Raw genomic sequence first — 56,265 nt, forward strand, 5'->3', positions numbered from 1 at the left:
CGCCACGGCGAAGGTGCCGAAGTTCACGATCATCATCGGCGGCTCGTTCGGCGCGGGCAACTACGGCATGTGCGGCCGCGCGTATTCGCCGCGCTTCCTGTGGATGTGGCCGAACGCGCGCATCTCGGTGATGGGCGGCGAACAGGCGGCGTCGGTGCTCGCCACGGTGCGGCGCGACGGCATCGAGAAGAAGGGCGGCGCGTGGTCGAAGGAAGAGGAAGAGGCGTTCAAGGCGCCGATCCGCGATCAATACGAAGTGCAAGGCCATCCGTACTATGCGAGCGCGCGTCTGTGGGACGACGGCGTGATCGATCCCGCGCAGACGCGCGACGTGCTGGGCCTCGGGTTGGCCGCGACGCTGAACGCGCCCATCGAAGACACGCGCTTCGGCGTATTCCGGATGTGACGACAGGAGGTGGCGCTTGAGCGCCTTACTCCTGTCCTCTGCAGAGCAAAGACATGTTCAACAAAATACTGATTGCAAATCGTGGCGAGATCGCCTGCCGTGTCGCGGCTACAGCGAAGCGGATGAACATCGGCAGCGTCGCCGTGTATTCGGATGCGGACGCGAAGGCCAAGCATGTCGATGTCTGCGACGAAGCCGTGCATGTGGGCGGCGCGGCGGCATCGGAGAGTTATTTGCGCATCGAGCGCATCGTCGCGGCCGCACTGGCGACCGGCGCGCAGGCCATTCATCCGGGCTATGGCTTCCTCTCGGAAAACGAGGACTTCGCCAACGCGTGCGAGAAGGCCGGGCTGGTGTTCATCGGACCGCCCGTTGCGGCGATCCGCGCGATGGGTTCCAAGGCCGCGGCCAAGGCGCTGATGCAGTCCGCTGCGGTGCCGCTCGTGCCGGGCTATCACGGCGACGACCAGGACCCCGCGCTGTTGCAGCGCGAGGCGGACGGCATCGGCTATCCGGTGTTGCTGAAAGCGAGTGCGGGCGGCGGCGGCAAGGGCATGCGCGTGGTCGAGCGCAGCGAGGATTTCGCGGCGGCGCTGGCCTCGTGCAAGCGCGAGGCGGCGTCGAGCTTCGGCAATGACCGCGTGCTGATCGAGAAGTATCTGCAGCGTCCGCGGCACGTCGAAGTGCAGGTGTTCGCGGACCAGCATGGTCACGCGGTCTACCTGTTCGATCGCGACTGCTCCGTGCAGCGCCGCCACCAGAAAGTGCTGGAGGAAGCGCCGGCGCCCGGCCTCGCCGATGAAACCCGCCGCGCGATGGGCGAAGCCGCCGTTGCGGCGGCGCGCGCAGTGGATTACGTCGGCGCGGGCACGGTCGAGTTCATCATGACGCAGGACGGCCAGTTCTACTTCATGGAGATGAACACGCGCCTGCAAGTGGAACATCCGGTGACCGAGATGGTGACCGGGCTGGACCTCGTCGAATGGCAGTTGCGCGTGGCGGCGGGCGAGCCGCTGCCGCTCGCCCAGGATCAGCTGAAGGTGCACGGAAACGCCATCGAGGCGCGCATCTACGCGGAGAACCCGTCGCGCGGCTTCCTGCCGTCGACGGGCACGCTCAAGCATCTCAGCATGCCGCACGCGGTGGAATTTTCGATCGACGGCGACGTGCGCGTGGACAGCGGCGTGCGTCGCGGCGACGCGATCACGCCGTTCTACGACCCGATGATCGCGAAGCTCATCGTGCATGGCCGCGACCGCCGCGACGCGCTCGCCCGCATGGCGCGCGCGCTGGCGCAATGCGAGATCGTCGGGCTGTCGACCAATGTCGAATTCCTGCTGCGCATCGTGCAGAGCGAGCCGTTCAGCACCGGCGAGCTGGACACCGGCCTGATCGAGCGTCATCACGACGCGCTGTTCGCGCCGTCGAAGGTATCGCGCAAGCATGGTCTGGCGCTCGCCTGCGCCGCGCTGCTCACGCGCGAAGGCGGCGAGGCGCATGGCCATTCGCCGTGGGATGCGCTGTCGCACTGGCGCATGGCGGGCGGCTACAGCCAGGATCTGAACTGGCGCGCGGCGGACACCGACGAAACGCTGAAGGTGATCTTCACGAAAGCCGGCGACAAGCGCCTGCAACTCAACGGCGAGCAGGCGCGCTTCGACTGGTCGCACAGCGGCGAGACTTCGTTCGCGGTGCAACTGGATGATGCGCTCATCAAGGGCCACGTCTTCACCGACGGCGACCTGTTCCACGTCTTTCATGAAGGCGCGGCGCTGCAGTTCGAGTGGCAGAACCTGATGGCTCACGCAGGCGATGTCGAGCAGGAAGGCCGCCTCACCGCGCCGATGCCCGGCAAGGTGATCGCCGTGCTGGTGGAACCGGGCGCGCAGGTGCAGAAGGGCGCGCCGCTGATGGTCATGGAAGCGATGAAGATGGAGCACACCATCGTCGCGCCGGGGCCGGGCACGATCGGCGAGATTCTGTTCGCGGTGGGCGATCAGGTCGCCGACGGCTCGCAGCTGCTCGTGCTGGAAGCGGCGCAGGCCGCCTGAAAGCTAGCGCCGGCCCCTGGCAGGCGTGCCGAGCAGCGTGCTTTCGCTTTCGGTGCGCACCAGGATTTCCACGCGCCGGTTCAGCGCGCGGCCTTGCGCGGTGTCGTTGCTGGCGATCGGCCTCAGCCAGGCCGCACCCTTGGTCGTGATGCGCTGGGCCGGCACGCCGCGCTGGATCAGCGCCTGCGCCACGGCCTGCGCGCGCGCTTCGGACAGGTTGCGGTTGTAGCCGAGCGAGCCCTGGTTGTCGGTGTGTCCTTCGATCAGCACAGGCCGCATGCTGCGCTTCAGCACGACGGCGACCCGATCCAGCAACGGCGACTGTCCCGCGCGAATGTCGACTTCGTCGGTGTCGAACAGCGGCGCCTCGGGCAGCCGGATCTCGACGCCGCCCTTCACGGCAAGCGTCGTGATGCCGTAGCGCGCATTGACCTCGTCTTCCTTCGACCGGTTGAGCTTGGTCGAACAACCGGCCAGCAGCGCGAGCGCCACGCATGCCGAAGCCGTGGCCCACAGCGTCATTCCCTGTGCGGTCTTTCCCGTCATTGAACCTTCCCTGCATCGATCCGGAGCTTCGATTATAGGGAGAGCGGCGCGCCGTCCCGCAAAGGAGGCGTCGGCGCGCGCCCGGGCATGCGTGATTACAATGAACGGGGACGATTTTTGCTCCCGATTTTTGCTCGCTTATCCGCACCTTCAAGAGGCCCCCGTTTTCATGCCTATCCCGCCGCGCAACGACCCGACGCCCGATTCAGCCGGACGCACCTTCAAGATGCAGCGCACGGCCTCGGCGGTGCTGTACGCGGTGCTCGTGCTGGTGGCGCTGTACACCGCGCGCACCTTCATCCCGGCGGTCGTGTGGGCGGCCGTGATCGCCATCGCGCTCTGGCCGGCCTTCGGCTGGCTCGAACGCAAGCCGTTCTTCAAGAACCATCACATCGTGCTTGCAGTGTGCCTGACGGCGGCCATCGGCCTGTTGTTCGTAGTGCCGTTCTTCGTCGTCGCGGCGCAGACCATCAATGAGGCGCACGACATGCTGCACTGGTTCCACGATGTCCTGCGCACCGGCTTCCCGATGCCCGCCTTCGTCGATCACCTGCCGATGAGCGCGCAGATCTCGCGCTGGTGGCAGGCGAATCTCGCGACGCCGCTGGATGCCTCGCCCGCCGTCAAGAACCTGCACAGCGCCACCGTGGTCGCGATGACGCGTCACTTCGGCGGGCGCGTCGTGCATGGTTTCGTCATCTTCGGCTTCATGCTGATGACGCTGTTCTTCGTGTTCCAGGCCGGGTCGAAGCTCGGCCAGCAGCTGCTCGCGGGCTCGCGCCGCGCATTCGGCGCCGATGGCGCGGCAATCGTGCGGCGCATGGCCGAATCGGTGCGCAGCACGGTGGTGGGGCTGGTGGTCGTGGGGCTGGGCGAGGGCGCGCTGCTCGGCGTCGCGTACATCGTGACGGGCGTGCCGCACGCAAGCCTGCTCGGCATGCTCACGGCCGTCGCGGCGATGCTGCCGTTCTGCGCGCCGATCGTCTTTCTCGGCTCGGCGCTGTGGCTGCTCGCGCAGGGCTCGATGGTCGCGGCCGTGTGCGTCGCCGTGTTCGGGCTGATCGTCGTGTTCGTGGCGGAGCACTTCGTGCGGCCGGTGCTGATCGGCGGCTCGGCGCGGCTGCCGTTCCTGCTGGTGCTGTTCGGAATTCTCGGCGGCGCAGAGACGTTCGGGCTCATCGGCCTGTTCATCGGCCCGGCGCTGATGACGATCCTCGTCGTGCTGTGGACCGATTACGTCGTGGAGCGGCGCAGCGGTCCGCGCGTGTGACCGGGCCTCAGGCGCGTTCCTGCACGCACACCCACGGCGACGTCACCACCGCCCACAGTTCGGGGTCGCGCGCGGCGAGATCGGCGGCGGTTTCGGCCTGCATGCGCTCGACGAGCCCGGCCGATAGCCATTGCGTGACCTGACGGGTGTCGTCATTGGCAACGGCTTCCGCGACGCTCACCAGGTCGAGATCGCCCTTGACCCAGATGAGCTTGCCCTGCGCGAAGAAGCGTTCGAGTTCGGACCAGCCGATCTGGGCGGTTTCACCGAGGAGCCGGGCGTAGAGGGGACTGGGCGTGGAAGCGTCGGACATGATGTGAGGCGGGGAAAAAACGAAAGGCGTCCGACACTATAGCGCAGTGCCGGACGCCTTCTGTCCTGACTTCCGTCGCGCGACCTTACAGGTCGAAGAACACCGTCTCGTTCGGACCGCGCAGATGGATGTCGAAACGATAGATGCTGCCCGACGATCCCGGCTTGGCCGCCGGACCCGTCTCGCGCTTCGCGATCAGCGTATGCCGGCGCTCGGCCGGAACGCTTTGCAGCACGGCGTCCTTCGCGTTGGCTTCGGCTTCGTCCTCGAAATAGATGCGCGTATAGGTATGCAGCAGCATGCCGCGCATCAGCACGATCACGTCCAGATGCGGCGCGGAATCGTCGGCGGTCTTGCCGGGCTTCACCGTATCGACGATGAAGCGCAGCTTCGGATCCGTGCCCGTGCCCACGCGGGCAAAGCCGCGGAAGCCCGACTCGCGCGCTTCCTGGACGCTCTGCACGTAGCGGCCCGAGGCATCCGCCTGGGCGACTTCGATCAGCGCGTCGTTGACGGGCTTGCCTTCGGCGTCGAACACATTGCCGACCACGGCGATGTGCTCGCCCGGCACCTCACGGTCCGCCGCCGATGCGGTGAACAGGCTCTTCAGGTCGAAGTTGTACTGCTCGGGAACCAGGCCGTAGGCGAAGTACGGACCGACGGTCTGCGAAGGGGTTTGCTTGAGCGTGGTCATGGGGTTCACTCCGTCGGCGTCTGGTCGGGACCGCGCAGCACGATGTCGAATTCGTAGCCGAGCGCATAGCCTTCCTGCGTGGTGTCGATGGAAAAGCGCGACACGAGACGGTTGCGCGCCTGTTCGGGGATGCCCTGGAAGATCGGGTCGAGTTCCAGCAGTGGGTCGCCGGGGAAGTACATCTGCGTGACGAGACGCGAACCGAAATACTCGCCGAACAGCGAGAAGTGGATATGGTTCGGGCGCCATGCGTTCGTGTGATTGCCCCACGGATACGCGCCGGGCTTGATCGTCATGAAGCGGTAGCGGCCTTCGTCGTCAGTCAGGCAGCGGCCCGCGCCGAGAAAGTTCGGGTCGAGCGGCGCGTCGTGCTGGTCCGCCTTGTGCACGTAGCGGCCCGCGGCGTTCGCCTGCCACACCTCCACCAGCGTGTTGCGCACGGGGCGGCCGCCCTCGTCGAGCACGCGGCCCGTCACCACGATGCGCTCGCCCAGCGGCGCGCCGTTCTTGGCGGCGTTGCGGGTGAGGTCGGCGTCGAGCACGCCCAGGTCGTCGGCGCCGTAGACCGGCACGCGGCGATTGCGCAGGTTTTCCTTCAGCGGGATCAACGGCAGCCCGGGGCTGCGCAGCACCGACGACTTGTAGCCCGGCGACAGATACGGCGGATGGGATTCCCAGTCGCGCGGCGTGAGGATGGGGGAGGTCATTCGACTGTCTCCTGTGATTTTGTGAGGACTGAACCCGGTGTTTCTGACAAGTACTTTATAGAACGACGCAAGTTATGGAAAATGATGTTTCGTGCCATCTTGCATAACCAATCCTCATGGATACCGACTTCACCAACACCCGCGTCAAGTTCCGGCATCTGCAGTGTTTCCTGGCCGTCACGCAGCTCGGCAGCGTGCAGCGCGCGGCCGACAGTCTGTCGATCACCCAGCCGGCGGTGTCGAAGACCATCGGCGAACTGGAATCGATGCTGGGCGTGCGTCTGTTCGAGCGCGGCCGGCGCGGCGCGGTTCCGACCCGCGAAGGGCGCCTCTTCGCGCCGCATGCGAGCGCGTGCGTGGCGTCGCTGCGGGAGGGCGTCGACATGCTGCTGCGCGAGCGCGGCGACGTGCCCGGTTCCATCTCCATCGGCATCCTGCCGACGGTCGCGCCCGTGCTGCTGTCGCCGGCGCTGCTGTCGTTCCGGCAGCAGTGGCCGGCGGTGTCGCTGTCCGTGTGGACGGATTCGAATGCGCTGCTGCTGGAAAAGCTCAAGGCGGGCGAGGTGGATCTGGTGGTCGGCCGGCTGTCCGAGCCGGAGGCCATGCATGGGCTGTCGTTCGAGCAGATTTATCGGGAACCACTGGCGGTCGTCGTGCGGCGCGAACATCCGCTTACGCTGGAGACGCCGCTGACGCCCGCGTTGCTGGCGCGCTTTGCCATCGTCGTGCCGCCGTTCGGCACGCTGATCCGTCAGTCGGCTGAAAGCGTGCTGACCGCGTTCGGCGCGCATGCGCTGACGGCGCTCGTCGAGACGCTGTCGGTGTCGCTTGGACGTTCGCTCGCGCTGAACAACGAAGCCGTCTGGTTCGTACCGGCGGGCGCGGTGGAGCAGGACATCGCGCTCGGATTGCTGGCTGCCTTGCCGATGCCCTTCGCCGGCACCGACGAGCCGATCGGCCTGATCCGCCGCAACGACGCAGCGCGCACGCCGGTGGAGGAGACGCTGGTCGATGCACTGCGGGAAGCGGGCCGGGGACGCGCCGGGAGCAAATGACCGGCAGGCATGCGCGGCGCGCAAGTTGCTGAAGGAGCATTTACCGCGCAGAGTTCGCGCGAAAGAAATACTATGACGATACGGTAAAGGGCCGGCGCCACTGCAACGAATGCATGCCGCGACGGTCACAAGCACATTCCGCCCGCGTCATGGTTGCCACCGTTTGACCGCACCGTACCCAGAACATGTTCGCAAGATGAAGACTGTACTGCTCGTCGACGACGACCCCGCCACCATCGAAGCCTGGACTCTCTGCATGCAGGGCGAGGACTGCACCGTGTTATGCGCATTCGACGGCAATGGCGCCCTGGCGATACTCGGCGAGCAGCAAGTGGACATCGTCGTATCGGACTGGATGATGCCGGGGCTGGGCGGCGCGCTGCTCTGCCAGACGATGAAGAACGACACGGCGTTCTCGCATATCCCTTTCCTGATGATTTCGGGCCATCCGAATCCGCCCGCATTCGTCAGCTACGACGGCTACCTGCGCAAGCCCGTCGACATGGAAACGCTCATTTCCGCCGTCAACCGGCTGTGCGCCGCGAAGAAGCGGCCGCTTTACTGAAGGAAGGCTAGCGCAGGATCGCCAGCGCTTCGTCCATCTGCGTCTGCGCGAGCCGGTTCAGCTGCTGCGGGATCTCGCAGTCGAGCGGCAGACACGGCGTAACGATCACGCGGATATGTCCGCCCCGGTCCGGCCAGCCTTTCGCGGGCCAGACCTTGCCGGCATCGTGGACCACCGGCACCACGGGCACCCGGGCCGCGCAGGCGAGCCGCACGCCGCCCGAGGCCAGCTTGAGCGGCGCATCGTGCGCGACGCGCGTGCCTTCGGGGAAGATCACCACCGAGTCGCCCTTCTTCAGCCGCACGGCGGATTCGCGCGTCACCGCGCCGTGAGCCTGGCGGATCGAGCCGCGATCGAGGCTCACCATGTCGAGCCCGCGCAGCACCCAGCCGAAGAACGGGATGTTCATGAGTTCGTGCTTGAACACGAAGCTGATGCGGCGCGGGAACAGCGCCATGAAAGACAGCGTTTCCCAGGTCGATTCATGCCGCGACAGGATGATGCACGGTCCGGCCGGCAGATGCTCCAGACCCTCGATGGAACAGGTGACGCCGGTGATGACGCGCATCATCGTGACCATCGCGCGGCACCAGAGTCTGGCGAGCCGGTAGCGCCCGTTACGGCCCACGAAGGGAAACAGCGGCAGGATCAGGATCGACCAGACGATGCCGCTGCCGAGCAGATACGTGGCAAAGAGCCACTTGACGAGGGTGCGGCGCATCGGATTCACAAGATGACGGGAGAGTGACAGCGGGAGCAAGCCGCAAGCATAGCGTATCGGGGCGGGCCGGCGCGGCTGCGGCGGGCGACGCGTCCAGCGGCCTAGCGCGAGCGATGCAACAATGGACCCCCGGTCAAACCATCACGCAGGGAAGCGAGCTCATGGAAAATCAGGCGCCCCGAGATTTCGACGAAGGCATGCTCGAAGTGGGCGACGGCCATTCGATCTACTGGCGGGCACAAGGTCCGCGCGACGCGCCGGTGATGCTCGTCGTGCATGGCGGCCCCGGCGGCGCAATGAATCTCAAATGGGCGGACGTGCTGGAGCCGGACGCGTGGCGCGTCGTGTTCTTCGACCAGCGCGGCTGCGGCAAGTCGACGCCGTTTGGCAAGCTGGAGCACAACGGCATCGAGGCGCTGGTCGGCGACATGGAAAAACTGCGCGAGGCGTTGCAGATCGAGCGCTGGGCGCTGTTCGGCGGCTCGTGGGGCACGACGCTCGCGCTGGCCTACGGTGTCGCGCATCCCGAACGCTGTCTCGGCTTCCTGCTGCGCGGCATCTTTCTGGCGCGGCGCGAGGACATCGACTGGTTCCTGTGGGACGTGCGCCGCGTCTTCCCGGACGCGCATCGCGCCTTTCTCGACGCCATCGAGACGGCCAGCGGCAAGCGGCCCGCCAGCGCGCCGGAGATCCTCCAGCTGACCGAGGCGCCGCTCGCGCGTTTCGACGAAGCCGGCACGCAGCTCGCGCGCGCGTGGACCCGCTACGAAACCACGCTGTCGGTCGTGAACAAGCCGGAGAAAGAACCGTCGGACGAGGCGAAGCGGCCGAGTGCGGAAGCCAATGCCGCCGCAATATCGATGGCCCTGCTCGAACGTCACTACATGGCGCACGAACTGCCGCCGGCGCCGCTGCTGCCGCAGGTGGCGCGCGTCGCGCATCTGCCTTGCCGGATCGTGCACGGTCGCTTCGACATGGTGTGCCCGGCCGACCAGGCGAGCGCGCTCGCGGCTCACTGGCCCGGCGCGCACCTGGCGATCGTGGATGCGGCGGGGCACTGGACTTTCGAGGCGGGTAACGTGGCGGCGCTGCGCGCGGGTGCGGCGGCGCTTGCCGGCGCGGTCAAGCAGACCTGAGACAGGAAGACGGCGCTCAGAGAATCGCGGGCGCGCCTTCGATCAAACGCCGCCAGTCCAGATCCGCGCCGATCACGACGAGCTTCGACGCACGTTGCGTCGCGATCGTGAGCGTCACGCACAGCGAGGTGCCCGTCACGGAGAGATACGGCGCGCTCGTGATGACCTGTTGCGGGTTGGCGTGGGCATCGACGAAATACGGGCGGTTGTCCCAGCGGCCCGTCGCCGGGTCGGCGATCGGCGCGAAACGTTCGCTCGGCGTCTTCGCGGCGGAGCCGGCCAGCCCCGGCGTGAATTCGCGGCCCGCCTGATCCAGGAAGAAGCAACTGAGGGTGCAGGGCAGGGCGAGCAGCTCGGCGCAGGCGCTGTGCGTCGCGGCGCCGGCGGCGAAGCGCTCGGCCGCCTGCAACAGCCCCGCACGATACGGCAGCACCAGCAGATCGCCCGCCAGCCGCTCGGCGCGGCGCATGTGGGCGAGCTGGTCGAACACGTTCTCGAAAAGCGGCGTGGCCGCACCGCGTGTGGCGAGTTGCGCGGCGGGCAGCCCGAACAGATAGCCCTGCACGAAATCGACGTTCGAGCGCGCGGCGAGCATCAGGTCCTCGGCCGTCTCGATGCCCTCCGCCACCACGAACATGCCCGATTCATGCAGCAGATCGACGAGCTTCGGCATCAGCGCGTCGCGCATGTGGGCGCTCTTCGCGCGCACGAGGCTGCGGTCGAGCTTGACGATATCCGGTCTGAGCGTCAGCAGCCGGTCGATATTGGAATGGCCCGCGCCGAAGTCATCGACCGCGACGAGGAAGCCCTGCGCGCGAAACGCGTGCGTCGCGCGCGCGATTTCGGCGACATCGGTGCCGCCGGATTCGAGCACTTCGATCACGAGCCGCTCGGGCGCCAAACCCGCGCCGCGCGTGGCCGCGGCGAGCCGTGCGGCATAGCCGGGATCGGTGAAGGTCGCCGGATTGATATTGAGGAAGAGCCATTGCGCGGGCGGCAGCAGCGACGCGGCGTTGCGCAGATGCGTGACGTGGCTCATGCGGTCGAGCTCGGTCAGCGTGCCCGCGACGATCGCCCGCCCGAACAGATCGAACGGGCCGATCAGCGCGCCATCGCCCGCATCGCCCCGCAGCAGCGCCTCGTAGCCGACCTCGCGCTGATGCGGCAGGCTGTAGATCGGCTGCAGGTGCGTGCGCAGCGTGATGCCGTCGACGATTTCCGGCTGTGCGGTCGCCACGTTCAGACGGCGGAAGCCGGCGTCGCCGGCATGACGGCCGTAAAAGGCTCAAGGGACGCGCGCGCCGTCGGACGAACGCAGAGAATGGCAGACAGGTCGATGAACAACACGGCAGTCACGCGTTTTCGTGGGGATGTGGGCAATATCGGCTGATCGTGCTCAAACTTGAGCAGCGGTCGTCCAGACGTCCGCACCGCGCGCCCGGATTGCCGCCTCGGCCGCCGCGACCTATCTTTGTTGATGCAGCGGTATGATCCGGCTGCAACTTCTGCCGCGTGTCGCTCGTCGAACGCTGCAACGAACCCTAGAGAGAGACTGATGGCGCAACAAAAAACCAACCCGAAACTCGAACAGGCGCTGACCCGCGGCGATCTCGCGATCCGTCAGGCCAACTCGGGCCGCGCCACCGCGGTGCTCCGCGCACTCGGCAAGATGATCGTCGAGGCCTCGGCGACCATTGGCGTCGAGGCGCACGTCGTCATTCACGATGGCGACAAGATCTACGATCCCGCCGACGGCGTCTGGCCGCAGCAATTGCTGATTTCGCTCGATGGCCCGGTCGAGGAAAACGATCCGGATGAAATCCGCACCGTGACCTTGCTGGCGGATACCCCGGCGACGATTTTCCGCTGCGAATGGCAGCGCGCCGACGGCAATCTCGGCCGGCAGGAAGGCAAGCCGCTTGCGATGGTCGCGTTCATTACCGACGTGGATATTCCCTGGCTCGACGAAGACGACTGATTTTTTCTCAGACTATTTGGTGGTCATTCACACGGCCGACATGATTATGTCGTGCCAAAGGCGGACGTCTCTCATAGCAGAGCGTCCGCTTTTTGTTTGTTCATTCGATTACGGGTGAATCCGGATTTTCTCCATTTATGCCGTTTCGCAGGATCTGCGAAGCGACGCATACAGCAAACGTTACCGTGTCGCCTTTCTCCAGTGTTTTCCAGTATTTACGATGTCCTCCGAAAAGGTTTTTCGAACGCTATTCTTCATCAGGCTTCTTACGTCGTCAGCACAGCACGCCCTCGTTGCCATTTCACTCAATTTCCGGCTCGCATATATCAGTAACGCATATGCATATTTCGGCTTGCGGCGGCTGTCTGACGGTCGATTCGTCGATTAGAAGCTTTCCTCCAATGCTTTAGCCTGAAATTTGCTGGGAAACGGCGGCAAGCGCGCACCCCCGTATTTGACTTCGTGAGAGGCTCGTTGAGCCGTGTGTGAGGAACTCACCCAAAACCGTCCTTCACACACGGACCTTTCCTATCGCCAAGAAAAAATGGGGTATTACAAATGGAACGTCTTAACCTTGCCAATCACACCGCCGCTAACCTGACTGAAGCAGCGGGCCGCCCGACTCTCACCGTGGTACCCACGCTTCAGAAAACGGAGCGGATGCCGTTTACGATTCGTATCGTCCGTGACGATGCGGGGCTCCAAAAGGCCGTGAGCATCAGACGTTCGGCCTATGGGCGTCATCTGCCCGAATTCGCCGATACGATGACCATCGAATCCTCCGACCGCGATCGCGGCACGGTCGTGCTGCTGGCGGAATCGAAGCTCGATGGCGCGCCGCTCGGCACCATGCGCATTCAGACCAATGCGTATAGCCCGCTGGCGGTGGAGCAGTCGGTGCGTCTGCCCGACGAACTGGCCGGCAGCCGGCTCGCGGAAGCGACCCGGCTCGGCGTGGCGGGCGGAATGGTGGGACGGGTGGTGAAGGTGGCATTGTGCAAGGCGCTGTGGATGCTGTGCGAACTGCACGAGATCGACTACATGGTGATCACGGCGCGTACGCCGCTGGACCGCGAGTACGAAGCGATGCTCTTCAAGGACGTGTTCGGCGTCAACGAGTTTCTGCCAATGACGCATGTCGGCGGCCTGCCCCACCGGGTACTGGCCAAGGATGTCGCCGCCGCGCGCCAGCGTTGGGAGGAAGCGCGTCATCCGCTGTTCAACTACATGGTCAATACGCACCATCCGGACATCGATTTGCATTCTGTAGATTTATCTTTTGAGTGGGAAACGGTAGGATGTTCCAAGACCCCGTTGATGGCTTACGGACGGTAAAAATATCGGTTTCGTGCGGGTAAAAAAGTACGGTCGTATCTAGGACGGTAATAGCAAAAAAACCGGACACGGAGCGGTCCGGTTGGCCAGAAGCGGCGGCGCCCGGGGATTCACACGGCTCCGCCGCCGCTTTGCGTAGACGCATCGGGCGTCGGCGCACACGGGGGTTTTTCCAGGTATGGCGTCGGTTATTCCAGCTTCCCTTTCGCGTATCAGACGCAGCGGCTCGTGGATCGACGACGCGATTTATGTCGTCGCGGTTTATGCCGTGCCCGTCCTGATTCTGCTCGGCACGCTGGCCACGCTTTATTTTCTGCCGCGCCAATATGAAACCCGCGGCGCCATTCCGCTTTCTTTACAGGTTGTTGCCGATCGGAGCGATATCACCGACCCTGCCGACGCCCTCGAGGCATTGCACGGGACCGCGCCGGTCACGAATTACAGCACGCGTCTCTCCGAAAAACCCATCTGGTTCAGCTTCACCTTGCCCAGCATGAGCGCGGACGCGTCGACGGCCGCGGAACTGCCGTCGCGTCACGCGCAAACCCTCGTCTGCTGGAATGCGAGCACACTCGCGCCGCTGGGAACGGCGGATCGCGACAGCGTCAGCGGCTATATGCATCCGGTCAAGGCCGGTTATTACATTCAGGCCGGCCGCCTGCGCCAATCTGAAAACATTCTCTGTAAAGGCACATTTTCAGGTCCCGCGCAAATCAACGCTTTTGCCTGGGAATGGCAAGGCCTGCGTAGTTCGGCGCTCGATTTCCAGGAAAGCTCGGGGCTGATTGCCGGTGGCTTGCTGACGCTCGCCGTTTTCGTGTTTGTCACTGCGCTGATCAATCACGAATGGACCTACGTGATCTTCGCGGTATGGCTGGTCGGCAATCTGCGTTTGTGCGCGAATGCAATGGGCTGGGACATGCAATGGCTCGGCCGCATGCTGCCGTCCGATTACCTTCAGCCGTTGCGGCAAATTACCTTCGCCGCTTATTACCTGCTGACCGCCGCGCTATTCCAGCAGTTGTTCAGGCGTGAACTGCGGGTGGTCGGTTACCGGTGGCTGCTGCGGGTCATTCAATACGTCGGCATCGTATTGCTCGCCGCCGCGCTCGCGCTGCCGTACGCGTACTTCATTCCGGTGCTGTGGGTCATCGCCGGCTTCGGCATCTGCGTGCTGCTGTTCTTCCTCGTCCGGCTCGTGTGGATGGCGCGCTCACGCACCGTGCTCTGGTATGTGGCGTCCCTCGCCGTCGTGCTCTTCGCCACCTTTTCCGAAGTCCTCGGCGCGGCCTTCGGGCTGAAGTTCCTGGTGGGCGGCGTCAATACCGTGATGGCCGCGTTGTCGTCGAGCATGATGGCGGCGTTCGCCATCGCCGAGCAGATGCGCGCCGAGCGCGACTTCCGTCGTCAGGCGCAAATGGAACTGCGCAATACCTACGAAGTCACGCCTATCGGCCTCTTCACGCTCGACGCCGAAGGTCACTTCGTGCGCGCGAATCCGTCATTGCGCGCGATGCTCGACCTGCAGAAGTCCGACTACAAGATCCGTCACTGGAACGACTATTTCGAGGCAGGCGCGTGGGGCGCGCTCCAGGCGCTGGCGTCGAAGGGCAGCGACGGCGAACTCGAAATGAGCGGTTCGCCCGAACGCGGCACCGGGGAGCGCCGTTACCTGCTGAAGGCCATCCGCTCGAACGGCTGGATCGAAGGCTCGCTGCAGGACACGACGGAGCGTTCGAGGGCCGTCGAGCGCCTGCGGTTCCTCGCCGAACACGACCCGCTGACCGGCTCGCTGAACCGGCGCGGCATCGAGAAGGCGATCGCCGCGCAAAGCGATGAAACGTTGCCGTGGGCGCTGGCGTACGTCGATCTCGACCGCTTCAAGCTCGTCAACGACCTGTTCGGCCATCGCAGCGGCGACGAAGTGCTGCGCCAGGTCGCGGCGCGCACGCGGGCGCATTTTGCGCGCAGCTATCCGGTAGGGCGTATCGGCGGCGACGAGTTCGTCTGCGTGATGCACGACACGTCGATCGAAGAGGCCATCGCGCAATGCCGCGAGCTCATCTCCATTCTCTCCGACGCGCCGTATCAGGTCGGCAATCGCGCGTTCCAGGTGAAGGCGTCGATCGGTCTGGTCGAATGTTCGCAGGGCGTGCGGGTGCAGGAAGCGCTGTCGCACGCGGACCGCGCGTGCCGCGAGGCGAAGAAGGTCGCGCACACGCATCTGGTCACGTATCGCAAGGGCGCGGCCGCATTCGAGGAGCGCGCGGAAGAATTGAAGCTGGTCGAAACGCTCGGCCGCAATCGCCTGCCGCCGGGCCTGTTCCTCGTCATGCAGCCGATCATGTCGCTCGCGGCGCCCACCGAATCGCTCAACTTCGAAGTGCTGCTGCGCATGCGCGCGCCCGACGGCGCCACGCTGCCCGCCGGCAAGGTGATCGTTGCGGCGGAGGAATCGGGCAATATCGCGGCCATCGACCGCTGGGTCATCTCCACACTCCTCGAATGGATCGAGGCGCACCAGCATCTGCTGGCCAACACGCAGTTCATCTGCGTCAACCTGTCGGGCGGCTCGCTCAACGACGAGCAGTTCATGGAGGACATCTTCGCGCTGTTCGGGCGTTACCAGTCCATCGTGCATTACCTCTGCCTCGAAATCACCGAAAGCGTGGCGCTGCACGATCTCGAGAACACGCAGCGCTTCATCGCGCGCGTGCATGACATGGGCGGCAAGATCGCGCTCGACGACTTCGGCGCGGGCTACACGTCATTCAAGTATCTGAAGGCGCTGTCGGCGGATGCGCTGAAGATCGACGGTGAGTTCGTGCGCTCGATGTGCGCGCATCCGGCGGATATCGCGATCGTCGAGGCGATCGTCGCGCTGGCGCGCAATCTCGGCATGCGCAGCGTCGCGGAGTGGGTGGAGGACCTGGATACCTTGCGGGCGCTGCAGGAAATCGGCGTCGATTACGTGCAGGGCTACCTCGTTGCGCGGCCGCAGGAGAGCACCGCCATTCTCACGGCGGCGTCGGCGGCGAGCTTCCTCAAGGATCCGGATGTGGTGAGCTTCGTGGAAGGACTCTCGGAGCCCGTCCAGGCCACCGTCTTCAATTACGACTGGCAGGCGCGCGCGTCGGGCACGCACTGAAGCGCGCCGGTCCGTCGATCACGCGGTGTCCATCTCGTTGAGAATCTTGCTTGCCGCGATGGGAATGCGCGTGTCGTCCCATTGCGCGAGCCACTGGATTTCCTTGCGGGTGAAATAGCCCGGATGATTGCGCAGCGCGAACTGCAGCGAATCGACGATGTGATCGCGGATGATCTGGGGCGCGTTGTCGTCGTTGACGATGGCGTGCAGCGCTTCGAGTGTGCTCATGTTTCGGCGGGGTTTGATGTGATGAAGGATCCTGCCGCCGAACATAACCGACTCAAAAATCGCGTCAAAAATAATGGTTGAGGCTGGCCGACCGGCAAGCCGGGCGCTTGCCGGAATCGGAACCGGCCGCTTTAGCCGATAAAATCAGCAGAATGAGCCACACGGGGACCCGTTCATGAAAGTTGTCCGACGCGCGCGGCCGCGCCGCGAGGCCCGCGCCGATGCCTGATCCCAGGACCGAGCGGGCGCCTTCCGTCTCCACGCAATCCATCGGCTCGAATCAACTGGGCATGCGCCAGTTCAACGAGCGCATCGTCCTGCAGGCCATCCGCCTGCACGGCGCGTTGCCCAAGGCCGACATCGCTCGCCTCACGCGTCTCTCCATGCAGACGGTTTCGCTGATCGTCGATCATCTGATCGGCGACGGCCTGCTCGCCAAGGAACCGCGCACGCGCGTGCCGGGGCGCCTCGGCCAGCCGTCGGTGCCCATTTCGCTGCGCGCGGACGGCGCGTTTTCGATCGGCGTGAAGGTGGGACGGCGCAGTCTCGATGTGCTGTCGATGGACTTCGCCGGCAACGTGCGCGCGCGCGAAACCCTCGACTACGCCTATCCCGATCCGCGCACGCTGTTTCCGGCGCTCGAAAAGCGTCTCGTGCGCGTGACCACCGCGCTTGGCGAGCACGCCAGCAAGATCGCCGGGATCGGTGTGGCCGCGCCGCTGTGGCTCGGCGGCTGGCGCGATTTCTTCGACACGCCCCCCGACGCGCTCGCGGCGTGGAACGAGATCGACATCCGCGCGCGCATTAGCGCGATGACCGCGTTGCCGGTCGAGTTTGCGAAGGACACGACCGCCGCTTGCGCCGCCGAACTCGTGATGGGACAGGGGCGCGGGCTGCGCAATTTCCTCTACGTGTTCATCGGCACCTTCATTGGCGGCGGGCTCGTGATCGATGGCCGGCTGCACGCGGGCCCCGGCGGCAATGCGGGCGCGATCGGTTCCCTGCCGCTCACCCGCAGCGCCAGCGATGGACAGCCGGGGCAACTGCTCAATACGGCATCGGTGTATGTGCTGGAGAAGGCGTTGGCCGCCGCGGGCGCGCCCGCCGAGGCGGCCCACGACGCACGCGCGTGGTCCAGCGCCTGGCGGCCGCTCGCGCAAGCGTGGATGAGCGAGACGTGTCCGGCCATCGCGCACGGGATCGCATCGTCGGCGGCGTTGCTGGATCTGGAGGCGGTGGTGATCGACGGAGAAATCGATCGCACGCTGTTGCGCGAAGTGATCCGTGCCACCGATCAGGCCCTGTCCGGTTTCGACTGGCAAGGCATGACGCGGCCGCGTCTGGTGGAAGGGCAGATTGGCCCCGACGCCCGCGCGATGGGCGGCGCGATCCTGCCGCTCTATGCCCATTTCGCGCCGAAGCACGAACTCTTTCTGAAGCCGCTGGAAAGCTGACTTGTCCGCGAAAGGCCGCGCGCTTTAGTCCAGCGACAGCCGCACGGCGAAGGCGAGCAGCGCGGCGGAAAAGGTCCAGCGCTGCACGGTCTGCGCTCTCGGATGGCGCTTGAGCCAGCCGGAGAGATGCGTGGTGCCGGCGGCCAGCGCGAGATCGAACGCCATGCCGACAATCACCAGCACCACGCCCAGTTCAAGCACTTGCGACCACACCGGCCCGGCTTCCGGATGCACGAATTGTGGCAGCAATACGGAGCAGAAGAGCAGCGCCTTGGGATTGAGGATGCTGCTCAGGATGCCTCTCGCATAGGCGGCGCGCAGCGTCGGCGCGCCGGCGCCGGCGGGCGGGGTATCGAGTCCGAAGGCCGGCGAGCGGAAGATCTGGATCGCGACATAGGCGAGATACAGGCCGCCCGCGATGCGCACGCCGTCATAGAGCCAGGGCGCACTGCGCAGCAGCGCGGCGACGCCGAGCGCCGAGAGCGACACATGCGTGGCGCGGGCGGAGGCCAGTCCGCCGGCCACCGCGACGCCATGACGGATGCCCCGGGTCGCGCTCGTTTGCAGGACGAGCGCCATGTCGGGCCCCGGCAACGCGTAGACGATGGCGAGCGCGCCGATGAAAACCCAGAGCAGATGTGCCGAAACCATGATGTTGAAACTCCTTTTCGAGGGCTTCATCGTGCCATGACGCGCGGGGCGAATTCTGGCAATTTCAGATACAGACTCGTGTTGATAGGCTTCTTTCCGCTAAAATATTCGGCGATAAAAGGGGAAACCACCATGACCGATCTGGACCGAATCGATCGCGCGATGCTCGCCGCGCTTCAGCAGGACGGACGCATGCCGGTCGCGAAGCTCGCCGAGCGCGTCGGCCTGAGCGAAACACCTTGCGCTCGGCGGCTGAAGCGTCTGGAGAGCGAGGGATTCATCGACGGGTATCGCGCCGTACTGTCGCGCAAGGCGCTGCAACTCGGCGTCATCGCGTTCGCGCAGGTGCGTTTCAGCGTTCACGACCGCGCGCTTTCCGACCGTTTCGAGCGCGAGATTCGCGGCATTTCCCGCATCCTGTCGTGCCACAACATTTCGGGCACCGCGGATTACCTGCTGCAAGTAGTCGCGCGCGATCTGGACGAGTACGGCGAATTTTTGCGCGATGTATTGCGGACGCTGCCGGGCGTGACGGCGGTGGAATCGATGCTGTCCTTGCGCGAGATCAAGCGCGACAGCGGGCTGCCGATGGCATAGGTATTGTCTATACAAGAATGCCATCTTATAAAGCTCAGGCAATGCGAAAAGCCTCGGGTTCGCCCTAATACAACCTAAGTTGTATATACAAGAAGATGAGGTCGATCGACCTTTCAGGAGCTGCCCGTGACTTCATCTTCCCGTTTCCGCGACATCGAGATTCGCGCGCCGCGTGGCGTCCAGCTGAACGCCAAAAGCTGGCTGACCGAGGCGCCGCTGCGCATGCTGATGAACAACCTCGATCCCGAGGTCGCCGAAAATCCGCGGGAACTGGTGGTGTACGGCGGCATCGGCCGGGCGGCGCGGGACTGGGCGTGCTTCGACAAGATCGTCGAGACGCTGAAGCGGCTCGAAGCCGACGAGACGCTGCTGATCCAGTCGGGCAAACCGGTCGGGGTGTTCCGGACGCATGAGAACGCGCCGCGCGTGCTGATCGCCAATTCGAATCTCGTGCCGCACTGGGCTAGCTGGGAGCATTTCAACGAACTCGACGCCAAGGGTCTCGCCATGTACGGCCAGATGACCGCCGGCAGCTGGATCTACATCGGCAGTCAGGGCATCGTGCAGGGCACGTACGAGACCTTCGTCGAAGCGGGACGGCAGCATTACGCCGGCGACCTCAAAGGTCGCTGGGTCCTTACGGCAGGGCTGGGCGGCATGGGCGGCGCGCAGCCGCTCGCCGCGACGCTGGCGGGCGCGTGTTCGCTCAATATCGAATGCCAGCAGAGCCGTATCGATTTCCGCCTGAAGACGCGTTACGTCGATGAACAGGCCACCGATCTCGACGACGCCCTCGCACGCATGCAGCGCTACACCGGCGAGGGTCGGGCGGTTTCTGTGGCGCTGTGCGCCAACGCCGCCGACGTGCTGCCCGAACTGGTCCGGCGCGGCGTGCGTCCGGACATGGTCACCGACCAGACGAGCGCGCACGATCCGCTGAACGGCTATCTGCCGAAGGGCTGGACCTGGGCGCAGTACCGCGATCGCGCACAGAGCGATCCCGCGGGCACGGTGAAGGCCGCGAAGCAGTCGATGGCGGAGCACGTGCGCGCGATGCTCGCGTTCCGCGAACAGGGCGTGCCCACCTTCGACTACGGCAACAACATCCGCCAGATGGCCAAGGAAGAAGGCGTCGCGAACGCGTTCGACTTTCCGGGTTTCGTGCCGGCGTATATCCGGCCGCTGTTCTGCCGGGGCGTCGGGCCGTTTCGCTGGGCCGCGCTGTCCGGCGATCCGGAAGACATCTACCGCACCGATGCAAAAGTGAAGGAATTGATCGCCGACGACGCCCATCTGCATCGCTGGCTCGACATGGCGCGCGAACGCATCAGCTTCCAGGGCTTGCCTGCGCGCATCTGCTGGGTCGGGCTGGGCCAGCGCGCGAAGCTCGGCCTCGCGTTCAATGAAATGGTGCGCAACGGCGAGCTGTCCACGCCGGTCGTGATCGGCCGGGATCATCTCGATTCGGGTTCGGTCGCGAGCCCGAATCGCGAGACCGAAGCGATGCGCGACGGCTCCGACGCCGTCTCCGACTGGCCGCTCCTCAACGCGCTGCTCAACACCGCGAGCGGCGCGACATGGGTGTCGCTGCATCATGGCGGCGGCGTCGGCATGGGTTTCTCGCAACATGCGGGCGTCGTAATCGTGTGTGACGGCAGCCATGAAGCCGATGCCCGCATCGCTCGCGTGCTGCACAACGATCCGGCGAGCGGCGTCATGCGTCATGCGGATGCGGGCTACGACATCGCCGTTGAATGCGCGCGCGAGCAAGGCCTCGATCTGCCGATGATCACGCGATGAAGACACTCTGGCATCACTGCCACGCCGCGACGATGGCGCAGGGAGCGTATTCGATCATCGAAGACGCGGCGATTCTCACCGATGGCCCGCGCATCGAGTGGATTGGTCCGCGCGCGGCGGCGCCCGAGTTGAATGGATGCAAGCGCGTCGATCTGCAAGGCGCGTGGGTGACGCCCGGTCTGATCGACTGCCACACGCATCTCGTGTTCGGCGGCGATCGCAGCGGTGAGTTCGAAGAGCGCCTGCAAGGCGTGAGCTACGCCGACATCGCGGCGCGCGGCGGCGGCATCGCCGGAACGGTACGCGCGACCCGCGCAGCCAGCGAGGACGCCTTGTTCGACGACGCGCGCACGCGTGCGCTCGGCTTGCTGCGCGAAGGCGTGACGACGATCGAAGTGAAGTCCGGCTATGGTCTGGATCTCGCCAGCGAGCGCAAGATGCTGCGGGTCGCGCGCCGTCTCGCCGATGCCCTGCCGCTGACGGTGCGCGCCACCTGTCTCGCCGCGCACGCGTTGCCGCCCGAATACGCCGCGCGCGCGGATGATTACATCGGCCATATTTGCGATTTCATGCTGCCTGCGCTCGTGGCCGAAGGTCTCGTCGATGCCGTCGATGCCTTCTGCGAGCACATTGCCTTCTCGCCGCAGCAAGTGGAGCGCGTATTCCGGCGCGCGCAGGAACTCGGCGTGGCCGTCAAGCTGCACGCGGAACAGTTGTCGTCCCTGCATGGCGCGACGTTGGCGGCGCGCTATCGGGCGCTCTCTGCGGATCATCTCGAATACATGACCGAAGGCGATGCCGAAGCGATGGCGCAGTCCGGCACCGTCGCCGTGCTGCTGCCGGGCGCGTTCTATCTGTTGCGGGAGACGCAGTGTCCGCCGGTCGATGCGCTGCGCCGCCACCATGTACCCATCGCGCTCGCGAGCGACATGAATCCGGGCACGTCGCCCGCGCTGTCGTTGCGGCTGATGCTCAACATGGGCTGCACGCTGTTTCGCCTGACGCCGGAAGAAGCGCTCGCCGGCGTGACGCTTCATGCGGCGCGGGCGCTGGGTCTCGATGCCACGCATGGCTCGCTCGAAGCGGGCAAGACGGCGGATTTCGTTGCGTGGCGGATCGGCCGGCCTGCCGAACTAGCCTATTGGCTGGGTGGCGCACTGCCCGCGCGGGTCGTGCGCGGCGGCGAGGAACTGGACTTCGCGCGTCTGCCTGCATAGACGACGCGCATAAAAAACGCCTCGCCCGATACAGGGCGAGGCGTTGACGATTTCAATGCAGGCTCACGTGCTGCGCTTGCGGATCATCCCCCAGATGACCAGCAGCACGATCGCGCCGATCACGGAAGCAATCCAGCCGGCCGGCTGCCCCGGCTGATACCAGCCGAGCGCGCGGCCCACATAACCGGCGATCAGCGAGCCGGCGATGCCGAGCACGATGGTCATGATCCAGCCCATGCTGTCGTCGCCGGGCTTGACGGCGCGCGCGATCAGGCCGACGACGAGTCCCACGATCAAAGTACCGATGAATGCGAACATGCGCTTGCTCCTTAGCAGTAGTTGACGGCTTCTGACCTGAGCTGCCGGTTGTTTCCGGGAACAGCCGGTAGCTTCAAATTAGCACGGCGCACTGCGTTTGGGTATGACAGGGCCATGCCGAAGCACGCGAGGCCGGGATCGGCCATTCGGACGGTTGCATCAGCACGAACAATGCCGCGCGTCGTTCACACGGTAAAATCCGGCGCATTGCCTCACTGCATGCTTGCGCATCTACGCCATGACCGATTCCGAATTTCCCTCCGCCGACGAAGCCATCCACGAAGACCGCCTGTGGCGCGATGACGGCTGGACCGCGCGGGTCATCAAGAACGAAGACGACGACGGCTGGGCTGTCGCGATGATCCAGGCGGGCGAGGCCGAGCCCGCGCTCGTCGGCCCGTGGACCATGGGCCGCGACAAGAAGAACCCCAAGCCGCTCGACGGCGCGGCGTTCCGCACGCTGGTGAAGACCGCCTCGGAAGTGCTGCGCCGCCACGAACAGCAGCGGCATGCAATGCTGCACAAGAACGTGACGATCGAAGTGAACGGCGAGGAAATCACCGTGACGCTGGAGATCGTGCCCGATGAAGACGATCCCTACGCCAATCTGAAAGCGCTCGATGCCTTCGGCACGCAGCTCGCGCATGTGCGCGTCTCGCCGGCATTCAAGCTCTCGAAGGCAAGCGCCGAGCGCTGGGCGGAGAACGATTTCACCAAGCCGAACTGAGCCACGGCGGCGGCGCTTCAACGTCGAAACAGGGCAAGCAGACGCCGCGCGCGCATGCGCAGCCATGAGCACCACGTACGCCCCGTCTCGCTCCGGGTCATCGTCAGCGTGATGAACACGTGCGTGGCGGGTGGCTCGGGCGCACGCTTCGCTGCATCGAACCGGGAAGTCCACGGGCACGTCCGGCAGTCGTGCGTCAAACAGGTATTGCAGGGCGGTTGATTGCAGCTCATGACGGTCCTCGGCGGCTTCGCTTCATGATGTGCGAAGCCGTTTCGCAAAGGGATAGGACAGGTCCGATTGCCACTTGAACCGCGACGCAAACCGTCGCGTTGAAATTGCGCCAGAATCAGCTAAATCGGCGGTCCGCCGATTCACTCCGGGAGAAGGCGATGCATCACCTGTTGATCTACGAACTGTGTGCGGACTATCTGGAGCGTCGCGGCGAGTTTCGCGATGCGCATCTCGCGCTGGCGTGGGCCGCCGTCGAGCGCGGCGAGATCGTGCTGGCAGGCGCGCTCGACGACCCCGCCGACCGCGCCATGCTGCTGTTTCACAGCGATTCGCCTGCGGTGGCGGAGGCGTTCGCGAGGAACGACCCGTATGTGACCAACGGCCTGGTCACGCGCTGGGAAGTGCGCAAGTGGAATACGGTCGTCGGCGCGAACGCAGCGACGCCGGTGCGCTGACCTCTACGCCTGATAAAACGTCATCAAGCGTCCGCCGTCTCCTCTTCAGGACGATCGCGCCGCGGACCGCTACGCCGCTGCGCCGAGCGATACAGGTTCGTCAGCGTGTCGTCGATCAGCTGCGAGCGCTCGAACAGCGTCGCCAGCCAGTCGACGAACACCGACACGCGCGGCGTCGCCTGACGGCTCTTCAGGAACGCCACCGACACCTTGAGCGGCGGCGCCTTCAGATCCGGCAGCACTTCGCGCAACTGGCCGGAACGCAGATACGGCTGCGCCGCGATGCGCAGCGGCTGGATCAGCCCGAGCCCTTCGATGCCGCAAGCGAGATAGGCATGCTCGTCGGCCACTTGCACGAAGCCGCGCATCTTCATCGTGACGGGCTCGCCGTCCACGTCGAAATCGAAGTCGGCGGGGCGGCCCGTCTTCTCCGACACGCAGTTCACCGCGACATGCTGCGCCAGATCGCCGAGCGTCGCGGGCGCGCCATGCTTCTCCAGATAAGCGGGGCTCGCGCACGTCACCTGTTCGAGCACGCCGAGACGCCGGGCGATCAGACCGGAATCCGGTAGTTCACCCAGTTGCACGCTGCAATCCACGCCGCTGCCGACCAGATCCACGTTGCGATTGCCGATGCCGAGCGAGAGCTCGATCTGCGGAAAGCGCGCATGGAATTCGGGCAGCGCGGGCACGACGATGGACGTCGCGACGGTATCCGGCATTTCCACCCGCAGGCGGCCGCGCAGGCGTTCTTCGCCCGCGCCGAAACCGGATTCGAGTTCGTCGATGTCGGCGAGAATCTGCGCGCTGCGTTCGTAGTACGCCGCGCCGTCGACGGTGAGATTCAGGCGCCGGGTCGTGCGTGCAAGCAATTGCACGCCGACCAGCGCTTCGAGTTGTTGCACGGTCGTCGAAACACTCGCGCGCGGCATGCCGAGTGATTCGGCGGCGCGCGTGAAACTGTTCGTATCGACGACACGCGTAAAGACACGCATGGCATGGACGCGATCGATCACGTTGAGTTTTCCCTTGATGACGATTGAATGGCGATGCGCGAGAAAAAGCGTCTCCGCCGCGGCTGCAAGGCTGCGGAAAAAGGGCGCATCGGCGATGGTTAGATCGTACGGACGGGAGACGTCAACGTGAATACACAAAACTGGAGGATTCTTGCCTGATCCTTTTTTCAGGGTGGACCCTGACGAAGAGCATCGGGCAAGGCGCCACGCGGCTCAGAGCGTCGGCATCTCGCCGCGCAGGCGCCCGGCCATGCCATTGAAGTCCGAGCCCGACGGCGCCTGATACAGCCGCAGCCCCATCTCGGGAAGGATGGACAGCAGATGGTCGAACACGTCGCCCTGGATGCGCTCGTATTGCGTCCATGCGGTCGTCGCGGTGAAGCAGTAGACCTCCACCGGAATGCCTTGCGACTCCGGCTCCATCATCCGCACCATGATCGCCATGTCCTGGCGGATCTCCGGATGCCGTTGCAGATACGCCAGCCCATAGGCGCGGAACGTGCCGATGTTCGTGAGCCGCCGGCGATTGGCCGGTTCGTTCGCAAGTTCGCCGAGATTGCGGTTGGCCTGTTCCACTTCCGTCTGCTTCTGTTCGAGATAGTCGTGCAGCAGGCGGAAGCGCAGCAGCCGCGCGGTTTCCTCTTCGGTCAGGAAGCGCACGCATTGCGCGTCGATACGCAGCGTGCGCTTGATGCGCCGCCCGCCCGATTCGAACATGTGCCGGTAATTGCGGTAGCTCTCCGAAAAGAGCTTGTAGGTGGGCACCGTCGTCACGGTGTTGTCCCAGTTCTGCACCTTGACCGTGTGCAGCGCGATGTCCTTCACGAAGCCGTCGGCGGCGGCCTGCGGCATCTCGATCCAGTCGCCGATGCGCAGCATGTCGTTCGACGTGAGCTGGGTGCTCGCCACCAGCGACAGCAGCGTGTCCTTGAACACGAGCAGCAGCACGGCGGAGAGCGCGCCGATGCCGGACAGCATCCAGAGCGGCGAACGGTCGATGAGAATCGACAGCACCAGCACGCCGCACACCAGCGCGAGCGCCAGCTTGCCGATCTGGATATAGCCCTTGATCGAGCGCGTCTGCGCTTCCTTGCTCTCCGCGTAGACGTCCTGCCAGGCGGACAGCGCGCTGCCGGCGGCGAGAAACGCGCAGATCCACGCGCCGGCATGCGCCACGCGGCCGATCATCGTGGCCCAGTGACCGACGTGCGGCACCTCGTCGATCCCGAGCGCGACTGTCGCGAAGGGCACCGCGTACCAGAGCCGGTGATAGGCGCGCCGCCGGATGAACGCCTGATCCCACTTCACGTGACCGGCCAGCACCAGCAAGCGGTGCGCGAGATACAGGACGATGCGCGCCACGACCCATTGCACGAACAGCGCGATGAGCGCGAGCGCGATGAATCCCGCAAGGGTTTGCGCCCACGGATGGGCGTCGAGTTGTTGTGGCAGCGTGCCGGGAAGGAAGTCGAAATTCATGCTGGGTCGTTGGCCGGTGGGCGCACGCCTTGCAGCGCGTCTGGCCCCGTATTGTGCATGAAGGCGCAAGGCGAGGGCATCGGACAGTGCCGAACCAGGAATCAGTGGAAGCGGCGACAAAGCCTCCCGGAAAACCCGAGTTCGATGAAAATGAATTTTTTTTGGCGAGTTTTTCGAGTAAATATACTTTCATCGCTCACTGGCAACGAACTCGCGCGCTCCATGTCCCGAACGCAGTCAGTCCCCGCTCACATGCAGACAACGGCTCATGCCGATGATCTGATCGCCGCGCGCATCACCGCGGCCATGCCGACTCTGACGCCGATCCACCGGCGCATGGGGGCCTTCGTGCTGGCCAACCTGTTCCGTTCGGCGACCATGCGGATCGACGAACTGGCGAGCGCGGTGGGCGCATCGGTGGCGACGGCGAACCGCTTTGCCCGCGCGCTCGGCTTCTCCGGCTATCCGGCGTTTCGCGAGGCGCTGGTGCGCGGCTTCGAGGCGACCATCGCGCCGGTCGAACGGCTGCGGACCGCGCTCGAACAGCCCGCGAGCGCCGCCGACGTGTTCGATGCGTCGCTGGCGCAGGCGGTGGCGAACCTGCATCTGGCGCAAACCTCCGTCGATGCCGCGACGGCCGAGACCATCGTGGACGCCATCCTCGCCGCGCCGCGCGTGTTCGTGCTGGGCTATGGCGCGAGCGCGTTCCTGGCCGGACTGATGGAGCACGGCCTCACGCCGTATTGCGCGAACGTGCAGTCGCTGACGCTGATGGGCGGGCCGTCGCACGCGGCGCGCCGCCTGTTCACCGCGACGCCCGGCGACGTGCTCGTGGCGATTGCATTCCCGCGCTATGTGGACGACACCATCACGCTGGCGCGGCGCGCGCGCGCTCACGGTTTGCGCGTCATCGCGCTGACGGATCATGCGGCCTCGCCGCTCGCGCAGGTGGCGGATCTCGTGCTCGCGATCCGCGCCGAGCGGCGGCTCGCGGCGAATTGCGATACGGCCGTGCTGGCCGTCGTCGAAGCATTGTGCGATGCGGTCGCGCACCGGGCGAAGCGCTCGGTGGAGGCTGCATCGGGTCTGACCGAATTCGTGTTGCCCTGGCTCGTCGTGCCGCCGGCGCCGTCGGCGTCGCCCGAAGCGCCGGGGCTGCGGGCCAGCCGGCCCGCCACGACGAAGCGACACCTTCAACCGGAACCGCGCGAATCATGAACGCCATCCCCGTCATCGCCATTCACGGCGGCGCAGGCACCATCGTGCGCAGCGCGATGAACACCGATGCCGAAGCGCGCTATCACGCCGCGCTCAACGAGATCCTGGGCGCGGCCCAGCGCCTGCTCGCCGAGGGCGGCAGCGCGCTCGACGCAGTCACCGAGGCCGTGCGCCTGCTCGAAGACTGTCCGCGCTTCAACGCTGGCCACGGCGCCGTGTTCACGGCGGCGGGCACGCATGAACTCGATGCTTCCGTGATGGACGGCGCGACGCTCGAAGCCGGTTCGGTCAGCTGCGTGACGCGCGTGAAGAATCCGGTGCTGGCGGCGCGACGGGTGCTCGACGTGAGCGATCACGTGATGTTCACGGCAGCGGGCGCGGAAGCGTTCGCGGCGGCGCAGGGGCTGGAATTCGTCGAGCCGTCGTACTACTACACCGAGGCGCGCCATCAGCAATGGCTGAAGGCTCGCGGCACCTCGCGCACGATGCTCGATCACGACGCCGCGACCTTTGCGTTCGCGGGTGCGTCGGATAGCACGGATGCGCCGGGCGAAGACGATCCGCTCGATCCGGCGAAGAAGTTCGGCACGGTCGGCGCGGTCGCGCTCGATGCGCACGGCCATCTCGCGGCGGCGACATCGACGGGCGGCATCACCAACAAGCAGGCCGGCCGCGTCGGCGATGCGCCGCTGATCGGCGCGGGCTGCTACGCCAGCGACGCCACCTGCGCCGTGTCCACCACCGGCACGGGCGAGATGTTCATCCGCATGCTCGCGGCCTATGACGTGGCGGCGCAAATGGAATATCGCGGCGTGTCGCTCGACGAAGCGTCGCGCGATGTCGTGATGAACAAGCTGCCGCGCATCGAAGGACGCGGCGGTCTAGTCGCCGTCGATGCACGCGGCAACGTCGTGCTGCCGTTCAACACCGAAGGCATGTATCGCGGCTACGCGCGCGTCGGTGAAGCGCCCGTCACGGCGATTTACCGATGATCGATACGGCCAACACGCTTCCCGGTTCGCGCGTCATCGACGTGCGTAATCTGTCGGTGTCGTTCCGCTCGCGTGCGCGCACCGTCGAGGCCGTGCGCCGAGTGTCGTTCGCCGTCGACCGTGGCGAGACGCTGGCGATCGTCGGCGAGTCGGGCTCGGGCAAGTCGGTGACGTCGCTCGCGCTGATGCGGCTCGTCGAGCATGGCGGCGGGCGGATTTCGGCGGGCCGCATCGACTTCAGGCGACGCAACGGCCAGGTGCTGGATCTCGCGAAGGCATCTTCGGCGACGATGCGCGGCGTGCGCGGCGCCGACATCGCGATGATCTTCCAGGAGCCGATGACCTCGCTCAATCCGGTCTTCACGGTCGGCGACCAGATTGCGGAAGCCATCGCGCTGCATCAGGGCAAGAGCCGCGGCGAATCTCGTGCGGAGGCGTTGCGCCTGCTCGATCTCGTGCGCATTCCCGAATCGAAGCGCGTGTTCGCGCGCTATCCGCACCAGTTGTCGGGCGGCATGCGCCAGCGCGTGATGATCGCGATGGCGCTGTCGTGCAAGCCCGCGCTTTTGATCGCCGACGAGCCCACCACCGCGCTCGACGTGACCATCCAGGCGCAGATCCTGCAACTCGTGCGCGGCTTGCAGGACGAGATGAACATGGGCGTGATCTTCATCACGCACGACATGGGCGTGGTCGCCGAAGTGGCGGATCGCGTGCTCGTGATGTATCGCGGCGAAAAAGTGGAGGAGGCGGATTCCGACCAGCTGTTCCACGCGCCGCAGCACCCGTACACGAAGGCCTTGCTCGCCGCCGTGCCCACGCTGGGCGCGATGCACGGCACCGACCGTCCGGCCAAGTTCCCGATCCTCGAAGTCGCGCCGGTGGAAGCCGCGCCCGACGATGCAAGCGCGTTGCGCCCTTCGGCGGCGGTGGAACACGAGACCCAACCCGCCGTCGATCAGGCTACGCCGCCCATCCTGCGCGTGCGCGACCTGGTCACGCGCTTCCCGGTGAAGACCGGCCTGTTCGGCCGCACGACGGCGGCGGTGCATGCGGTCGAACGCGTGAGCTTCGACCTGCGCCCGGGCGAGACGCTGGCGCTCGTCGGCGAATCGGGCTGCGGCAAGTCGACCACCGGGCGCTCGCTGCTCAGGCTGGTGGAAAGCCAGAGCGGTTCCATCGAGTTCGACGGACGCGACATCAGCAAGCTGCAAGGGCACGAACTCCAGGCCCTGCGGCGCAATATCCAGTTCATTTTCCAGGACCCGTTCGCCTCGCTCAATCCGCGTCTGACTGTGGGCTTCTCGGTGATGGAGCCGCTGCTGGTGCATGGCGTCGCGAGCGGCCGCGAAGCGCAGGCGCGGGTCGACTGGCTGCTCGACAAGGTCGGCTTGCCGCCGGAAGCCGCGCAGCGCTATCCGCACGAATTCTCGGGTGGACAGCGGCAACGCATCGCCATTGCACGCGCGCTGGCGCTGAACCCGAAGGTCGTGATCGCCGATGAATCCGTCTCCGCGCTCGACGTCTCCGTGCGCGCGCAGATCGTCAATCTGATGCTCGATCTGCAACGGGAACTGGGCGTTGCCTATCTGTTCATTTCGCACGACATGGCCGTGGTCGAACGCGTGAGCCATCGCGTGGCGGTGATGTACCTGGGGCAGATCGTCGAGATCGGGCCGCGCGCCGCCGTGTTCGAGGCGCCGCGTCATCCCTATACGAGAAAGCTGATGAGCGCGGTGCCGGTGGCGGACCCCGCGCGCCGCCATGCGCAGCGCATGCTCGCCGCCGATGAAATTCCGAGCCCGATCCGCGCGCTCGGAGACGAACCCGTAGTCGCGAAACTGGTTGCGGTCGGACCAGACCACTTTGTCGCCGAGCATCACGTGGGCGGCGCTTACTAAAAGCACTTCAACAAGGAGTCAACCGATGCCGTCCTCTCGTCCTCATTCGTTGCGCGCGCTGATTGCAGCCGGCGCCTTTGCGACGCTCGCCGCGCTCGGCCCGGTCACGGCGGCGCATGCGCAAAGCACCGCTGTGATGGCCGTCGCCTCGACCTTCACGACGATGGATCCGTACGACGCCAACGACACGCTCTCGCAGGCGGTGGCGAAGTCCTTCTATCAGGGGCTGTTCGGCTTCGACAAGGACATGAAGATCCAGAACGTGCTCGCCACCAGCTACGAGGCGAGCCCGGACGCGAAGGTCTACACGATCCACTTGCGCAAGGACATCAAATTTCACGACGGCACCGACTTCAACGCAGACGCGGTGAAGGCCGTGTTCGACCGGGTCACGAATCCGGACAACAAGCTCAAGCGCTACAACCTGTTCAACAAGATCGAGAAGACCGAAGTGATCGATCCGTACACGGTGAAGATCACGCTGAAGATTCCGTTCTCGGCGTTCATCAACGTGCTGGCGCATCCGTCGGCGGTGATGATCTCGCCGACCGCGCTCAAGAAGTACGGCAAGGAGATTGCGTTCCATCCGGTCGGCACGGGGCCGTTCGAGTTCGTCGAATGGAAGCAGACCGACGACCTGAAGGTGAAGAAGTTCGCCGGCTACTGGAAGAAGGGCTTGCCGAAGATCGACATGATCGACTGGAAGCCGGTGGTGGACAACAACACCCGCGCCGCGCTGATGCAGACCGGTGAAGCGGACTTCGCGTTCTCGATTCCGTTCGAGCAGGCGGCCACGCTCAAGTCGAGCCCGAAGGTGGACCTGGTTGCGGCGCCGTCCATCATCCAGCGCTATGTCAGCATGAACGTGCTGCAAAAGCCGTTCGACAATCCGAAGGTGCGCGAGGCGCTCAACTACGCCATCAACAAGGAAGCGCTGGTCAAGGTCGCGTTCGCGGGCTACGCGGTGCCGGCTGAAGGCGTGGTGCCGCCGGGCGTCGATTACGCGACCAAGCTCGGCCCCTGGAAATACGATCCGGCAAAGGCGCGCGAACTGCTGAAGGAAGCGGGCTATCCGAACGGCTTCGAGACCACGCTGTGGTCCGGCTATAACCACACGACCGCGCAGAAGATCATCCAGTTCGTGCAGCAGCAGCTCGCGCAAGTGGGCGTGAAGACGACGGTCGAAGCGCTCGAAGCAGGGCAGCGCGTGCAGCGCGTCGAGAGCGCGCCGGATCCGAAGACGGCGCCGGTACGCATGCTGTACATCGGCTGGTCGTCGTCGACGGGCGAAGCGGACTGGGCCATTTCGCCACTGCTGGGCGGCTCGTCGTTCCCGCCGAAGCTCTTCAACACCGCGTACTACAAGAACGACAAGGTCGACGACGATCTCGCGAAAGCGCTCGCCACGACCGATCGCGGCGAGAAGGCGAAGCTCTACGCCGACGCGCAGAAGCAGATCTGGACCGATGCGCCGTGGATCTTCCTCGTCACGGAGAAGGTGGTGTACGCGCACAGCAAGCGTCTGTCCGGCGCGTACGTGATGCCTGACGGCTCGTTCAGCTTCGACGAGATCGCGCTCAAGTAATGGCCCGTGGCCGGGCTTCGCCGCCCGGCCGCTCTCTCACTCAAAACGATGCTCACTTTCCTCGTCAAGCGTCTGTTCGGCCTGCTGCCGACGCTCGTCATCGTCGCGGTGCTGGTGTTCTTCTTCGTGCACATGCTGCCGGGCGATCCGGCGCGGCTCGCCGCCGGTCCCGAAGCCGACGCACAGACCGTTGCGCTGGTGCGCGCCGATCTCGGTCTCGACAAGCCGCTGCCGCAGCAACTGGTGAGCTTCTTCGGCAAGATCGTGCAGTTCGACTTCGGCACCTCGACGCGCAGCAAGCGGCCCGTCTCGACGGAAATCGCCGAGCGCTTCATGCCTACACTCTGGCTCACGCTCGCGAGCATGGTGTGGGCCGTGATCTTCGGCATGGCGATCGGGATTGTCTCGGCGGTGTGGCGCAATCGCTGGCCTGACCGGCTCGGCATGACGCTCGCCGTCTCCGGTATTTCGTTTCCGGCGTTCGCGCTCGGCATGCTGCTGATCGAGATTTTCTCGGTGAAGCTCGGCTGGCTGCCGATTGTCGGCGACGGCACCTGGAAGGGCTACGTGCTGCCGTCCATCACGCTGGGCGCGGCTGTTGCGGCGGTGATGGCGCGCTTCACGCGGGCGTCCTTCGTCGAAGTGCTGGGCGAGGACTTCGTGCGCACTGCGCGCGCGAAGGGCGTCCACGAGCCGATGGTGATCGTCAAGCACTGCCTGCGCAACGCGATGATCCCGGTCGTCACGATGATGGGCCTGCAATTCGGTTTCCTGCTCGGCGGCTCGATCGTGGTCGAGAAGGTGTTCAACTGGCCGGGGCTCGGACGGCTGCTCGTCGATGCCGTCGAGATGCGCGACTACCCGGTGATCCAGGCGGAAGTGCTGCTGTTTTCGCTCGAATTCATCGTGATCAATCTGGTCGTGGACGTGCTGTACGCCGTCATCAACCCGACCATCCGTTTCAAGTAAGTCAAGCGAGGACCGCATGAGCGCGACCGCAGAAAGCGCAGTGAATGCCGCGCAGGAGATCCGCACGCCGTGGCGCGAATTCTGGCGCAAGTTCAAACGGCAGCATGTTGCATTGATCGCGGCCGGGTTCGTGCTGCTGCTGGTGGTGATCGCGATCATCGCGCCGTATATCGCGCCCTATGATCCGGAGAACTACTTCGACTACGACGCGCTCAACGCGGGTCCTTCGGCGGCGCACTGGCTCGGCGTCGATTCGCTCGGGCGCGATATCTTGAGCCGCATCCTCGTCGGCAGCCGCATCTCGTTGACGGCAGGCTTGCTGTCGGTGGTGATCGGCGCGGTGATCGGCACGTTCTTCGGGCTGCTCGCCGGTTACTACGAAGGCTGGTGGGACCGCATCGTGATGCGCGTCGCCGACGTACTGTTCGCGTTCCCGGGCATTTTGCTGGCCATCGGCGTCGTCGCGATTCTCGGCAACGGCATGGTGAACGTGGTGTGCGCGGTCGCGATCTTCAGCATTCCCGCGTTCGCGCGGCTGGTGCGCGGCAACACGCTCGCGCTCAAGCATCTGACTTATATCGAGGCGGCGCGGAGCATCGGCGCGTCGGACTGGACGATTCTCGCGCGGCACATCCTGCCGGGCACGATTTCATCGGTGGTCGTGTACTTCACGATGCGCATCGGCACGTCGATCATCACCGCCGCCAGCCTGTCGTTCCTCGGCCTCGGCGCGCAGCCGCCGACGCCCGAGTGGGGCGCGATGCTCAACGAAGCACGCGCCGACATGGCCATGGCGCCGCACGTCGCGATCTTCCCGAGCCTGGCCATCTTCTTCACGGTGCTCGCCTTCAACCTGCTCGGCGACGGCCTGCGCGACGCGCTCGATCCGAAGCTCGACCGGCCATGATGCAGGCACCGCATATCGGCAGGTTGCGGGCGGGCGCGCGCGGCAGCATCGCGGACGTCGCCGGCGTGAGCGTCGGGCATTGCACCCTCGATCAGGACGCGATCCAGACCGGCGTCACGGTGCTGCGTACTCATCCGGGCGATCCGTATCGCGCGAAGACGCCCGCCGGCGTCTGCGTCATCAATGGCTTCGGCAAGAGCGTCGGGCTCATGCAACTCGAAGAACTCGGCGTGCTCGAAACGCCGGTCGCGCTGACCAACACGTTCGGCGTCGGCACGGTCGCGAATGCGCAGATTCGGGCAGCGATTTGCGCGAATCCGCGCATCGGGCGCGAGGAGCCGAGCGTCAATCCGCTCGTGCTCGAATGCAATGACGGCTATCTCAACGACTTGCAAGCGCTTGCCGTGGAGGAAGCGCATTACGGCAGCGCGCTCGATGCCTGTAACGCCACGTTCGAGCGCGGTGCGGTGGGCGCGGGGCGCGGGATGTCGTGCTTCGATCTGAAGGGCGGCATCGGCACGGCGTCGCGCGTGGCGCGCGTCGAGGCAAGCGATTACACGACCGGCGCGCTCGTGCTCGCCAACTTCGGCCGCTTGCCGCAACTGACCATCGACGGTGTGGCGCTCGGCCGCGAGCTGCACGGCGATACGAAAGCGAGGCCCGAGCAAGGCTCGATCATCATGCTCGTCGCCACCGACGCGCCGCTCGATGCGCGCCAGTTGCGGCGGCTCGCGCAGCGCGCGGCGGCGGGCCTTGCGCGCACCGGTTCGGTCTATGGCCACGGCAGCGGCGACATCGCGCTGGCCTTCTCGACGGCTTATACGGTGCCGCACGACGCCGCCTACGTGAACGTGCCGTCGCTGCTCGCCGACGCTGCGCTCGACCCGTTGTTCCAGGCCGCCGCCGACAGCATCGAGCAAGCCATTCTCGATGCGCTGTTCAGCGCGCAGACGGTTACCGGGCGCGACGGCCATCGGCGTGTGTCGCTCAACGAAGCTTTGCAGGCGCGATCATGAAAGTCCTTATTTCGACGGATATCGAAGGCATTGCGGGCGTGTTCCATCCGGAGCAGGTGCGCGCCGGCAACGGCGAGTACGAGCAGGCGCGCCGCTGGATGTCGCGCGAGGCCAACGCCGCCGCACTCGGCGCGTTCGAAGGCGGCGCGACGCAGGTATGGATCAACGATTCGCACGGCGGCTTTCGCAATCTGCTGCCCGACCTGTTCGATCCGCGCGTGCGCCTCGTGCTCGGCAAGCCGCGTACGCTCGGCATGATGGCCGGGCTCGAAGCCGCGCCCGACGTGGTGTTCTTGATCGGCTATCACGCGCGAGCGCAAAGCCGCGGCATCCTCGCGCACACGATCAACAGCGGGGCGTTCGCGCGCGTCACGCTCGACGGCGAGGAAACCGGCGAAGCGGGCCTGTACGGCCGGCTCGCCGAGGAACGCGGGGCACGTGTCGCGCTGCTCACCGGCGACGACGTATTCGGCGCCGAAACGCTGCCCGTCTTTCCCGGCGCGCGCTTCCTGTGCGTCAAGACCGCACACGGCTATTCGAGCGGCGTAACAGAAACGCCCACAGCCGCCTGCGAGGCGATCCAGCTCGCGGCGCGGGAGACCATCGAAGGCGCGGCCTCGCTTGATCGGATGCCTAAGCTTTCGCGCGCCGCGCATCGCTGTGAACTGCGCGCGCAGAGCAGCGCCTACGCCGATCTCTTCGGCCAGTGGCCTGCGCTTGAACGCATCGATGCCGTGACGCTCGCTTTCGATGCGCCCTGCATCGAGCATGTGGTGCGCACATTAAATTGCCTTTCGGCAATGTCCTTCATGTTACGTTAAGCGCCTTATCGGATCGGGTGGTGTGTCGCTAGAATGGAGCCCGCCGTCATACTGGCTAAACTTGACGCACATGGCAGGCGACCCTCATGCACGACGTGAAGCTCGAACACAACGACGACGAAACCCTCGATCCCGCGGCGCCGCAGGTGGCGGCGCGCGGCTCGCTGTTCATCGACGGCCATGACGCCGGCAGTTGGGAAGAGCGGCGCGACGGCACTTGGGCCGCGCACGTGCGGCATCGCGACGGCTGGATCGTCGAGCCGAGCCGGGACGCGCTGATCAGGCGGCTCGCCGGCGCGGCATGAGTCCGCCCGCGCATCATCTGCACCATCCAATCAACCTCGAAATGCTTCAACACTGACATGTATCTGTCGATCATCGCCGTTGGAATCGGCGGCGGCCTGGGGTCGCTGCTCAGATGGGTCCTGGGCCTGCGTCTCAACGCCGTCTTTCCGAACCTGCCGCTCGGCACGTTCGCGGCCAACGTCATCGCGGGCTACATCATCGGCGTGGCGGTCGCGGTCTTCGCGCGCTTCCCCGACATCCCGGTGGAATGGCGGCTCTTCATCATCACCGGGCTGATGGGCGGGCTCTCGACGTTCTCGTCGTTTTCCGCCGAAGTGGTCGCGCATCTCCAGCAAGGACGGCTCGGCTGGGCATTCACCGAGATCGCCCTGCACGTGGGCGCCTCGCTGCTCATGACCGCGCTCGGCATCGCGACGGTCGCCGTGGCGGCCTGACACGACCCATTCCGTAACAGCACCGGCGTTGTCGCGCGCATCGTTTCAAACGTTTGCGCGTCGCTGACGCAATGGTTTTTTCTCTTGAAAGCAGGAAGGTGAAGATATGGCAGGGTATCCGCTCATCGAAGTCAGACCCTATCAGCCGAGCGATCTGGGCGCCGTGATCGAGCTGTTTCAGCACTCGATCCGCGAAACAGCATCGGCCGATTACAACCAGGAGCAGATCGATGCGTGGGCGCAAGTCGATCGCGACGAATGGGAACTGGCCCGCATCAGCCGGCCGACCTGGGTGGCTTTGCTTGACGGCGACATCGCCGGATTCACGGATCTGGAAGAGAACGGGCTGGTGGACATGATGTTCGTCCATCCGAAGTATCAACGCAAAAGCGTCGGGACCTCGCTGCTCGCACGGATCGAGGCCGAGGCAGGCGAGCGCGGCATCACCTGTCTGCACACCTATTCCAGCGTCACGGCAAAGCCGTTCTTCGACTATTGCGGCTTCACAATGCTGCTGGCGCGCGCAGTGGTCGTGCGCGAGCAGCGCTTCATCCAGTACGTCATGGAGAAAGTCCTGTAACCAACAAAATGTATAGACAACATGCGCATTCTTCCGGTTTGAGGACTGGTGGAATCCCGCATGAACAGTGTTTCGACCTTGTCGCGGGCTGACGCTGCGTTTAGACTTGAGCCTGACTTGTATAGACAGGACGAATCATGATGATGCTCACGCCCGGCCAGTTGACCCTGCCGCAATTGCGCCGTATCGCGCGCGGCTCCGACACGCTCCAGCTCGATCCCGCGAGCTTCGCCGCCATCGATGCCAGCGCGCAAGCCGTTGCCGCGATCGCCGCCAAGGGCGATCCGGCCTACGGCATCAATACGGGCTTCGGGCGGCTTGCCAACACGCATATTCCCGCCGATCAGCTCGAACTGCTGCAGAAGAATCTGGTGCTGTCGCACGCGGTGGGCGTCGGCGAGCCGATGTCGCGTCCGGTCGTGCGCCTCCTGATGGCGCTCAAGCTGTCGAGTCTCGGGCGCGGTCATTCGGGCATCCGCCGCGAAGTCATCGAGGCCCTCATCACGCTGTTCAACGCCGACGTCCTGCCGGTCATCCCGGTGAAGGGCTCGGTCGGCGCATCCGGCGATCTCGCGCCGCTCGCGCATATGTCGACCATCCTGCTTGGCCTCGGCGAAGTGACGATCCGCGGCGAGCGGGCCCAGGCCGCCGACGGTCTCGCGGCCGCCGGTCTCAAGCCGCTGACGCTGCAGGCGAAAGAAGGTCTCGCGCTGCTCAACGGCACGCAGGCTTCGGCGGCGCTCGCGCTGCATAACCTGTTCGCGATCGAGGACCTGTTTCGCACCGGACTGGTCGCGGGCGCGCTGTCCGTGGATGCGGCGGCGGGTTCGGTCGTGCCGTTCGATGCGCGCATTCATGAATTGCGCGGGCATCGCGGGCAGATCGAGGCGGCGTCGGCGTATCGGACGCTGCTGAAGGGCTCGGGCATCAATCTGTCGCACGCGGACTGCGAGAAGGTGCAGGATCCGTACAGCCTGCGCTGCCAGCCGCAGGTGATGGGCGCGTGTCTCGACCAGATGCGGCATGCGGCCGACGTGCTGCTGATCGAATCGAATGCGGTCTCGGACAATCCGCTGATCTTCCCCGACACGGGCGAAGTCCTCTCGGGCGGCAACTTCCACGCGGAGCCGGTCGCCTTCGCCGCCGACAATCTCGCGCTCGCTGCCGCTGAAATCGGCGCGCTGGCGGAACGTCGCATCGCGCTGCTGATCGACGCGACGCTTTCCGGACTGCCGCCGTTCCTGGTCCGCGACGGCGGCGTCAACTCCGGCTTCATGATCGCGCACGTGACGGCGGCGGCGCTGGCGTCGGAGAACAAGACGCTGGCGCATCCGGCATCGGTCGATTCGCTGCCGACTTCCGCCAATCAGGAAGACCACGTCTCCATGGCTACCTTCGCCGCGCGCAAGCTGGGCGATATCGCCAGCAACACGGCCAACATCCTCGCCATCGAACTGCTGGCCGCGGCGCAGGGCGTCGACTTGCGCGCGCCGCATCGCACCAGCGCGCCCTTGCTCGACGTCATGGAGACCCTGCGAGCACACGTGCCGCATTACGATCTCGACCGTTACTTCGCGCCGGACATCGCGGCGATCGCCACGCTCGTGCAGCAAGGCGCGATTGCACGGCACAGCCCGTTTGCGTTCGCGTCGGAACAGGCGGCATGAGCACGCCTGCGTATCAGGAGATCAAGGACTACATTCTCCGGCGCATCCACGTGGGCGAATGGCGCGAGGGCGATCAGGTGCCCTCCGAGAACGAGCTCGCGCGGGAGTTCAAGGTGGCGCGCATGACCGTCAACCGTGCGCTGCGCGAGCTCACCGCCGAGCAGGTTCTCACGCGCGTGCAAGGCGCGGGCACCTTCGTCGCGCAGCCGAAATATGCATCGACGCTCGTGGAGATCCGCAGCATCTCGGATGAGATCGCCGCACGCGGGCATGCGTATCGTGCGCAGGTGCTGCATCTGGGAGCGTCCATCGTCGACGAACAACTGGCCGCCGAAATGCAGCTTGCGCTCGGCAGCCCAGTGTTTCATTCGCGCGTGCTGCATCTTGAAAACGATGAGCCCGTGCAGCTCGAAGAACGCCATGTGAATCCCGTGCTTGCGCCGGAATATGCACGACAGGACTTCACGACGATCACGCCTAACCAGTACCTGATGAGCGCGGCGCCGTTGCAGCGTGTGGAATATCGCATCGAGGCGTCGGTGCCTTCGGCGGAGATCCGGCTTGCGCTCGCGATGAAAGAGCACGCGCCTTGTCTGCTGCTGCATCGGCGCACCTGGTCGCGCGACGCGGTTGCGTCCGTGGCCAACCTCTGGCATCCGGGTGACCGCTATCAGTTCACCGGACACTTCTGAATTCATGATGATTCGTGCAGCTTCGCTTGCGCCGCAGCCGTGGAAGAACGGCGGCGGCATGACGCGGGAAATCGCGACGGGGCCACAGGGCGCGTCGCTGGATGGGTTCGCGTGGCGTCTCTCGCTCGCGGACGTGGCGCAGGATGGCGCGTTCTCTTCGTTTGCGGGCATCGATCGGGTGCTCGTGCTGCTCGATGGCGCAGGCATGCGGCTCGCGGAAGCGGGCGGTGCGATGCATGTGCTCGACCGGCCGCTGGCCATGGCGCGCTTTGCGGGCGAGACGCAGATTCACGCCACGCTGATCGACGGTCCGACGCGCGATTTCAACGTGATGGTCCGTCGCGATCTTGCGCGCGCGACTGTCGAGGCCCGGCGTGGCGCGCATGCGGTCGAGTGTGCGCATGATGTGACGTTCGTCTTCTGCGTGAGCGGACAGATCGAGATCAAGCTCGCCGACGGCGCTCGCCTCACGCTTCATTCAGCCGACACGCTGCGGCTCGATCAACCGGCGGCGTGCATCGCGGACAACGATGCGGGGTGGCTGCACATCGGTATCGATTTGAATCGGGACCGCGCGACGGCCGGCTGAAGCTGTCAGCAAAATGGCGATTGGCTGGCCAATGTGCAATGACGTTTGGACTGCGCGTACGCGGGATGGCGCGCGACGGATGGTGGCGTCCTTAAAAATCACAGCAAAATCAACAGGATGAAGCCGCGTCAAACGATTATGCTGCCGAAAGTCGTTTCATCCGTCAAAAGGCATTATTGCAATCGGAACAAATATGTTTCATTGAAATCGGGGTTTCCCCTAGGTTGTCTGCCTCCTACACTGTCTTCAAGCGAAACGAAATCAGAAACGACTTAATTAGCTTCCGATTCGGTTTCGATTTCAAAACAAGACAAACTGGAGGTTCATCATGATCAAGGCACTCGTTCCCGCACTCGTCATCGCCACTGCTCTTGCTGCTCCGAGCTTCGCGTTCGCACAAAGCAATGCGCCGGTGACCCGCGCTGAAGTCCGCGCCGAACTGGTTCAACTGGAAAAGGCCGGCTACAACCCGTCGCAAGACCGCGTGAACTACCCGCAACAACTGCAAGCAGCACAAGCCCGTGTGAACGCCGAAAACGGCCAGACGGCTTATGGTGCTTCGACCGCAGGCACGTCGCAATCGGGCGCAGCGAACGGTGCAGCGCGCGCCAACGTGTCGATGTCGGATCGCAACTCGGTCTACTTCGGCCACTGATTTGACCCGGCGGATTCGCCGGGAAAGCAGCGTTGAAGAGCAGGTGCAGTAGATGTGGCAACTGAAGTGGCAGTCGAGGTGGTAGTTGAAGGTGAAGCAGCAGTTGAAGTTGACGTTGCAGTTGCAGTCTCAGAAAGCAAGAGCAGTGGCAGTACCGGCAGTACTTGCGAGAAATGCAGTAAGCAGTGAAGCATCACCGCAGCAAGCAGTACGCATCACGCAGTTAGCGTCACGCAGTAAGCATCACGCAGTACCGGAACGCCGGCCGCTACAGAGCGACCGGCGTTTTTTTTACTTCTCGCCTGCGCCCGCATCGCCAGGCGACACCGCGCCACACGCGCGAATCACGAGCCTGACCACTTCCTCCGTCTGCTCGTCGAAGGCCTTGCGCGTCAGCGCACGCTTGCCCTTGAGCGCGCGGATCTGCGCATCGAAGTCGGCGTAATGCTGGGTGATCGCCCAGATCATGAACATGAAGGTATCCGCCTCGACCGGCGCGAGCAGGCCGCGCGCGACCCAGCCGTCGATCACTTTCACACGCGTGTCGAGCCATGGTTTCACGCGCGCGTTGAGAATGTCCTGCATGTGATGCGCGCCGTGGATGATCTCGCTCGCCCACACCTTCGAGCCGAGCGGCCGGCGGCGCGACAGCTCCATCTTGGCGCGCACATAGCCGCCGATGGCTTCGACAGGATCGTCGCTGCATTCGAAGGTATCCGCCGCGCGATGCCAGTCCTCGAACAGGTCTTCGAGCACGCGACGGTACAGCGCCAGCTTGCTCGGGAAGTAGTAATGCAGGTTGGCCTTGGGCAGGCCGGCGCGCTCCGCGATCATCGCGGTGCTCGCGCCTTCGAGTCCCTTCTCCGCGAAGACCTCTTCCGCGCAGGCCAGCAACTGCGCTTCGTTGCTCTCGCGGATCTGCGCCTTGCGCCGCCGCAAAGGCGGTGCTTCGGCCGCGCTTTCAATGATGCCGTGTGCCGCTTCGTCGTGTCTCATCGTCGATTGTCGAGCTCGTGTGTGCCGCATCGTGCCTCAATTGCGCCGTTCATGCACGCCGCGCTGCATCGCGACGAAAGCGCCGCCTCAGCCATGCCACATCGATGCTGCACAGCAATGGCATGCAAATCGCTTGGTACGCCGGCGCACGAAAGACGTTGATTTGCTTATTTTAATCGGCTACAACCTGTCCAACCGGACAGGATTCGACAAGTGCTCTCATCGACAAGAAGCACATTGCCTGCAGCATGCATCGCAGAACAGACTTGTGCACCGCCACTGTGCGGCATGCACGAGCGCGGTTCCCACAGACGAAGGCCGATAGTAAGGAGCGCGTCGCATGAACGCTGTCACGGATTCACTTCGAGAGGCTGGTCTCGACACATCCATCAAGGTCAACGGCGAGAGACTGTGGAACAGTCTCATGACGATGGCGAAGATCGGCGCCACGCCCAAAGGCGGCGTCTGCCGCCTGGCGCTGACCGATCTCGACCGCGAAGGCCGCAATCTCATCGTTTCATGGGCGAAGGAAGCGGGCTGCACGGTGAGCGTCGATCAGATGGGCAACGTGTTCATGCGGCGCGCCGGCCGCAACCTTGACGCCTTGCCTGTGATGACCGGCTCGCACGCCGATTCACAACCCACCGGCGGCCGCTTCGACGGCATCTATGGCGTGCTCGGCGGACTGGAAGTGATCCGCTCGCTGAACGATCGCGGCATCGAGACCGAACATCCGATCGAAGTCGTCATCTGGACCAACGAGGAAGGCTCGCGCTTCGCCCCGGCGATGGTGGCGTCGGGCGTCTTCGCAGGCGCCTTCACGCTCGACTATGGCCTGTCGCGCAAGGACACCGACGGCAAGACGATCGGCGAGGAACTGAAGCGCATCGGCTATGCGGGCGATCAGCCATGCGGCGGCCGCAAGCTGCATGCAGCATTCGAACTGCACATCGAGCAGGGACCGATACTCGAAGCCGAGAACAAGACGATTGGCGTCGTGACTGATGCGCAGGGCCAGCGCTGGTATGAGATCACGCTGACGGGCCAGGAAGCGCATGCGGGCCCCACGCCGATGCCGCGCCGCAAGGACGCCTTGCTCGGCGCCGCGCGCGTGGTGGATCTGGTGAACCGCATCGGCCTCGATCATGCGCCGCTTGCCTGCGCGACGGTCGGCATGCTGCAGGTGCATCCGAATTCACGCAATGTGATTCCGGGCCGCGTGTTCTTCACGGTGGACTTCCGTCATCCCGACGACGCCGTGCTCGCCCGCATGGATGCGGCGCTGCGCGAAGGCGTCGAGCGCATTGCGGGCGAGATCGGCCTGCAGACCGAGCTCGAGCAGATCTTCTACTACGAGCCCGTCAAGTTCGATGCCGCGTGTGTCGCGTCCGTGCGCGCGGCGGCGCAGCGCTTTGGCTACTCGCATCGCGACATGGTGTCGGGCGCGGGCCACGATGCGTGCTATCTCGCGCGGGTCGCACCGACATCGATGGTGTTCGTGCCATGCGTGGACGGCATCAGTCATAACGAAATCGAAGACGCGACGCAGGAGTGGATCGAGTCGGGCGCCAACGTGCTCCTGCACGCGATGCTCGAACGCGCGTCGGAACCCGCCTCTTAAGCAACGCCTTTGTCATCGCTCATCAATCCGTCCGCGACCCCACACGCGGACGGAAGGCACCGTCACGCCTTCATCGAGGATCGTGTATGACCATGAAAACCATCGGCGACATTGCGACCGGACGCCTCGCACCGGAACAGCTTGCCTGCGAATTCGCGGATGTCGCACCCTTGCTCGACGCCACGGCAGCGGCCGCCGCCGCGAGCCGCTGTTTCTATTGCTACGACGCGCCGTGCATCCAGGCGTGTCCCACGCAAATCGACATTCCCGGCTTCATCCGCAAGATCGGCAACGGCAACCTGAAAGGCGCCGCTGTGGACATTCTCTCGGCCAATCCGCTCGGCGGCATGTGCGCGCGCGTCTGCCCGACGGAGATTCTTTGCGAAGGTAGTTGCGTACGCAATCATCCGGGCGACAAGCCGGTGGCGATCGGCGCATTGCAGCGTCACGCGACCGACCGTGCCATGGCCCGGGGCGAGCCCTTGTTCTCGCGCGCGCCGGAGACGGGCCGGCGCGTGGCGGTCGTCGGCGCGGGTCCGGCAGGGCTCGCGTGCGCGTATCGGCTCGCGCTGGCGGGACATCGCGCGGTGATCTTCGATGCACGCGACAAACCAGGCGGCCTCAACGAATACGGGGTCGCGGCGTACAAGACGGTCGAAGACTATGCGCAGCGCGAGATCGAATGGCTGCATTCGATTGGCGGCATCGAGATCAGGACGGGCATGGCGCTCGGCCGCGATGTCACGCTCGACGAGCTGCGGACGCAATACGACGCGGTCTTCATCGGCTTCGGGCTGGCGGGCGTGCGTGAACTGGCGCTGGACGGCGAGACGCTCGGTGGCGTGATGAACGCGGTGGATTTCATCGAGCAGGTGCGTCAGGCCGATGAACTCGCGAGCGTGCCGGTGGGGCGGCGTGTGGTGGTGATCGGCGGCGGCAATACGGCCGTGGATGCCTGCGTGCAGAGCCGCAAGCTCGGCGCGACCAGCGTGACGATGGCCTACCGGCGCGGCGTCGACAACATGAGCGCGACGTGGGCGGAGCGCGAGTTCGCGCAGACCAACGGCGTCACGATCGTCACGCATGCGAAGCCCGTACGGCTGCTCGGCGCGGACGGCCAGGTGACCGGCGTGGAGTTCGAACGCGACGCGGAGCGCTTCGTGATCGAAGCCGACATGGTGCTGAAGGCGATCGGTCAGACGCTCGTGCCGGTGGGCGTCGCGCACGAACTGCTGACGCTGGATGGCGGACGCATCGTGACGGACGAGAACCGCCAGACGACCCTCGCCAAAGTCTGGGCGGGCGGCGACTGCGCGACCCATGAAGGACTCGATCTGACCGTGCAGGCGGTGCAGGACGGCAAGCTCGCGGCGGCGTCCATCGACGCATCGTTCGAACTGACCGCCATCAAGGCTGCGTAGACCCTTAGAAGGAATGCAACGAACATGGCTGACCTGACTTGCAACATCGCCGGCATCACTTCGCCGAATCCCTTCTGGCTGGCCTCCGCGCCGCCCACCGACAAGGCCTATAACGTCAACCGCGCCTTCGAGGCGGGCTGGGGCGGCGTGGTCTGGAAGACGCTGGGGCTGGACCCGCACGTCGTCAACGTGAGTTCGCGCTACGGCGCGGTCCAATGGAACGGCCAGCGTATCGCCGGGCTGAACAACATCGAGCTGATTACCGACCGGCCGCTCGATATCAACCTGCGCGAGATCGAGCAGGTGAAGCGCGACTGGCCCGATCGTGCGTTGATCGTGTCGCTGATGGTGCCGTGCAACGAGCGTGACTGGAAGTGGATCCTTACGCAGGTCGAGGACACGGGCGCCGATGCGGTCGAACTGAACTTCGGCTGTCCGCACGGCATGAGCGAGCGCGGCATGGGCGCGGCCGTGGGACAGGTGCCCGAATATGTCGAGATGGTCACGCGCTGGGTGAAGGAGGGCACGAAGCTGCCGTGCCTCGTCAAGCTGACGCCCAACATCAGCGACATCCGCATGGGCTCGCGCGCCGCGTTCAAGGGCGGTGCGGACGGCGTGTCGCTGATCAACACGATCAACTCGATCGTAGCCGTCGATCTCGACGAGATGGCGCCGATGCCCACCGTCGATGGCCGCGGCACGCACGGCGGCTATTGCGGCCCGGCCGTGAAGCCGATCGCGCTGAACATGGTCGCGGAAATCGCACGCGACCCGGAGACGCCGAACCTGCCGATCTCGGGCATCGGCGGTATCTCATCGTGGCGCGACGCGGCCGAGTTCATGGTGCTGGGCGCGGGCAGCGTGCAGGTCTGCACGGCGGCGATGCACTACGGCTTTCGCATCGTCAGCGATCTCGCGGATGGCCTCTCGAACTGGATGGACGAAAAAGGCTACGCGACGCTCGACGACATTCGCGGCCGCGCCGTGCCCAACGTCACCGACTGGAAATACCTCAACCTCAAGTACGACATCAAGGCGCGCATCGATCAGGACAAGTGCATTCAGTGCGGGCTGTGTCATATCGCGTGCGAGGACACGTCGCATCAGGCCATTCTTGCGCAGAAGGACGGCAAGCGTCATTTCGAAGTGGTCGATGCGGAATGTGTCGGCTGCAATCTGTGCATGCATGTGTGCCCGGTCGAGCAGTGCATCACGATGGAGCGCGTCGATGCCGGCGAGTACGCGAACTGGGCCACGCACCCGAACAATCCGGCGCGCGTGACCGACGAAGAATCCGTGAAGGCAGCCTGAGCGGGGCGTTGCGTTCCGCATCCATCGTTTCCTGGACACATCAACCGGAGTGCATCCGATGAAGCAGACAGCGCACGACGTCGAGGCCAGCAGCCTGTACAACGACGATCTCGCGCCGACCGGCCCTGCGCAGCGAACCTGGAAGTGGTATCACTTCGCGGCGTTGTGGGTCGGCATGGTGATGAACATCGCGTCGTACATGCTCGCGGCCGGACTCACGGAGCAGGGCATGTCGCCATGGCAGGCGGTGCTCACCGTGCTGCTCGGCAACCTGATCGTGCTCGCGCCGATGCTGTTGATCGGCCATGCGGGCGCGAAACACGGCATTCCCTATGCGGTGCTGGTGCGTTCGTCGTTCGGCACGCAGGGCGCGAAGCTGCCCGCGCTGTTGCGCGCGGTGGTCGCGTGTGGCTGGTACGGCATCCAGACCTGGCTGGGCGGCAGCGCGATCTACACGCTGCTGAACATCCTCACCGGCAACGCGCTGCACGGCGCCGCGCTGCCGCTCATCGACATCTCGCTCGGACAGCTGGCGTGCTTCCTCGTGTTTTGGGCCTTGCAGCTGTACTTCATCTGGCATGGCACGGATTCGATCCGCTGGCTTGAAAGCTGGTCGGCGCCGATCAAGGTCGTGATGTGCATCGCGCTCGTGTGGTGGGCGACTTCGAAGGCAGGCGGACTGGGTTCGATGCTGTCGGCGCCGTCGCAGTTCGCGGCGGGCGGCAAGAAGGAAGGACTGTTCTGGGCGACGTTCTGGCCGGGACTCACGGCGATGGTCGGCTTCTGGGCGACGCTCGCGCTCAACATTCCCGATTTCACGCGTTTCGCCCGCACGCAGCGCGACCAAGTGATCGGCCAGTCGATCGGACTGCCCGTGCCGATGGCCTTGCTCTCCGTGATCTCGGTGGTCGTGACCTCGGCGACGGTCGTGATCTACGGTTACGCCATCTGGGACCCGATCGACCTGACGAGCCGCATGACGGGCATCGGCGTGGGTGTCGCGCTGCTGATCCTCACGCTCGACACCATGTGCTGCAATCTCGCGGCCAATCTCGTCGGACCCGCCTATGACTTTTCGAGCCTGTGGCCGAAGGGCATCTCGTACCGGGCGGGCGGCATGATCACGGCGACCGTCGCCATCGTGATGATGCCGTGGAAGATTCTCGCGACCACGCAGGGTTACATCTTCACCTGGCTGGTCGGCTATTCGGCCTTGCTCGGACCGGTGGCGGGCATCCTGATGGTCGATTACTTCCTGATTCGCGGCACGCGGCTCGATCAGCGCGAACTCTTCGACGAGCACGGCGAGTACTCGTATAGCAACGGCTGGAACGTGGCTGCCGTGGTCGCGTTGCTGGTCGGCGTGCTGCCCAACTTGCCGGGCTTTCTGCACACCGCGTTTCCGGCCTCGTTCCCGGGCGTGCCGGCCTTCTTCAATACGCTCTACACGTATGCGTGGTTCGTGGGCCTCGTGCTGGCGGCGCTGGTCTATGGCTCGTGGATGAAACTGCGCGGCTCGCCGCGCGCCGGCGTACTCAGCGCCTGAACGGCTCATTATCGGATTGCTTTCTGGAGGACGACTCATGCCTATCCTGATTCGCGGCGGCACCGTCATCGATGCGGACCGCACCTATCGCGCCGACGTGCTGTGCGCGGACCGGCAGGCCGGCGGCGCGATACTCGCCATCGGCACGGATCTCGACGCGCCCGCCGGCACGCAGACAGTCGATGCGGGCGGGCAGTACGTGATGCCCGGCGGCATCGATCCGCATACGCACATGGAACTGCCCTTCATGGGCACGACCGCCAGCGACGACTTCTACACCGGCACGGCGGCGGGTTTGTCGGGCGGCACGACGAGCATCATCGACTTCGTGATTCCGAGCCCGAAACAGCCGCTGATGGACGCGTTCAAGGAGTGGCGCGGCTGGGCCGAGAAGGCGTCGGCGGATTATGGTTTTCACGTCGCGGTGACGTGGTGGGACGAGTCCGTGCATCGCGACATGGGTTTGCTCGTGCAGGAACACGGGGTGTCGAGCTTCAAGCATTTCATGGCGTACAAGAACGCCATCATGGCCGACGACGAAGTGCTGGTGAACAGCTTCACCCGCTCGCTCGAACTCGGCGCGTTGCCGACGGTGCATGCCGAGAACGGCGAACTCGTGTTCCAGTTGCAGAAGCAGTTGCTCGCCAAGGGCTTTCAGGGGCCGGAGGCGCATCCGCTGTCGCGTCCGCCGGAAGTGGAGGGCGAGGCCGCCAACCGCGCGATCCGCATTGCGCAGGTGCTGGGCGTGCCGTTGTACATCGTGCATGTGTCGGCGAAAGATGCCGTCGATGTCATCGCGAAGGCGCGCAATGACGGGCTGCGTGTGTTCGGCGAAGTGCTGCCGGGGCATCTGGTGATCGATGAGTCTGTTTATCGCGATCCGGACTGGACGCGTGCCGCCGCGCATGTGATGAGCCCGCCGTTCCGGTCGGCCGAACATCGCGAGGCCTTGTGGCGCGGCTTGCAATCGGGGCAACTGCATACCACCGCGACGGATCATTGCGTGTTCTGCGCGTCCCAGAAGGCGATGGGCCGCGAGGACTTCACGCGTATTCCGAACGGCTGCGGCGGCGTGGAAGACCGGATGTCGGTACTGTGGCATCACGGCGTCAACATGGGCCGCCTGACGCCGAACGAGTTCGTGCGCGTGACCTCGACCAACGCAGCGCAGATTTTCAATCTGTATCCGCGCAAGGGCGCGGTGCAGGTGGGCGCCGACGCGGATCTGGTTGTGTGGGATCCGAACGCGACGCGCACCATCTCCGTGAAGACGCATCATCAGAACGTGGACTTCAATGTCTTCGAGGGGATGACGGTGCAGGGCGTCGCGACCAGCACGCTTTCGCGGGGCGCGCTCGTCTGGACGGACGGCGAGATGCGCGCGGAGCGCGGCGCGGGGCAGTATCTGAAGCGTCCGCCGAACGGGTCGTACTTCGAGGCGGCTCGGGTGGCGAATCGGCTGAAGGAGCCGCATCCGGTGGAGCGGGTCTGACGCAGCGGTTGCGAGGCGTGGCTCTTTTTTGAAGATGCGGTTTTACGCTCTTTCACGCGCTCGCAAGCATAATCCGGCAGGCTGGTGACTTTCACACACTGCCGGATCATGCCGATGAAGATTGTTCAGGGAATGGGGCGCCTCGCGGCGCTGTGCGGCGTCGCCGTTGCGCTCGCGTTGCCGGTCGCATGCGCGGCGAACCCGAACGCGTTGTGGGACATCGTCCACGATTATTGCGAGCCGGCCGCCGAAGGCGCGCCGGTGAAGCAGAAGTGCGCGGACGTGAATCTGCCGGAAGGCTATGCGGTGCTCAAGGATCTCGTGGGCGTCGCGCAGTATCTGCTGATTCCGACGGCGCGCGTGTCGGGCATTGAAAGTCCCGCGCTGCTGGCGCCGGATTCACCCAATTACTTTCGCGATGCCTGGAACGCACGCGGGTATGTCGACCGCAAGCTGCATCGCACCTTGCCGCGCGATGAAGTGTCGCTCGCGATCAATTCCGCGAGCGGGCGCACGCAGAATCAACTGCATATCCATATCGATTGCCTCGCCGCCGATGTCGCGCAAACCCTGAGAGAGGTGGGACCGCGGATTGGCACGGAGTGGGCGCCGTTGCCGGTGCGGCTGCGCGGGCACGTCTACAGCGCAATGCGTATCGACGATGCCGATCTGTCGCACACGGATCCGTTCAAGCTGCTCGCGCCGTACGCCGCGCAACGCGGACAGACGATGGGCCAGCAGACGCTGCTGCTGGTGGGTGCGGCGCGGAGTGATGGGTCGGCTGCTTTCTATCTGCTCAACGATCATGTGCAGGCGGGCGACTGGGCTTCGTCGGAGGAGCTTCAGGATCACACGTGCTCGCTGGCCGATCGGTCTATAGAGAAACCTTGAGGGTTGCAGAAGAATGAAGTGACGCGGGATCTCGCGAGGATTCGTATCAGGCGGTTGCGAATTCGGAGATTTCGCGGGTTGTTACTTCAACTTCTGGGAACCACAATGAATGTATTCGGATATCACGTTTGACCCGTTGAAGGACGCGATCAATTGTCTTCAGCATGGGGTGTCGCTTAGGCTTGCGAGTGAGATAGCTTGGGATGAAGTCGTGCTGGAAGTGGACGATCGTCGAGATTATGGAGAAGTTCGGGAGGTGGGCTATATGCCCATTCGCGGACGCATGTTTTGCGTGGTACTTACGCAAAGGAACAAGTCACGGCGCATCATAAGCCTGCGTCGCGCAAACAAAAGGGAAACACGAAGATATAAAAAGGGTCTATGACCAACTCGACTTCTTGAAGTCGGAGAACGACAAAAACTTGGAGCGACGGGCCCATATTATGGGCGGCGCAAGAAGCAGATCATATCTTGTTTTATTTTTAGCCATTCCAAAGCACGCGGCAGCGTGCGTCCCAATACATAGCCAGAACGATAGAGAAACAAATGAAAATTGAACGAGCACCCAATGGTTTGATTCTTCCGACGGACGAGGAGGAAGAACAAATCAACCGCGGCATAGCATTGGACCCGGACACCTGGGAGATGACCGACGAAGAGTTCGCACGCCTCAAGCCCTACGCCATTTATGAGGAGGAACGCCGGAAGGCGGGTCATCGGTAGCGCAGTGATCCGCCTTGATCGGGCTCCCATCGCTGGCCTCCACGCAACCATGCGCGCCGCGAAACACGTCGATCAACCTCTTGCGTGATTGTTGTAAGCGAGGTGGGCTATAGCCTATTTGAAGACGCGTGTTTCGCGGAGATTGACGCAGAGAATCAAAGCGCGGGGACCTATCAGCCTGCGTCGCACATACCTTAACCTGACCGTAAGAGAGAACAATGGGACATGACCGAACACCTAAAGGTTTCATCCTCCCCACAGACGAAGAAGACGAAGCAATCAACCGCGGCATAGCATTGGACCCGGACACTTGGGAACTTACCGAGGAAGATATCAAGCGTCTCAAGCCCTACGCCATCTATGAGGAGGAACGCCGAAAGGCAGGTGATCGATAGCGCGATGCATGGCCGCAATTCCGCCGCACGTCACTAGCCCTGTGGCAATCACGTGCGGCGCGAAACCGATCAATCGAACCCCTGAAACACCGCATCGTCCGGGCCAATCGAAGCAGGCGATTTCCACGCGGCATCGCGCATCGAATGACGCACCTGATGTTCAACGCCCAGCAGCACCGCGAAAATCGCCATGCGCACGGCAATGCCGTTATCGGTCTGCCGGAAGATCGCGAGGCGCGAGTCGTGGTTCAGGTCCGTTGCAAGATCGTTCGCGCCCGGCCGGCTGTCGCGCGGCAACGGATGCATGATGAGCGTGTCGCGGCCGCATACCGCATCGACGAGTGCCTGATTGATCTGGAAATCGGGCGTATAGCCTTCGATGGACTCATCCGCGAATCGCTCTTTCTGAATGCGCGTCGCATACACGACGTCCGCGCCAGCCAGCCCGGCGTGCAGATCGCTGGTCTGTTCGATCACATGATCGTTGCGTGCAAGACGGTCGATGATATGCGCCGGCATCTCCAGCGACCCTGGCGAGACGAGCGTGAACTTGAGTCCCTTGTAGAGCGAGAGCAGCTTGGCGAGGGAATGCACGGTGCGGCCGTACTTGAGATCGCCGACCATCGCGATATGCGCGCCATCGACAATCTTGCCGAGCCGCGAGAACTCGCGCTGGATCGTATAAAGATCGAGCAGCGCCTGGCTCGGATGTTCTCCTGGTCCGTCGCCGGCGTTGATGACGGGAATGTTCGTCGCGCGCGCGAACTCTGCGACCGAGCCCTGTTCCGGATGCCGCACGACAATCGCGTCTGCATAGCCGCTGATCACGCGGCTCGTGTCGTAGATGGATTCGCCCTTGGCCATCGACGAAAACGTAAAGCCGGTGGTGTCGCACACTGAGCCGCCCAGTCGCGCGAACGCTGCGCCGAAACTCACGCGCGTACGCGTGCTGGCCTCGAAAAACAGATTGGCCAGTACCGCGCCTTCAAGTACCCGCGTGATCTTCTTGCGGCGCGCAATGGGCTGCATCATGTCGGCCGTGCGGAACAGCGCCTCGGCGGATTCACGCGAGAACTGGTCGATGGACAGCAATTGCGGCCGTCCCTCAAACGCAATGTAAAAATGTGCGCTTTGCGTATATTCGCCATTCTGCGGCATGCCGCTGAGAATCTCCGCGACGTAGCGCGCCGCGATTTCCGGCATCGCGCGGGATTCCGGCGACTCGTCCGGCAACAGCCACGTATCCAGCGCGCGTCGCGTCACGCCGATGCGTCCCGCAAAAGCGTCGCGGGTCATGTTCAGGCGCCGCATGGCGTCGCGAAGAATGGTCTGCTGCTGAAGATGCTGGGACATGGCGCCGCTCCGAAATATACGCGGTGCGTATAGTAGATTACTCGCCAATCAGATGCAACACCAGTTCACGTTGATATTCCGCCGTGCGGTGCTCGAAGACATAGATGCCTTGCCACGTGCCCAGGACCATGCGTCCGGCCTCGACGGGAATCGAAAGCTGCACGGTGGTCAGCGCCGTGCGCAGATGCGCGGGCATGTCGTCGGGGCCTTCGGCGTCGTGCACATAGCGGCCCGGCGCCTCGGGGGCCACGGTCTCGAAGTAGCGCTCCAGATCCACGCGGACGTCCGGATCGGCGTTTTCCTGGATCAGCAGCGAAGCCGACGTGTGCCGGCAGAACAAGGTCAGCAGGCCGGTGCGGATGTCCTGGAGGTCGATCCAGCGGTCGATGTCGCGGGTGACTTCGTGCAGGCCGCGCGAGCCTGTCGCGACCGTCAGATGGTGCAATGCCTGTTTCATGTCGGTCTCGGTGCGGAGAGTGCGTCGGGATGTTCAGTGTATCGGCTTGAGCGCGGGCGGTTCGTGCCGGGGCAATGAACTATGCTGTTCGAATCCCGGCTCGATGAAGGGCGTCACGATGCGCGCAGCGCTCCCCATCTCAAGAACGCTCTCGCGCGTGCGCGCGGTGCTGGCCGTCGCGCTGATCGTGTCCACATTGGCCCACGCCGACGAAGCCCGTGAAAACCGCGGGCACGATCCTTTCATTCAGGTGTCGAGCGCGCTGCCTGGTTGCACCGCACCCCCCGGACCGTTCGAGACCGAGCAGGAGTGGCTCGACGAGGCGCACTACCGCATCGAGCGCGGCAACAGCTGCTGGCTCGCGGGCCGTTGCCGTCTCTCGAACAGCTACGACTACGACCAGGAAATCGCGGCAAGTGTGACGCGGCGCCTGAATGCGCTGAATGCGTCGTTCCAGTGGCGCGAGAAGACGACGCTGTGGCTGACCATCCAGCGTCGCTTCATCTACGTCGATGGCTGCGTCCCACGCGATTTCGACCGGAGCCACTTTATCTCGGCACTCGGCGAGACGGCCGATGTCGACAAGGTCATCGACCGGATCACGGTTCGGCAGTGAACGCGCGGCGCATCCGTTTGCTCTAAGCTTGAAGCGAAGACGAAACGGCAACATGAGGAGGACCGCAGCGGCGTGCGCGCTGGCGGTGTCGGCCCATGACAAAGAAACTCGTTGACTGCATGCGGATCTGCGCCCGGCTGTGGCTGGTCGCGCTGGTTGCGTTGGTCGTGACGGCGTCCGCACACGCGGCGCCGGCGCCGGTCGTCGTGATTCCGCTGAAAGGGGCAATCGGCCCGGCGAGCGCGGATTTCGTCGTGCGCGCGCTGGCTCGTGCCGCCGCCGGGCATGCACAGCTCGCGGTGCTGCAACTGGACACGCCCGGTGGCCTCGACCTGTCGATGCGCTCGATCATCCAGGCCATGCTCGCGTCGCCGGTGCCGGTGGTCGTGTTCATCGCACCGAGCGGCGCACGCGCCGCCAGCGCCGGCACCTACATCGCCTATGCCAGCCATATCGCGGCGATGGCGCCCGGCACGACGCTCGGCGCGGCGTCGCCGGTGCAGCTCGGCATCGGCGGCGCGGGAGGTGAGCCGTCGCGCGCGGGCAAGGAAGCGTCGGCAACAGATTCCCAATCGACCGAAACCCGCAAGCAAATGCAGGACGCCGCCGCCTATATACGCGGCCTCGCCCAGTTGCGCGGGCGCAATGCGCAATGGGCGGAACGCGCCGTGCGCGAGGCCGTGGCGCTCTCGGCGGACGAGGCGCTCGCCCAGCACGTGATCGACCTGAACGCCGCCGATATCCCCGATCTGCTCACGAAGCTCGATGGCCGCCACGTGCGCACCGTCGCCGGAGAACACGTGCTCGCCACACGCGGCGCGTCCGTCGAGACGCTGGAGCCGGACTGGCGCAGCCGCTTTCTCGCGACCATCACGGACCCGAGCGTCGCGCTCATCCTGATGATGATCGGCCTCTACGGCCTGTTCTTCGAGTTCGCCAATCCGGGCATGGTGCTGCCGGGCGTCGCGGGCGCGATCTGTCTGCTCATCGGACTGTTTGCGCTGCAACTCCTGCCGGTCAGCTATGTCGGACTGGGACTGGTCGTGTTCGGCCTCGGCTGCCTGATCGCCGAGATGTTCCTGCCGACTTTCGGCGCGCTCGGGATCGGCGGCATTGTCGCGTTTGCCATTGGCGCGCTGATGCTGATCGATACCGATGTTCCCGGCTTCGGCATTCCGTTGGGCGTCGTGATCGGCCTCGCCCTGTTCACCGCGTTGTTCGTGTTCGTCGTGGGGGGCGTGGCGCTGAAAGCGCGCAGGCGGCCGGTCGTGAGCGGTGCGGAGGCGATGACCGGCAGCATCGGCGTGATGCTGCCGAGCGATGGCGCAGCGCCCGGCAGCGGCTGGGCGCGCGTACACGGCGAGCGCTGGCGCGTGCGCACCGGCGACGCGCAGGCGCTGCCGGCCGATGGCACGCGCGTACGCGTGATCTCACGCCAGGGACTGACGCTGACGGTCGAAGCGCACGAGGCGCACGAGGCGCACGAAGCGCATGAAGCGATCAAAGCGCACGAACCGACCAAAGCCGGTCATCCATGAACACCTTTACAGCGAAGCTCGCGAAATGGGGCTTACCTTCGGTTTCGGCGGCATTCTGATTGCACTCGTCGTCTTCATTCTGGCGTCGGCGGTGCGCATCTTTCGCGAGTACGAGCGCGGCGTCGTCTTCATGCTCGGGCGCTTCTGGAAGGTCAAGGGCCCGGGCCTGGTGCTGATCATTCCCGTGGTGCAGCAGGTCGTGCGGATGGACTTGCGCACCGTCGTGTTCGACGTGCCGCCGCAGGACGTCATCACGCGCGACAACGTCTCCGTGAAGGTGAATGCGGTGGTGTACTTCCGGGTCGTCGATCCGGAAAAGGCCGTGATCCAGGTCGCGCGTTTTCTCGAAGCGACCAGCCAGCTTGCGCAGACCACGCTGCGCGCGATTCTCGGCAAGCACGAACTGGATGAACTGCTGTCCGAGCGCGAGCGCCTCAATGCCGACATTCAGCACGTGCTCGATTCGCAGACCGACGCGTGGGGCATCAAGGTATCGAACGTGGAGATCAAGGACGTCGACATCAACGAGACGATGATCCGCGCGATCGCCCGGCAGGCCGAAGCCGAACGCGAGCGCCGCGCGAAGATCATTCATGCGGAAGGCGAGCTGCAGGCCTCCGAGAAGCTGTTGCAGGCGGCGCAGATGCTCGCGCAGGCGCCGCAGGCGATGCAACTGCGTTATCTCCAGACACTGACGACGATCGCCGGCGACAAGAATTCGACGATCGTCTTTCCGGTGCCGGTCGATCTCGTCAGCGCGATCGTCGACCGCTTCACCGGCAAGAACAACGCGCCCTGAGCCGCTTCAGACCAGCTTCGGGAAGTCGAGCGTCGTGTCGTTCACGCGGTTCACGAGATTCGTGAAGTTGATGACGCTCATCGCGAACAGCGTGTCGATCACTTGCGCTTCCGAATAACCCGCCGCGCGCACTTCGTCGAGACGCGCTGCATCCACCGTGCCGCTGCTGCTGACGAGATGCCGCACGAAGCGCACCAGAGCGTCACGCTTCGCGTTGCCGGTGGCTTCGCCTGCCCTAATCTGCTGGGTTTCCTGCTGCGTGAGACCGACCATCTTGCCGACCACCGTATGCGCGGCAGCACAGTAGTCACAGCCGACGAGTTCGCTGACGGCGAGCTTGATCGCTTCGACATCGGCCTTCTCGAGGCTGCTCTTCGCCAGGATCGCATCGCCGTTGAGCGTGGCGCCGAGCGCGGCCGGGCTGTGCGTGCCGATGGTTGCATAGGCGTTCGGCACACGGCCCATGGCCTTCTTGATGCCGGAGAACAGGTCGGCGGTGACGCCCGTGGCTTCGTTGACGTTGACTTGGGAAAGACGTGACATGGTGAGCTCCTGGGTTCGTTGACAAGCCATGTGGATGGCGTGAGTGAACTTTAGGCGCGCGCCGCCGCGGCGTGAATGTCCGATCGACTCGTAAAACCGCGCAATCGTCTCAAGCGTCGGAAGAGCGTCC

General features: G+C 64.8%; 56 protein-coding genes (1 of these 56 running past the window's edge). 41 read left to right on the plus strand and 15 right to left on the minus strand.

What is annotated here, in order from left to right:
* Positions 1-406: the final stretch of a carboxyl transferase domain-containing protein gene (locus tag QCE83_RS29480; protein WP_309819537.1), read on the plus strand. Its footprint begins 1,202 nt before the window's first position; only the last 406 of its 1,608 coding nucleotides appear in the window; its start codon lies beyond the left edge, outside the window; its stop codon occupies positions 404-406.
* A gap of 53 nt (positions 407-459) precedes the next feature.
* Complete coding sequence (locus QCE83_RS29485; protein ID WP_309819539.1) at positions 460-2,457, plus strand: acetyl/propionyl/methylcrotonyl-CoA carboxylase subunit alpha; 1,998 nt, start codon at positions 460-462, stop codon at positions 2,455-2,457.
* Between the two features lie 3 nt (positions 2,458-2,460).
* On the opposite strand, the gene QCE83_RS29490 is transcribed toward QCE83_RS29485, so the two are convergent.
* On the minus strand, positions 2,461-3,003 hold the full coding sequence (locus tag QCE83_RS29490) for an OmpA family protein (RefSeq protein WP_309819541.1): 543 nt from the start codon (positions 3,001-3,003) through the stop codon (positions 2,461-2,463).
* A 169-nt stretch (positions 3,004-3,172) separates the two neighbouring features.
* Here QCE83_RS29490 and QCE83_RS29495 point away from each other — a divergent pair, with 169 nt between their 5' ends.
* Positions 3,173-4,273, plus strand: coding sequence for an AI-2E family transporter (locus QCE83_RS29495; RefSeq protein WP_309819543.1), 1,101 nt, complete (start codon positions 3,173-3,175; stop codon positions 4,271-4,273).
* Between the two features lie 7 nt (positions 4,274-4,280).
* Here QCE83_RS29495 and QCE83_RS29500 read toward each other — a convergent pair whose 3' ends face one another.
* The 3 genes from QCE83_RS29500 to pcaH all read right to left on the minus strand — a co-directional run bounded on the left by QCE83_RS29500 (position 4,281) and on the right by pcaH (position 5,987).
* Positions 4,281-4,586, minus strand: coding sequence for a DUF2288 domain-containing protein (locus QCE83_RS29500; RefSeq protein ID WP_309819545.1), 306 nt, complete (start codon positions 4,584-4,586; stop codon positions 4,281-4,283).
* Positions 4,587-4,671: 85 nt separating this feature from the next.
* Positions 4,672-5,280, minus strand: a complete 609-nt coding sequence (gene pcaG, locus QCE83_RS29505) for a protocatechuate 3,4-dioxygenase subunit alpha (protein WP_309819547.1) — start codon at positions 5,278-5,280, stop codon at positions 4,672-4,674.
* A 5-nt stretch (positions 5,281-5,285) separates the two neighbouring features.
* Positions 5,286-5,987 carry a protocatechuate 3,4-dioxygenase subunit beta gene (gene pcaH / locus QCE83_RS29510; protein ID WP_309819549.1) on the minus strand — a complete coding sequence of 234 codons (702 nt, stop codon included), beginning with the start codon at positions 5,985-5,987 and terminating at the stop codon, positions 5,286-5,288.
* A gap of 116 nt (positions 5,988-6,103) precedes the next feature.
* Here pcaH and pcaQ point away from each other — a divergent pair, with 116 nt between their 5' ends.
* Positions 6,104-7,042, plus strand: a complete 939-nt coding sequence (pcaQ, locus tag QCE83_RS29515) for a pca operon transcription factor PcaQ (protein ID WP_309819551.1) — start codon at positions 6,104-6,106, stop codon at positions 7,040-7,042.
* 196 nt (positions 7,043-7,238) lie between these two features.
* Entirely contained in the window at positions 7,239-7,607 is a 369-nt protein-coding gene (locus QCE83_RS29520) for a response regulator (RefSeq protein WP_309819553.1), read from the plus strand.
* 7 nt (positions 7,608-7,614) lie between these two features.
* On the opposite strand, the gene QCE83_RS29525 is transcribed toward QCE83_RS29520, so the two are convergent.
* Positions 7,615-8,328 (minus strand): lysophospholipid acyltransferase family protein, encoded by a 714-nt coding sequence (locus QCE83_RS29525; protein WP_309819555.1) that lies wholly within the window; start codon positions 8,326-8,328, stop codon positions 7,615-7,617.
* 161 nt (positions 8,329-8,489) lie between these two features.
* Between QCE83_RS29525 and pip the strand changes: the two genes are divergently transcribed.
* A complete protein-coding gene (gene pip / locus QCE83_RS29530; protein ID WP_309819557.1) occupies positions 8,490-9,464 on the plus strand; it encodes a prolyl aminopeptidase in 975 nt (324 codons plus the stop codon).
* Positions 9,465-9,480: 16 nt separating this feature from the next.
* Here pip and QCE83_RS29535 read toward each other — a convergent pair whose 3' ends face one another.
* Positions 9,481-10,701, minus strand: a complete 1,221-nt coding sequence (locus QCE83_RS29535) for an EAL domain-containing protein (RefSeq protein WP_309819558.1) — start codon at positions 10,699-10,701, stop codon at positions 9,481-9,483.
* Positions 10,702-11,019: 318 nt separating this feature from the next.
* Here QCE83_RS29535 and QCE83_RS29540 point away from each other — a divergent pair, with 318 nt between their 5' ends.
* The 3 genes from QCE83_RS29540 (at position 11,020) to QCE83_RS29550 (ending at position 15,925) form a co-directional block, all read left to right on the plus strand.
* Positions 11,020-11,442: a hypothetical protein gene (locus tag QCE83_RS29540; protein WP_309819560.1), complete on the plus strand. Its 423-nt coding sequence runs from the start codon at positions 11,020-11,022 to the stop codon at positions 11,440-11,442.
* A 558-nt stretch (positions 11,443-12,000) separates the two neighbouring features.
* Positions 12,001-12,777 (plus strand): N-acyl amino acid synthase FeeM domain-containing protein, encoded by a 777-nt coding sequence (locus QCE83_RS29545; RefSeq protein ID WP_309819562.1) that lies wholly within the window; start codon positions 12,001-12,003, stop codon positions 12,775-12,777.
* A 178-nt stretch (positions 12,778-12,955) separates the two neighbouring features.
* On the plus strand, positions 12,956-15,925 hold the full coding sequence (locus QCE83_RS29550; RefSeq protein WP_404985847.1) for a putative bifunctional diguanylate cyclase/phosphodiesterase: 2,970 nt from the start codon (positions 12,956-12,958) through the stop codon (positions 15,923-15,925).
* An 18-nt stretch (positions 15,926-15,943) separates the two neighbouring features.
* On the opposite strand, the gene QCE83_RS29555 is transcribed toward QCE83_RS29550, so the two are convergent.
* Positions 15,944-16,153, minus strand: coding sequence for a hypothetical protein (locus QCE83_RS29555; protein ID WP_309819565.1), 210 nt, complete (start codon positions 16,151-16,153; stop codon positions 15,944-15,946).
* Between the two features lie 221 nt (positions 16,154-16,374).
* Here QCE83_RS29555 and QCE83_RS29560 point away from each other — a divergent pair, with 221 nt between their 5' ends.
* The gene (locus tag QCE83_RS29560; RefSeq protein ID WP_309819567.1) at positions 16,375-17,607 is read left to right on the plus strand and encodes an ROK family transcriptional regulator; all 1,233 of its coding nucleotides are present in this window, start codon (positions 16,375-16,377) and stop codon (positions 17,605-17,607) included.
* Between the two features lie 24 nt (positions 17,608-17,631).
* Here the strand turns inward: QCE83_RS29560 and QCE83_RS29565 are convergent, their stop codons facing one another.
* Positions 17,632-18,258, minus strand: a complete 627-nt coding sequence (locus QCE83_RS29565) for a LysE family translocator (protein WP_309819569.1) — start codon at positions 18,256-18,258, stop codon at positions 17,632-17,634.
* A gap of 132 nt (positions 18,259-18,390) precedes the next feature.
* Here QCE83_RS29565 and QCE83_RS29570 point away from each other — a divergent pair, with 132 nt between their 5' ends.
* The 3 genes from QCE83_RS29570 (at position 18,391) to hutI (ending at position 21,872) form a co-directional block, all read left to right on the plus strand.
* Positions 18,391-18,855 (plus strand): Lrp/AsnC family transcriptional regulator, encoded by a 465-nt coding sequence (locus QCE83_RS29570; protein WP_309819570.1) that lies wholly within the window; start codon positions 18,391-18,393, stop codon positions 18,853-18,855.
* Between the two features lie 126 nt (positions 18,856-18,981).
* Complete coding sequence (hutU, locus tag QCE83_RS29575; RefSeq protein WP_309819572.1) at positions 18,982-20,655, plus strand: urocanate hydratase; 1,674 nt, start codon at positions 18,982-18,984, stop codon at positions 20,653-20,655.
* Positions 20,652-21,872 carry an imidazolonepropionase gene (gene hutI / locus QCE83_RS29580; RefSeq protein ID WP_309819573.1) on the plus strand — a complete coding sequence of 407 codons (1,221 nt, stop codon included), beginning with the start codon at positions 20,652-20,654 and terminating at the stop codon, positions 21,870-21,872. Before hutU ends, hutI begins: the two co-directional genes overlap by 4 nt.
* A 63-nt stretch (positions 21,873-21,935) precedes the next feature.
* On the opposite strand, the gene QCE83_RS29585 is transcribed toward hutI, so the two are convergent.
* Positions 21,936-22,190 carry a GlsB/YeaQ/YmgE family stress response membrane protein gene (locus QCE83_RS29585; RefSeq protein ID WP_309819574.1) on the minus strand — a complete coding sequence of 85 codons (255 nt, stop codon included), beginning with the start codon at positions 22,188-22,190 and terminating at the stop codon, positions 21,936-21,938.
* 238 nt (positions 22,191-22,428) lie between these two features.
* Between QCE83_RS29585 and QCE83_RS29590 the strand changes: the two genes are divergently transcribed.
* Both QCE83_RS29590 and QCE83_RS29595 read left to right on the plus strand, forming a co-directional pair.
* A complete protein-coding gene (locus tag QCE83_RS29590) occupies positions 22,429-22,917 on the plus strand; it encodes a hypothetical protein (RefSeq protein WP_309819576.1) in 489 nt (162 codons plus the stop codon).
* Between the two features lie 392 nt (positions 22,918-23,309).
* Positions 23,310-23,606: a YciI-like protein gene (locus QCE83_RS29595; RefSeq protein ID WP_309819580.1), complete on the plus strand. Its 297-nt coding sequence runs from the start codon at positions 23,310-23,312 to the stop codon at positions 23,604-23,606.
* Between the two features lie 23 nt (positions 23,607-23,629).
* On the opposite strand, the gene QCE83_RS29600 is transcribed toward QCE83_RS29595, so the two are convergent.
* Together QCE83_RS29600 and QCE83_RS29605 are read right to left on the minus strand one after the other, a co-directional pair.
* Entirely contained in the window at positions 23,630-24,622 is a 993-nt protein-coding gene (locus QCE83_RS29600; protein WP_309819583.1) for a LysR substrate-binding domain-containing protein, read from the minus strand.
* A gap of 213 nt (positions 24,623-24,835) precedes the next feature.
* Positions 24,836-26,101 carry a mechanosensitive ion channel family protein gene (locus tag QCE83_RS29605; protein WP_309819585.1) on the minus strand — a complete coding sequence of 422 codons (1,266 nt, stop codon included), beginning with the start codon at positions 26,099-26,101 and terminating at the stop codon, positions 24,836-24,838.
* A 252-nt stretch (positions 26,102-26,353) separates the two neighbouring features.
* On the opposite strand from QCE83_RS29605, the gene QCE83_RS29610 reads away from it, so the two are divergent.
* The 15 genes from QCE83_RS29610 to QCE83_RS29680 all read left to right on the plus strand — a co-directional run bounded on the left by QCE83_RS29610 (position 26,354) and on the right by QCE83_RS29680 (position 40,433).
* A complete protein-coding gene (locus QCE83_RS29610; RefSeq protein ID WP_309819589.1) occupies positions 26,354-27,319 on the plus strand; it encodes a MurR/RpiR family transcriptional regulator in 966 nt (321 codons plus the stop codon).
* Positions 27,316-28,311 carry an isoaspartyl peptidase/L-asparaginase gene (locus QCE83_RS29615; RefSeq protein ID WP_309819591.1) on the plus strand — a complete coding sequence of 332 codons (996 nt, stop codon included), beginning with the start codon at positions 27,316-27,318 and terminating at the stop codon, positions 28,309-28,311. Before QCE83_RS29610 ends, QCE83_RS29615 begins: the two co-directional genes overlap by 4 nt.
* Entirely contained in the window at positions 28,308-30,212 is a 1,905-nt protein-coding gene (locus QCE83_RS29620) for a dipeptide ABC transporter ATP-binding protein (RefSeq protein WP_309819594.1), read from the plus strand. The genes QCE83_RS29615 and QCE83_RS29620 overlap by 4 nt, the downstream gene beginning before the upstream one ends.
* A gap of 25 nt (positions 30,213-30,237) precedes the next feature.
* Complete coding sequence (gene gsiB, locus QCE83_RS29625) at positions 30,238-31,797, plus strand: glutathione ABC transporter substrate-binding protein GsiB (protein ID WP_309819595.1); 1,560 nt, start codon at positions 30,238-30,240, stop codon at positions 31,795-31,797.
* 48 nt (positions 31,798-31,845) lie between these two features.
* A complete protein-coding gene (gsiC, locus tag QCE83_RS29630; RefSeq protein WP_309819598.1) occupies positions 31,846-32,766 on the plus strand; it encodes a glutathione ABC transporter permease GsiC in 921 nt (306 codons plus the stop codon).
* Between the two features lie 16 nt (positions 32,767-32,782).
* The gene (gene gsiD / locus QCE83_RS29635) at positions 32,783-33,673 is read left to right on the plus strand and encodes a glutathione ABC transporter permease GsiD (protein ID WP_309819600.1); all 891 of its coding nucleotides are present in this window, start codon (positions 32,783-32,785) and stop codon (positions 33,671-33,673) included.
* A complete protein-coding gene (locus QCE83_RS29640) occupies positions 33,670-34,689 on the plus strand; it encodes a P1 family peptidase (protein WP_309819602.1) in 1,020 nt (339 codons plus the stop codon). The genes gsiD and QCE83_RS29640 overlap by 4 nt, the downstream gene beginning before the upstream one ends.
* Positions 34,686-35,510 carry a M55 family metallopeptidase gene (locus QCE83_RS29645; RefSeq protein WP_309819604.1) on the plus strand — a complete coding sequence of 275 codons (825 nt, stop codon included), beginning with the start codon at positions 34,686-34,688 and terminating at the stop codon, positions 35,508-35,510. The genes QCE83_RS29640 and QCE83_RS29645 overlap by 4 nt, the downstream gene beginning before the upstream one ends.
* An 86-nt stretch (positions 35,511-35,596) precedes the next feature.
* Positions 35,597-35,815 carry a hypothetical protein gene (locus QCE83_RS29650; protein WP_309819606.1) on the plus strand — a complete coding sequence of 73 codons (219 nt, stop codon included), beginning with the start codon at positions 35,597-35,599 and terminating at the stop codon, positions 35,813-35,815.
* 57 nt (positions 35,816-35,872) lie between these two features.
* Positions 35,873-36,250 (plus strand): fluoride efflux transporter CrcB, encoded by a 378-nt coding sequence (crcB, locus tag QCE83_RS29655; RefSeq protein WP_309819608.1) that lies wholly within the window; start codon positions 35,873-35,875, stop codon positions 36,248-36,250.
* 106 nt (positions 36,251-36,356) lie between these two features.
* Complete coding sequence (locus QCE83_RS29660) at positions 36,357-36,830, plus strand: GNAT family N-acetyltransferase (RefSeq protein ID WP_309819610.1); 474 nt, start codon at positions 36,357-36,359, stop codon at positions 36,828-36,830.
* Positions 36,831-36,967: 137 nt separating this feature from the next.
* Entirely contained in the window at positions 36,968-38,497 is a 1,530-nt protein-coding gene (hutH, locus tag QCE83_RS29665; RefSeq protein ID WP_309819612.1) for a histidine ammonia-lyase, read from the plus strand.
* Entirely contained in the window at positions 38,494-39,189 is a 696-nt protein-coding gene (gene hutC, locus QCE83_RS29670) for a histidine utilization repressor (protein WP_309819614.1), read from the plus strand. The genes hutH and hutC overlap by 4 nt, the downstream gene beginning before the upstream one ends.
* Positions 39,190-39,196: 7 nt before the next feature.
* Positions 39,197-39,778 carry a HutD family protein gene (locus QCE83_RS29675; protein ID WP_309821170.1) on the plus strand — a complete coding sequence of 194 codons (582 nt, stop codon included), beginning with the start codon at positions 39,197-39,199 and terminating at the stop codon, positions 39,776-39,778.
* A 331-nt stretch (positions 39,779-40,109) separates the two neighbouring features.
* Complete coding sequence (locus QCE83_RS29680; protein ID WP_309821171.1) at positions 40,110-40,433, plus strand: DUF4148 domain-containing protein; 324 nt, start codon at positions 40,110-40,112, stop codon at positions 40,431-40,433.
* A gap of 291 nt (positions 40,434-40,724) precedes the next feature.
* Here the strand turns inward: QCE83_RS29680 and QCE83_RS29685 are convergent, their stop codons facing one another.
* Positions 40,725-41,429 (minus strand): TetR/AcrR family transcriptional regulator, encoded by a 705-nt coding sequence (locus QCE83_RS29685; protein WP_309819616.1) that lies wholly within the window; start codon positions 41,427-41,429, stop codon positions 40,725-40,727.
* 340 nt (positions 41,430-41,769) lie between these two features.
* On the opposite strand from QCE83_RS29685, the gene QCE83_RS29690 reads away from it, so the two are divergent.
* From QCE83_RS29690 to QCE83_RS29725, 8 genes are all read left to right on the plus strand, one after another.
* Positions 41,770-43,050 (plus strand): Zn-dependent hydrolase, encoded by a 1,281-nt coding sequence (locus QCE83_RS29690; RefSeq protein ID WP_309819618.1) that lies wholly within the window; start codon positions 41,770-41,772, stop codon positions 43,048-43,050.
* A gap of 86 nt (positions 43,051-43,136) precedes the next feature.
* Positions 43,137-44,471, plus strand: a complete 1,335-nt coding sequence (locus QCE83_RS29695) for an NAD(P)-dependent oxidoreductase (protein ID WP_309819620.1) — start codon at positions 43,137-43,139, stop codon at positions 44,469-44,471.
* A 24-nt stretch (positions 44,472-44,495) separates the two neighbouring features.
* Positions 44,496-45,782: an NAD-dependent dihydropyrimidine dehydrogenase subunit PreA gene (gene preA, locus QCE83_RS29700; protein ID WP_309819621.1), complete on the plus strand. Its 1,287-nt coding sequence runs from the start codon at positions 44,496-44,498 to the stop codon at positions 45,780-45,782.
* Between the two features lie 58 nt (positions 45,783-45,840).
* Complete coding sequence (locus tag QCE83_RS29705; protein WP_309819625.1) at positions 45,841-47,328, plus strand: NCS1 family nucleobase:cation symporter-1; 1,488 nt, start codon at positions 45,841-45,843, stop codon at positions 47,326-47,328.
* 37 nt (positions 47,329-47,365) lie between these two features.
* On the plus strand, positions 47,366-48,820 hold the full coding sequence (hydA, locus tag QCE83_RS29710; RefSeq protein WP_309819628.1) for a dihydropyrimidinase: 1,455 nt from the start codon (positions 47,366-47,368) through the stop codon (positions 48,818-48,820).
* Between the two features lie 114 nt (positions 48,821-48,934).
* Positions 48,935-49,711 carry a CDP-diacylglycerol diphosphatase gene (locus QCE83_RS29715; RefSeq protein WP_309819629.1) on the plus strand — a complete coding sequence of 259 codons (777 nt, stop codon included), beginning with the start codon at positions 48,935-48,937 and terminating at the stop codon, positions 49,709-49,711.
* 109 nt (positions 49,712-49,820) lie between these two features.
* Positions 49,821-50,096: a BrnT family toxin gene (locus tag QCE83_RS29720; protein ID WP_309819633.1), complete on the plus strand. Its 276-nt coding sequence runs from the start codon at positions 49,821-49,823 to the stop codon at positions 50,094-50,096.
* 161 nt (positions 50,097-50,257) lie between these two features.
* A complete protein-coding gene (locus QCE83_RS29725) occupies positions 50,258-50,434 on the plus strand; it encodes a hypothetical protein (protein ID WP_309819635.1) in 177 nt (58 codons plus the stop codon).
* A 464-nt stretch (positions 50,435-50,898) separates the two neighbouring features.
* On the opposite strand, the gene QCE83_RS29730 is transcribed toward QCE83_RS29725, so the two are convergent.
* Together QCE83_RS29730 and QCE83_RS29735 are read right to left on the minus strand one after the other, a co-directional pair.
* Positions 50,899-52,182, minus strand: a complete 1,284-nt coding sequence (locus QCE83_RS29730; protein ID WP_309819637.1) for an aspartate carbamoyltransferase — start codon at positions 52,180-52,182, stop codon at positions 50,899-50,901.
* Between the two features lie 37 nt (positions 52,183-52,219).
* Positions 52,220-52,639, minus strand: coding sequence for a secondary thiamine-phosphate synthase enzyme YjbQ (locus tag QCE83_RS29735; protein WP_309819640.1), 420 nt, complete (start codon positions 52,637-52,639; stop codon positions 52,220-52,222).
* A gap of 157 nt (positions 52,640-52,796) precedes the next feature.
* Between QCE83_RS29735 and QCE83_RS29740 the strand changes: the two genes are divergently transcribed.
* From QCE83_RS29740 to QCE83_RS29750, 3 genes are all read left to right on the plus strand, one after another.
* The gene (locus QCE83_RS29740) at positions 52,797-53,255 is read left to right on the plus strand and encodes a BON domain-containing protein (protein WP_309819642.1); all 459 of its coding nucleotides are present in this window, start codon (positions 52,797-52,799) and stop codon (positions 53,253-53,255) included.
* A 95-nt stretch (positions 53,256-53,350) separates the two neighbouring features.
* Positions 53,351-54,793 carry an NfeD family protein gene (locus tag QCE83_RS29745; RefSeq protein ID WP_404985860.1) on the plus strand — a complete coding sequence of 481 codons (1,443 nt, stop codon included), beginning with the start codon at positions 53,351-53,353 and terminating at the stop codon, positions 54,791-54,793.
* Between the two features lie 25 nt (positions 54,794-54,818).
* Positions 54,819-55,592, plus strand: a complete 774-nt coding sequence (locus QCE83_RS29750; protein WP_309819644.1) for a slipin family protein — start codon at positions 54,819-54,821, stop codon at positions 55,590-55,592.
* A gap of 6 nt (positions 55,593-55,598) precedes the next feature.
* Here the strand turns inward: QCE83_RS29750 and QCE83_RS29755 are convergent, their stop codons facing one another.
* Entirely contained in the window at positions 55,599-56,135 is a 537-nt protein-coding gene (locus QCE83_RS29755; RefSeq protein WP_309819646.1) for a carboxymuconolactone decarboxylase family protein, read from the minus strand.
* Between the last annotated feature and the right edge of the window lie 130 nt (positions 56,136-56,265).

This window comes from Caballeronia sp. LZ034LL, from assembly GCF_031451215.1.
In the GTDB taxonomy this organism is placed as follows: domain Bacteria; phylum Pseudomonadota; class Gammaproteobacteria; order Burkholderiales; family Burkholderiaceae; genus Caballeronia.

Coding starts and splice junctions, on each gene's coding strand:
- gsiB (WP_309819595.1), top strand. CDS start 30,238: ATGCCGTCCTCTCGTCCTCATTCGTTGCGCGCGCTGATTGCAGCCGGC.
- QCE83_RS29520 (WP_309819553.1), top strand. CDS start 7,239: ATGAAGACTGTACTGCTCGTCGACGACGACCCCGCCACCATCGAAGCC.
- hutI (WP_309819573.1), top strand. CDS start 20,652: ATGAAGACACTCTGGCATCACTGCCACGCCGCGACGATGGCGCAGGGA.
- QCE83_RS29690 (WP_309819618.1), top strand. CDS start 41,770: ATGAACGCTGTCACGGATTCACTTCGAGAGGCTGGTCTCGACACATCC.
- QCE83_RS29610 (WP_309819589.1), top strand. CDS start 26,354: ATGCAGACAACGGCTCATGCCGATGATCTGATCGCCGCGCGCATCACC.
- QCE83_RS29500 (WP_309819545.1), bottom strand. CDS start 4,586: ATGTCCGACGCTTCCACGCCCAGTCCCCTCTACGCCCGGCTCCTCGGT.
- QCE83_RS29540 (WP_309819560.1), top strand. CDS start 11,020: ATGGCGCAACAAAAAACCAACCCGAAACTCGAACAGGCGCTGACCCGC.
- QCE83_RS29495 (WP_309819543.1), top strand. CDS start 3,173: ATGCCTATCCCGCCGCGCAACGACCCGACGCCCGATTCAGCCGGACGC.
- QCE83_RS29590 (WP_309819576.1), top strand. CDS start 22,429: ATGACCGATTCCGAATTTCCCTCCGCCGACGAAGCCATCCACGAAGAC.
- QCE83_RS29525 (WP_309819555.1), bottom strand. CDS start 8,328: ATGCGCCGCACCCTCGTCAAGTGGCTCTTTGCCACGTATCTGCTCGGC.
- hutH (WP_309819612.1), top strand. CDS start 36,968: ATGATGATGCTCACGCCCGGCCAGTTGACCCTGCCGCAATTGCGCCGT.
- pcaQ (WP_309819551.1), top strand. CDS start 6,104: ATGGATACCGACTTCACCAACACCCGCGTCAAGTTCCGGCATCTGCAG.
- QCE83_RS29750 (WP_309819644.1), top strand. CDS start 54,819: ATGGGGCTTACCTTCGGTTTCGGCGGCATTCTGATTGCACTCGTCGTC.
- preA (WP_309819621.1), top strand. CDS start 44,496: ATGGCTGACCTGACTTGCAACATCGCCGGCATCACTTCGCCGAATCCC.
- QCE83_RS29725 (WP_309819635.1), top strand. CDS start 50,258: ATGAAAATTGAACGAGCACCCAATGGTTTGATTCTTCCGACGGACGAG.
- QCE83_RS29585 (WP_309819574.1), bottom strand. CDS start 22,190: ATGTTCGCATTCATCGGTACTTTGATCGTGGGACTCGTCGTCGGCCTG.
- QCE83_RS29605 (WP_309819585.1), bottom strand. CDS start 26,101: ATGAATTTCGACTTCCTTCCCGGCACGCTGCCACAACAACTCGACGCC.
- QCE83_RS29755 (WP_309819646.1), bottom strand. CDS start 56,135: ATGTCACGTCTTTCCCAAGTCAACGTCAACGAAGCCACGGGCGTCACC.
- gsiC (WP_309819598.1), top strand. CDS start 31,846: ATGCTCACTTTCCTCGTCAAGCGTCTGTTCGGCCTGCTGCCGACGCTC.
- QCE83_RS29695 (WP_309819620.1), top strand. CDS start 43,137: ATGACCATGAAAACCATCGGCGACATTGCGACCGGACGCCTCGCACCG.
- QCE83_RS29620 (WP_309819594.1), top strand. CDS start 28,308: ATGATCGATACGGCCAACACGCTTCCCGGTTCGCGCGTCATCGACGTG.
- QCE83_RS29555 (WP_309819565.1), bottom strand. CDS start 16,153: ATGAGCACACTCGAAGCGCTGCACGCCATCGTCAACGACGACAACGCG.
- QCE83_RS29650 (WP_309819606.1), top strand. CDS start 35,597: ATGCACGACGTGAAGCTCGAACACAACGACGACGAAACCCTCGATCCC.
- QCE83_RS29660 (WP_309819610.1), top strand. CDS start 36,357: ATGGCAGGGTATCCGCTCATCGAAGTCAGACCCTATCAGCCGAGCGAT.
- crcB (WP_309819608.1), top strand. CDS start 35,873: ATGTATCTGTCGATCATCGCCGTTGGAATCGGCGGCGGCCTGGGGTCG.
- QCE83_RS29715 (WP_309819629.1), top strand. CDS start 48,935: ATGAAGATTGTTCAGGGAATGGGGCGCCTCGCGGCGCTGTGCGGCGTC.
- QCE83_RS29685 (WP_309819616.1), bottom strand. CDS start 41,429: ATGAGACACGACGAAGCGGCACACGGCATCATTGAAAGCGCGGCCGAA.
- QCE83_RS29490 (WP_309819541.1), bottom strand. CDS start 3,003: ATGACGGGAAAGACCGCACAGGGAATGACGCTGTGGGCCACGGCTTCG.
- gsiD (WP_309819600.1), top strand. CDS start 32,783: ATGAGCGCGACCGCAGAAAGCGCAGTGAATGCCGCGCAGGAGATCCGC.
- QCE83_RS29570 (WP_309819570.1), top strand. CDS start 18,391: ATGACCGATCTGGACCGAATCGATCGCGCGATGCTCGCCGCGCTTCAG.
- QCE83_RS29675 (WP_309821170.1), top strand. CDS start 39,197: ATGATTCGTGCAGCTTCGCTTGCGCCGCAGCCGTGGAAGAACGGCGGC.
- QCE83_RS29645 (WP_309819604.1), top strand. CDS start 34,686: ATGAAAGTCCTTATTTCGACGGATATCGAAGGCATTGCGGGCGTGTTC.
- pcaG (WP_309819547.1), bottom strand. CDS start 5,280: ATGACCACGCTCAAGCAAACCCCTTCGCAGACCGTCGGTCCGTACTTC.
- QCE83_RS29705 (WP_309819625.1), top strand. CDS start 45,841: ATGAAGCAGACAGCGCACGACGTCGAGGCCAGCAGCCTGTACAACGAC.
- QCE83_RS29745 (WP_404985860.1), top strand. CDS start 53,351: ATGACAAAGAAACTCGTTGACTGCATGCGGATCTGCGCCCGGCTGTGG.
- QCE83_RS29735 (WP_309819640.1), bottom strand. CDS start 52,639: ATGAAACAGGCATTGCACCATCTGACGGTCGCGACAGGCTCGCGCGGC.
- QCE83_RS29640 (WP_309819602.1), top strand. CDS start 33,670: ATGATGCAGGCACCGCATATCGGCAGGTTGCGGGCGGGCGCGCGCGGC.
- QCE83_RS29485 (WP_309819539.1), top strand. CDS start 460: ATGTTCAACAAAATACTGATTGCAAATCGTGGCGAGATCGCCTGCCGT.
- hydA (WP_309819628.1), top strand. CDS start 47,366: ATGCCTATCCTGATTCGCGGCGGCACCGTCATCGATGCGGACCGCACC.
- QCE83_RS29720 (WP_309819633.1), top strand. CDS start 49,821: ATGTATTCGGATATCACGTTTGACCCGTTGAAGGACGCGATCAATTGT.
- QCE83_RS29730 (WP_309819637.1), bottom strand. CDS start 52,182: ATGTCCCAGCATCTTCAGCAGCAGACCATTCTTCGCGACGCCATGCGG.
- QCE83_RS29615 (WP_309819591.1), top strand. CDS start 27,316: ATGAACGCCATCCCCGTCATCGCCATTCACGGCGGCGCAGGCACCATC.
- hutC (WP_309819614.1), top strand. CDS start 38,494: ATGAGCACGCCTGCGTATCAGGAGATCAAGGACTACATTCTCCGGCGC.
- QCE83_RS29565 (WP_309819569.1), bottom strand. CDS start 18,258: ATGGTTTCGGCACATCTGCTCTGGGTTTTCATCGGCGCGCTCGCCATC.
- QCE83_RS29560 (WP_309819567.1), top strand. CDS start 16,375: ATGCCTGATCCCAGGACCGAGCGGGCGCCTTCCGTCTCCACGCAATCC.
- QCE83_RS29595 (WP_309819580.1), top strand. CDS start 23,310: ATGCATCACCTGTTGATCTACGAACTGTGTGCGGACTATCTGGAGCGT.
- pcaH (WP_309819549.1), bottom strand. CDS start 5,987: ATGACCTCCCCCATCCTCACGCCGCGCGACTGGGAATCCCATCCGCCG.
- pip (WP_309819557.1), top strand. CDS start 8,490: ATGGAAAATCAGGCGCCCCGAGATTTCGACGAAGGCATGCTCGAAGTG.
- QCE83_RS29545 (WP_309819562.1), top strand. CDS start 12,001: ATGGAACGTCTTAACCTTGCCAATCACACCGCCGCTAACCTGACTGAA.
- QCE83_RS29550 (WP_404985847.1), top strand. CDS start 12,956: ATGGCGTCGGTTATTCCAGCTTCCCTTTCGCGTATCAGACGCAGCGGC.